At 71.7% G+C, this 56,292-nt stretch carries 49 protein-coding genes (2 of these 49 running past the window's edge); 25 read left to right on the top strand and 24 right to left on the bottom strand.

Annotation, left to right across the window (positions count from 1 at the left end):
* The 4 genes from ACIPRD_RS19050 to ACIPRD_RS19035 all read right to left on the bottom strand — a co-directional run.
* Positions 1-467 carry the start of a sugar ABC transporter substrate-binding protein gene (locus ACIPRD_RS19050; RefSeq protein WP_356397695.1) on the bottom strand. Its footprint begins 784 nt before the window's first position, so the window shows 467 of its 1,251 coding nt (coding positions 1-467); it begins with the start codon at positions 465-467; the stop codon falls past the left edge of the window.
* 160 nt (positions 468-627) lie between these two features.
* Positions 628-1,743, bottom strand: coding sequence for a UbiA family prenyltransferase (locus ACIPRD_RS19045; RefSeq protein WP_401564429.1), 1,116 nt, complete (start codon positions 1,741-1,743; stop codon positions 628-630).
* A gap of 414 nt (positions 1,744-2,157) precedes the next feature.
* On the bottom strand, positions 2,158-2,361 hold the full coding sequence (locus ACIPRD_RS19040) for a DUF397 domain-containing protein (protein ID WP_356397689.1): 204 nt from the start codon (positions 2,359-2,361) through the stop codon (positions 2,158-2,160).
* 8 nt (positions 2,362-2,369) lie between these two features.
* On the bottom strand, positions 2,370-3,212 hold the full coding sequence (locus ACIPRD_RS19035) for a helix-turn-helix domain-containing protein (RefSeq protein ID WP_401564426.1): 843 nt from the start codon (positions 3,210-3,212) through the stop codon (positions 2,370-2,372).
* A 204-nt stretch (positions 3,213-3,416) separates the two neighbouring features.
* On the opposite strand from ACIPRD_RS19035, the gene ACIPRD_RS19030 reads away from it, so the two are divergent.
* The 4 genes from ACIPRD_RS19030 (at position 3,417) to ACIPRD_RS19015 (ending at position 6,651) form a co-directional block, all read left to right on the top strand.
* Positions 3,417-3,854 (top strand): ATP-binding protein, encoded by a 438-nt coding sequence (locus tag ACIPRD_RS19030; RefSeq protein WP_401564423.1) that lies wholly within the window; start codon positions 3,417-3,419, stop codon positions 3,852-3,854.
* The gene (locus ACIPRD_RS19025) at positions 3,854-4,753 is read left to right on the top strand and encodes a hypothetical protein (protein WP_401564420.1); all 900 of its coding nucleotides are present in this window, start codon (positions 3,854-3,856) and stop codon (positions 4,751-4,753) included. The genes ACIPRD_RS19030 and ACIPRD_RS19025 overlap by 1 nt, the downstream gene beginning before the upstream one ends.
* Positions 4,750-5,634: a phosphotransferase family protein gene (locus tag ACIPRD_RS19020; protein ID WP_401564417.1), complete on the top strand. Its 885-nt coding sequence runs from the start codon at positions 4,750-4,752 to the stop codon at positions 5,632-5,634. The genes ACIPRD_RS19025 and ACIPRD_RS19020 overlap by 4 nt, the downstream gene beginning before the upstream one ends.
* Before the next feature lie 393 nt (positions 5,635-6,027).
* On the top strand, positions 6,028-6,651 hold the full coding sequence (locus ACIPRD_RS19015) for a hypothetical protein (RefSeq protein ID WP_401564414.1): 624 nt from the start codon (positions 6,028-6,030) through the stop codon (positions 6,649-6,651).
* Here the strand turns inward: ACIPRD_RS19015 and ACIPRD_RS19010 are convergent.
* The 3 genes from ACIPRD_RS19010 to ACIPRD_RS19000 all read right to left on the bottom strand — a co-directional run bounded on the left by ACIPRD_RS19010 (position 6,643) and on the right by ACIPRD_RS19000 (position 12,184).
* The gene (locus tag ACIPRD_RS19010) at positions 6,643-6,912 is read right to left on the bottom strand and encodes an AAA family ATPase (RefSeq protein WP_401564412.1); all 270 of its coding nucleotides are present in this window, start codon (positions 6,910-6,912) and stop codon (positions 6,643-6,645) included. The genes ACIPRD_RS19015 and ACIPRD_RS19010 overlap by 9 nt on opposite strands.
* A 674-nt stretch (positions 6,913-7,586) precedes the next feature.
* Positions 7,587-10,334 (bottom strand): pyruvate, phosphate dikinase, encoded by a 2,748-nt coding sequence (gene ppdK, locus ACIPRD_RS19005; RefSeq protein ID WP_356397670.1) that lies wholly within the window; start codon positions 10,332-10,334, stop codon positions 7,587-7,589.
* 620 nt (positions 10,335-10,954) lie between these two features.
* Complete coding sequence (locus ACIPRD_RS19000; RefSeq protein WP_401564408.1) at positions 10,955-12,184, bottom strand: ROK family protein; 1,230 nt, start codon at positions 12,182-12,184, stop codon at positions 10,955-10,957.
* Between the two features lie 120 nt (positions 12,185-12,304).
* On the opposite strand from ACIPRD_RS19000, the gene ACIPRD_RS18995 reads away from it, so the two are divergent.
* The 3 genes from ACIPRD_RS18995 (at position 12,305) to ACIPRD_RS18985 (ending at position 18,375) form a co-directional block, all read left to right on the top strand.
* Positions 12,305-14,065 carry an MGH1-like glycoside hydrolase domain-containing protein gene (locus tag ACIPRD_RS18995; RefSeq protein WP_401564407.1) on the top strand — a complete coding sequence of 587 codons (1,761 nt, stop codon included), beginning with the start codon at positions 12,305-12,307 and terminating at the stop codon, positions 14,063-14,065.
* On the top strand, positions 14,062-15,999 hold the full coding sequence (locus ACIPRD_RS18990; RefSeq protein WP_401564404.1) for a glycogen debranching N-terminal domain-containing protein: 1,938 nt from the start codon (positions 14,062-14,064) through the stop codon (positions 15,997-15,999). Before ACIPRD_RS18995 ends, ACIPRD_RS18990 begins: the two co-directional genes overlap by 4 nt.
* 720 nt (positions 16,000-16,719) lie before the next feature.
* A complete protein-coding gene (locus ACIPRD_RS18985; protein WP_356399073.1) occupies positions 16,720-18,375 on the top strand; it encodes a CDP-alcohol phosphatidyltransferase in 1,656 nt (551 codons plus the stop codon).
* A 132-nt stretch (positions 18,376-18,507) separates the two neighbouring features.
* Here the strand turns inward: ACIPRD_RS18985 and dusB are convergent, their stop codons facing one another.
* Positions 18,508-19,641, bottom strand: a complete 1,134-nt coding sequence (gene dusB / locus ACIPRD_RS18980; protein WP_401564402.1) for a tRNA dihydrouridine synthase DusB — start codon at positions 19,639-19,641, stop codon at positions 18,508-18,510.
* 148 nt (positions 19,642-19,789) lie between these two features.
* On the opposite strand from dusB, the gene ACIPRD_RS18975 reads away from it, so the two are divergent.
* The 4 genes from ACIPRD_RS18975 (at position 19,790) to ACIPRD_RS18960 (ending at position 24,220) form a co-directional block, all read left to right on the top strand.
* Positions 19,790-21,238, top strand: a complete 1,449-nt coding sequence (locus ACIPRD_RS18975) for an MFS transporter (RefSeq protein ID WP_401564399.1) — start codon at positions 19,790-19,792, stop codon at positions 21,236-21,238.
* Between the two features lie 346 nt (positions 21,239-21,584).
* Positions 21,585-22,949 carry an alpha/beta hydrolase family protein gene (locus tag ACIPRD_RS18970; protein WP_401564396.1) on the top strand — a complete coding sequence of 455 codons (1,365 nt, stop codon included), beginning with the start codon at positions 21,585-21,587 and terminating at the stop codon, positions 22,947-22,949.
* A gap of 345 nt (positions 22,950-23,294) precedes the next feature.
* Positions 23,295-23,522 (top strand): hypothetical protein, encoded by a 228-nt coding sequence (locus tag ACIPRD_RS18965; protein WP_356397650.1) that lies wholly within the window; start codon positions 23,295-23,297, stop codon positions 23,520-23,522.
* Between the two features lie 239 nt (positions 23,523-23,761).
* Complete coding sequence (locus ACIPRD_RS18960) at positions 23,762-24,220, top strand: hypothetical protein (protein WP_356397647.1); 459 nt, start codon at positions 23,762-23,764, stop codon at positions 24,218-24,220.
* Here the strand turns inward: ACIPRD_RS18960 and ACIPRD_RS18955 are convergent.
* From ACIPRD_RS18955 to ACIPRD_RS18945, 3 genes are all read right to left on the bottom strand, one after another.
* Complete coding sequence (locus ACIPRD_RS18955) at positions 24,213-24,797, bottom strand: TetR family transcriptional regulator (RefSeq protein WP_356397644.1); 585 nt, start codon at positions 24,795-24,797, stop codon at positions 24,213-24,215. The genes ACIPRD_RS18960 and ACIPRD_RS18955 overlap by 8 nt on opposite strands.
* A gap of 25 nt (positions 24,798-24,822) precedes the next feature.
* A complete protein-coding gene (locus ACIPRD_RS18950) occupies positions 24,823-25,833 on the bottom strand; it encodes an aldo/keto reductase (RefSeq protein WP_356397641.1) in 1,011 nt (336 codons plus the stop codon).
* Positions 25,834-26,013: 180 nt separating this feature from the next.
* Complete coding sequence (locus ACIPRD_RS18945; RefSeq protein ID WP_356397639.1) at positions 26,014-27,396, bottom strand: glycine--tRNA ligase; 1,383 nt, start codon at positions 27,394-27,396, stop codon at positions 26,014-26,016.
* Positions 27,397-27,590: 194 nt separating this feature from the next.
* On the opposite strand from ACIPRD_RS18945, the gene ACIPRD_RS18940 reads away from it, so the two are divergent.
* The 4 genes from ACIPRD_RS18940 to ACIPRD_RS18925 all read left to right on the top strand — a co-directional run bounded on the left by ACIPRD_RS18940 (position 27,591) and on the right by ACIPRD_RS18925 (position 31,105).
* A complete protein-coding gene (locus ACIPRD_RS18940; protein ID WP_401564391.1) occupies positions 27,591-28,592 on the top strand; it encodes a metal ABC transporter substrate-binding protein in 1,002 nt (333 codons plus the stop codon).
* A 254-nt stretch (positions 28,593-28,846) separates the two neighbouring features.
* Positions 28,847-29,593 carry an ATP-binding cassette domain-containing protein gene (locus ACIPRD_RS18935; protein WP_356399071.1) on the top strand — a complete coding sequence of 249 codons (747 nt, stop codon included), beginning with the start codon at positions 28,847-28,849 and terminating at the stop codon, positions 29,591-29,593.
* The gene (locus tag ACIPRD_RS18930) at positions 29,593-30,495 is read left to right on the top strand and encodes a metal ABC transporter permease (RefSeq protein ID WP_401564389.1); all 903 of its coding nucleotides are present in this window, start codon (positions 29,593-29,595) and stop codon (positions 30,493-30,495) included. Before ACIPRD_RS18935 ends, ACIPRD_RS18930 begins: the two co-directional genes overlap by 1 nt.
* 190 nt (positions 30,496-30,685) lie before the next feature.
* Positions 30,686-31,105 (top strand): transcriptional repressor, encoded by a 420-nt coding sequence (locus tag ACIPRD_RS18925; protein ID WP_356397632.1) that lies wholly within the window; start codon positions 30,686-30,688, stop codon positions 31,103-31,105.
* Between the two features lie 348 nt (positions 31,106-31,453).
* Here ACIPRD_RS18925 and ACIPRD_RS18920 read toward each other — a convergent pair whose 3' ends face one another.
* The 3 genes from ACIPRD_RS18920 to ACIPRD_RS18910 are packed head-to-tail and all read right to left on the bottom strand — an operon-like array spanning position 31,454 to position 33,205.
* On the bottom strand, positions 31,454-32,305 hold the full coding sequence (locus tag ACIPRD_RS18920) for an isoprenyl transferase (protein ID WP_356397630.1): 852 nt from the start codon (positions 32,303-32,305) through the stop codon (positions 31,454-31,456).
* A gap of 25 nt (positions 32,306-32,330) precedes the next feature.
* Complete coding sequence (gene recO, locus ACIPRD_RS18915; RefSeq protein ID WP_401564386.1) at positions 32,331-33,077, bottom strand: DNA repair protein RecO; 747 nt, start codon at positions 33,075-33,077, stop codon at positions 32,331-32,333.
* Positions 33,074-33,205 (bottom strand): hypothetical protein, encoded by a 132-nt coding sequence (locus tag ACIPRD_RS18910; RefSeq protein ID WP_356397624.1) that lies wholly within the window; start codon positions 33,203-33,205, stop codon positions 33,074-33,076. The genes recO and ACIPRD_RS18910 overlap by 4 nt, the downstream gene beginning before the upstream one ends.
* A 181-nt stretch (positions 33,206-33,386) precedes the next feature.
* Between ACIPRD_RS18910 and ACIPRD_RS18905 the strand changes: the two genes are divergently transcribed.
* From ACIPRD_RS18905 to ACIPRD_RS18885, 5 genes are read left to right on the top strand one after another with little or no spacing between them, the layout of a single operon-like run.
* Positions 33,387-35,018, top strand: a complete 1,632-nt coding sequence (locus tag ACIPRD_RS18905; RefSeq protein ID WP_401564384.1) for an ABC transporter substrate-binding protein — start codon at positions 33,387-33,389, stop codon at positions 35,016-35,018.
* 4 nt (positions 35,019-35,022) lie between these two features.
* Positions 35,023-35,979, top strand: a complete 957-nt coding sequence (locus tag ACIPRD_RS18900; RefSeq protein WP_401564382.1) for an ABC transporter permease — start codon at positions 35,023-35,025, stop codon at positions 35,977-35,979.
* On the top strand, positions 35,979-38,033 hold the full coding sequence (locus ACIPRD_RS18895) for a dipeptide/oligopeptide/nickel ABC transporter permease/ATP-binding protein (protein ID WP_401564379.1): 2,055 nt from the start codon (positions 35,979-35,981) through the stop codon (positions 38,031-38,033). The genes ACIPRD_RS18900 and ACIPRD_RS18895 overlap by 1 nt, the downstream gene beginning before the upstream one ends.
* 2 nt (positions 38,034-38,035) lie before the next feature.
* Positions 38,036-39,037, top strand: a complete 1,002-nt coding sequence (locus ACIPRD_RS18890) for an ABC transporter ATP-binding protein (RefSeq protein WP_401565144.1) — start codon at positions 38,036-38,038, stop codon at positions 39,035-39,037.
* Positions 39,037-39,963 carry a dihydrodipicolinate synthase family protein gene (locus tag ACIPRD_RS18885; RefSeq protein ID WP_401564376.1) on the top strand — a complete coding sequence of 309 codons (927 nt, stop codon included), beginning with the start codon at positions 39,037-39,039 and terminating at the stop codon, positions 39,961-39,963. Before ACIPRD_RS18890 ends, ACIPRD_RS18885 begins: the two co-directional genes overlap by 1 nt.
* A 24-nt stretch (positions 39,964-39,987) precedes the next feature.
* Here ACIPRD_RS18885 and ACIPRD_RS18880 read toward each other — a convergent pair whose 3' ends face one another.
* Genes ACIPRD_RS18880 through ACIPRD_RS18855 form a run of 6 tightly spaced genes read right to left on the bottom strand, consistent with a single transcriptional unit; the run spans position 39,988 to position 46,589 of the window.
* Complete coding sequence (locus ACIPRD_RS18880) at positions 39,988-40,974, bottom strand: hypothetical protein (protein ID WP_401564373.1); 987 nt, start codon at positions 40,972-40,974, stop codon at positions 39,988-39,990.
* A gap of 45 nt (positions 40,975-41,019) precedes the next feature.
* On the bottom strand, positions 41,020-42,018 hold the full coding sequence (locus ACIPRD_RS18875) for an SCO2521 family protein (protein ID WP_401564370.1): 999 nt from the start codon (positions 42,016-42,018) through the stop codon (positions 41,020-41,022).
* Between the two features lies 1 nt (position 42,019).
* Positions 42,020-43,003 carry an SCO2522 family protein gene (locus tag ACIPRD_RS18870; protein WP_401564367.1) on the bottom strand — a complete coding sequence of 328 codons (984 nt, stop codon included), beginning with the start codon at positions 43,001-43,003 and terminating at the stop codon, positions 42,020-42,022.
* Positions 43,000-43,917 (bottom strand): SCO2523 family variant P-loop protein, encoded by a 918-nt coding sequence (locus ACIPRD_RS18865; protein WP_401564365.1) that lies wholly within the window; start codon positions 43,915-43,917, stop codon positions 43,000-43,002. Before ACIPRD_RS18865 ends, ACIPRD_RS18870 begins: the two co-directional genes overlap by 4 nt.
* A 3-nt stretch (positions 43,918-43,920) precedes the next feature.
* Positions 43,921-45,762, bottom strand: a complete 1,842-nt coding sequence (locus ACIPRD_RS18860; protein WP_401564363.1) for an SCO2524 family protein — start codon at positions 45,760-45,762, stop codon at positions 43,921-43,923.
* A gap of 56 nt (positions 45,763-45,818) precedes the next feature.
* Positions 45,819-46,589 carry an SCO2525 family SAM-dependent methyltransferase gene (locus tag ACIPRD_RS18855; RefSeq protein WP_401564360.1) on the bottom strand — a complete coding sequence of 257 codons (771 nt, stop codon included), beginning with the start codon at positions 46,587-46,589 and terminating at the stop codon, positions 45,819-45,821.
* A gap of 291 nt (positions 46,590-46,880) precedes the next feature.
* On the opposite strand from ACIPRD_RS18855, the gene ACIPRD_RS18850 reads away from it, so the two are divergent.
* Positions 46,881-47,396: a GNAT family N-acetyltransferase gene (locus ACIPRD_RS18850; protein ID WP_401564357.1), complete on the top strand. Its 516-nt coding sequence runs from the start codon at positions 46,881-46,883 to the stop codon at positions 47,394-47,396.
* A gap of 44 nt (positions 47,397-47,440) precedes the next feature.
* Here ACIPRD_RS18850 and ACIPRD_RS18845 read toward each other — a convergent pair whose 3' ends face one another.
* From ACIPRD_RS18845 to leuA, 3 genes are all read right to left on the bottom strand, one after another.
* A complete protein-coding gene (locus ACIPRD_RS18845; protein WP_401564353.1) occupies positions 47,441-48,682 on the bottom strand; it encodes an exo-alpha-sialidase in 1,242 nt (413 codons plus the stop codon).
* 350 nt (positions 48,683-49,032) lie between these two features.
* Positions 49,033-49,731 carry a TerB family tellurite resistance protein gene (locus ACIPRD_RS18840; protein WP_356397600.1) on the bottom strand — a complete coding sequence of 233 codons (699 nt, stop codon included), beginning with the start codon at positions 49,729-49,731 and terminating at the stop codon, positions 49,033-49,035.
* A gap of 184 nt (positions 49,732-49,915) precedes the next feature.
* A complete protein-coding gene (gene leuA / locus ACIPRD_RS18835; RefSeq protein ID WP_356397597.1) occupies positions 49,916-51,637 on the bottom strand; it encodes a 2-isopropylmalate synthase in 1,722 nt (573 codons plus the stop codon).
* 339 nt (positions 51,638-51,976) lie between these two features.
* Here leuA and ACIPRD_RS18830 point away from each other — a divergent pair, with 339 nt between their 5' ends.
* The 3 genes from ACIPRD_RS18830 (at position 51,977) to ACIPRD_RS18820 (ending at position 54,837) form a co-directional block, all read left to right on the top strand.
* Entirely contained in the window at positions 51,977-53,047 is a 1,071-nt protein-coding gene (locus ACIPRD_RS18830) for a M4 family metallopeptidase (protein ID WP_356397594.1), read from the top strand.
* Positions 53,048-53,068: 21 nt separating this feature from the next.
* A complete protein-coding gene (locus ACIPRD_RS18825) occupies positions 53,069-53,335 on the top strand; it encodes a protealysin inhibitor emfourin (RefSeq protein ID WP_356397591.1) in 267 nt (88 codons plus the stop codon).
* A 101-nt stretch (positions 53,336-53,436) separates the two neighbouring features.
* Complete coding sequence (locus ACIPRD_RS18820; RefSeq protein WP_401564347.1) at positions 53,437-54,837, top strand: GH1 family beta-glucosidase; 1,401 nt, start codon at positions 53,437-53,439, stop codon at positions 54,835-54,837.
* Positions 54,838-54,869: 32 nt separating this feature from the next.
* On the opposite strand, the gene era is transcribed toward ACIPRD_RS18820, so the two are convergent.
* The gene (gene era, locus ACIPRD_RS18815) at positions 54,870-55,832 is read right to left on the bottom strand and encodes a GTPase Era (protein ID WP_401564344.1); all 963 of its coding nucleotides are present in this window, start codon (positions 55,830-55,832) and stop codon (positions 54,870-54,872) included.
* 189 nt (positions 55,833-56,021) lie between these two features.
* On the opposite strand from era, the gene ACIPRD_RS18810 reads away from it, so the two are divergent.
* Positions 56,022-56,292: the 5' portion of an ammonium transporter gene (locus tag ACIPRD_RS18810; RefSeq protein ID WP_401564341.1), read on the top strand. Its footprint extends 1,040 nt past the window's final position; the window shows 271 of its 1,311 coding nt (coding positions 1-271); its start codon is at positions 56,022-56,024; its stop codon lies off the right edge, out of view.

Below are 56,292 nucleotides of genomic sequence, written 5' to 3'. Positions count from 1 at the left end.
GCGTCCTTCAGCAGGCTCTTGCGGTAGTAGAGCATCTGCATGTCGATGACCTGCGGGACGGCCCAGATCTTCCCGTCGTGGGTCTTCGGGGTGAGCACGGCCGGGTTGAAGTCGTCCTTCACCCCGTCCAGCAGCTCCGTCAGGTCGACGACCTGGCCGCCCCGGATCTGGTCGAGGCTCGGCCCGTTGACCTCGAAGACGTCGGGCCCGGAGTCGGTGAGCAGCGCGGCGGCGGTCTGCTCGTCGTAGTTGCCGGGCCGCCACTGCACCTTGACGTCGGCCTTCCGGTAGGCGGCGGCGTACCGCTCGACCGCCTGCTCGGTCCCGGTCTCCCCGTACTGGTGGTACCACTGCGACAGCACGGGCCCGGATCCGCCGCCTCCGCCCCGCCCGGTGTTGGACCCACAGGCGGTGAGCAGCCCGGCCCCCAGGCCCGCACCCAACAGCACCCTACGGCTCACGGTCATCTGTGCCCCCTGACGCTCGTCATCGATGCACGGCCCAACGATCAACCATGGGCGCCGATTACGAAAGAGGGGTTGCGGCCGTGTGTCAGGTCTTCTTCAGCCTCTCGGCGAGGGCAGGCGCGGGCCGGCGCGTACCGGCCGGGAGGGCGGGGAGGGCCGGCTACGCGGGGTCGGCCGGGAGGGCAGGCGCGGCCGGGTCGGCCAGGTCGGCCGGGAGGGCAGGCGCCGTCGGGTCGGCCAGGTCCGCCGGGAGGGCCTCGGGGGCGTGGGGTGGCAGGGAGGCGAGCGTGAGGTTCGTCCTCGGGCCGTTGCGCACCATGACGTACGCCTGCGCCAGGGCCAGCAGCGTCAGCGCGCCCACCGCAGCGGAGCTCGCCGGGGCGCTCCAGCCGGCCTGTCCGACCGCGAGATGGGTCAGCTGGAGGGTGAGCAGTCCCCGGCCGATCGCGGCCACGCCGGTGATCAGCGCTTCCTCCTCGCGGTGCCCCACGTCGCCCGCGAGGGTGCGCAGGATCAGCAGGACGACGCCCAGGCACAGGGCGTAGGAGGCGATCAGCACCGGCGTACGGGACGGTGTGGCGAGCAGGATGACGCCGCAGCCGACGCTCCAGAAGCAGGCGCTGAACAGGCAGGTCGCGCGGCGGCCGTGCCGGACCAGGAAGGTGCGCTTGCCGAAGAGCGCGTCGCCGCGCACGTCACGGAAGTCCTTGAGCACGATGCGGCCGACGAAGCCCGCGTAGAGGCCGGCGAGCATGAGCAGGTCGCGGGGGCCGATGCCGTGGCCGGTGGCGGTCAGGGCCAGCAGGTAAGGGAGCGCGACGTAGCAGGCCGGCAGGACCAGCGCCGCGACGGCTCCGCGGTCGGCGAAGCGGACGGGGCGCAGCGAGTAGCCCGCGCTGAGCGCCAGCGCGGCGGCCATGACCAGCCCCGGGCGCGGGCCCAGCAGGAAGGCCGCCGCGAGCGCGACGGCTCCGGCCGTCACCGCGGTGACGACGAGGTCGCGGGCGCCGGCCACGCCGGTGACGAGCGGGCGGCTGCTGTCACCGGCCAGGTTGACCCGGTCCACGGCCTGGTCGGACAGGTCGTTCACGCACACCGAGCAGAGCAGGAACGCCACCACCGGTACGAGGCAGCGGGCCAGCAGCAGCGGGCGCTCCGCCTGGCCGGCCTGGGCGAGGCCGAGTGCCGCGTAGAGAGCGAAGAGCACCGCCACGGCCGGACGGCAGAGCGTGACCAGCACGCGGATCCGGAGCGCGGTACCCGCGAGCGGTGACATGGACGACCGTTCTCTCCTCATCTGGCTGTCCCCTCTCACTTGTTCGGAAACAGCTGGATGGAACCCGTCCACAGCAGCACCATCACGCCGACGACCAGCAGCCCGCTGAGCAGCAGGATGCCGCCCAGCGCAAAGCCGAGCACCGTGACGGTCCGTTGCAGGGGCGAGCTGGACCGGCCCGTACGTGCCCCTCGGGGTGGAGGTGGGCCGTCCGGCCCTCGTTCCCCCTTCGACCGCTCAGGCTCCTCCGGCTGATCCACCGGGCCGGGCGATGCTCCCGCTTCCACCTTCGACACCCTTCTGCCGACGTGACGTGGCGACCACGTCCGGGACAGCATGCGTTGCCCTACGGCTCGTCGACATGAGTACCCGTACTCACACCGCCCCCATGCGTCCCCGGCATCCGGCCGACCGTCAGGCGATGTCCGCGCGGCTCGACCGCTTCAGGGCTTCGACGAAGGGGGTGAAGGCGGCGGCCGGAACGGTGAGGGTGCCGGCGGCGGGGTCCTTGGAGTCGCGGATGGCTATGCGGCTGGACCGGGTGGCGATCTCCACGCAGGAGTCTCCGTCACCGGGGCCGGAGTAGGACGACTTCCGCCAGTTGTCAGGGGTGTCCATGGTTCGCCTCACAGCTCTTTCGCCAGCTTGTGGATGAAGTCGCGTGAGCGCTCGGGGTCGAGCGACACGGATTCCACTTTATGAAAGAGCGTTCGAAAGGCGCCGAGTTGGGCTTCCGAATCGATGAAGGCCGCCCCGTGCGGGCCGTCGCGTACGACGGTGTCCAGCTTCGGCACCGCCCCGCCCGCGTACGTCATCGCGCTGGCGGCACCGGCGAATCCCTCCAGGTGGAAGGGGATGACGCGCACGGTGACGTGTTCCGCCTCGGAACGCTCCAGCACGGCGGCCAGTTGAGCCCGCGAGGCGGCGCGGTCACCGACCATGATGCGCAGGGCGCCCTCATGGATGACCGCCTCGTACGGGGTGCCGACGATGGCTGCCTGGCGTTGCATGCGATGGCGTACACGCAACTCAACTTCTTCCCTCGGAAGTTCAGGGACCCGGTAGCCGAAAACGGCACGCGCGTAGCCCTCGGTCTGAAGAGGGCCCGGGACGAAGAGGAACTGGACCTCCCGCAGGAAGGCCGCATGGTGCTCCAGCTCGGCGAGGTCGAGGAACGGCTTCGTCAGCAGCCACCGGTAGTCCTCCCACCAGCCGTGCGTACGCTCGGTCGCCATCGCCACCAGGGCGGAGAGCAGTTCCTCGTCGGTGCACAGGTAATGCGCGGCAAGGCGGCGTAACCGCGTCTCGCTCACGCCTGCGAGCCCGGCCTCGATCTGACTGATCTGGACGGAGCTCACCCCGAGAAGTTCTGCCGCCTCGCGCGCCTTGAGACCTGCCGCATCACGGAGCCTGCGCAGTTCGGCGCCCAAGCGCATCTGGCGTGCCGTCGGTTCGCGCCTCAAGCCCATCCGCTGCTCCTCGGTCCAACACACCCGCGATCGCGACTCGTTCAGGGGCAGATTACGCGATCCGCTTGCTCGGTATGTAAATAAAGACCTACCGTCAGTGACGTAGCGAACGCACTGCGGAAGCGCACCGTGCCGTCCCTGCCACGACGGCCACGGCAATGCCACCGCGCCCCGAACTCCCCCTCACCGATTCGGAGCTGACGCATGCCCGAAACCTGGGACTACACCCTCTCCATCCCCAACGACCTGCGGGCAGTCACGATCTGCCGTCGCCTGCTGCGCCTGATCCTCACCATGCACGGCCTGATCGGCCTGACCGACACCGCCGAACTCCTCGCGACGGAGCTGGTCTCCAACGCCGTACGCCACACCAAGGGGCCTGCCGCGCTGCGGGTGCGCCGCACGGCGGAGGGCGTCGTATGGATCGGCGCCTGGGACACGGACCCCGGCCCACCGGCACCCCCGCGGCCTCTGGACCAGTGCACCGACCTGGAGGACGGCCGAGGCCTCGCACTGGTCCGGGCCTGCGCCGACCTCTGGGGCTGGCAGCCCTCGGCAAGATTCGGCAACCGGGGCAAGTTCGTATGGTGCGAACTCGCGACGGCTCGGCTCGTTGATCACGTCATGGGAAAGGAGAACTGATGGTCGGCTCGCCGCACGAGGCCCTGCACCGGATCTTCCAGAAGGACCCGGCCCTTCTGACGCGCGCCTTACAACGCGTGCTGCACGTCCCGTTCCCCGAACCGCGGGAGATCGCCGCGCTGAACGTGGACCTCACCGAGATCGAACCGGTCGAACGGCGTGTGGACACGCTGCTGCGGGCGGAGACGGACGAGGGCACGTACTTCCTGGTCGTCGAGTCCCAGGGGAGGGTGGACGAACGCAAGCGCGGGAGCTGGCCGTACTACCTGTCGTACCTCTACGAGAAGTACCGGTGCGAGCCGGTCCTCATCGTCATCACCCAGAACAACGCCACTGCCCGCTGGGCCGCCCGCCCCATCCGCCTCGGCTTCCGCGACTGGCACTCCCTGACCGTCCGACCCCTCGTACTGGGGCCGGAGAACGTCCCGCTCATCACCGATGAACGCCAGGCCGAACAGGACGTCACTCTCGCGGTGCTCTCGGCGATGACACATGGGCGGGGCCCGCAGGCCACCGCCATACTGAAACCCCTCGCATCCGCCCTGCGGACCATCGACCCCGACAGCGCCGCCGTCCTCGTCCAATTCGTCGACTCCTGCCTGACCGACCCCCAGGCACAGCAGCAGTGGAGGGAACTGATGACAGCCATCCAGTACTTCTGGCGCCACCCCCTCGCCGAACAGGTGCGCGAAGAAGGGCGAGAACAGGGGCGCGAACAGGGGCGCGTCGAGAATCAGCGGCAGATGATCCTCCGCGTCCTCGAATGGCGGAACATCCCCGTCCCCGACGACGTCCGAGAGCGCGTCAACGCGTCGGGGGACCCGGACGAACTCGACACCTGGGCCCGCCGCGCCGTCAACGCCACGGATGCGGCGGAGTTGTTCACCGAGGAGCGATGAGGACACACCGAGAGGTGGCGCGCCTCGTGGCCACCCATCTGCCCGCCTACCGGATCGACTCCGTGGCCCTCCTGGGGGCGGGCGAGGACAACACCGCCTACGAGGTCAACGGTGAGCTGATCCTTCGGTTCGCCGAGGAGCCCGACGCGCGGGTCCGGGCAGCGAAGGTGAACCGCGAGGCCAGGCTGCTGGCCGCGGTCGCGGACATCTCGCCGCTGCCCGTCCCGGAGCCGGTGTTCACGGCCGCCGAGCAAGGCTGCCTGGCCTACTTCAAGCTTCCCGGCCTGCCACTGATCGACGTACCTCCACCGCACCGCTCAGCCCACGGCATATCGGTCGCGGCCGCACTGGGCGAACTGCTCACCACCCTGCACGGCGTGCCACTCGACCGGGTGGCGGAGCTGGTGGAGACCGACGACCAGCCGAAAGAACAGTGGCTGAGGGAGGCCGCGGAGAGCTACGCCGCCGTGGCCCCGAGGATGCCCGAGACACACCGCCCGGCCGTGGAGGCGTTCCTCGCCGCGCCGCCGCCGGCCGACGGACACACCCTGGTCTTCTCCCACAACGACCTGGGAATCGAGCACGTTCTCGTCGCCCCGGACACCTGCACGGTGACCGGCGTCATCGACTGGAGCGACGCCGCGATCGTCGACCCGGCGTACGACTTCGGCCTCCTCCACCGGGACCTGGGCCCCGAAGCGGTCCACGCGGCCCTGAACACCTACCCGGCCGACCGCGAGGAGATCAGCACCCGAGCCGCCTTCTACGCCAGGTGCGCCCTCCTGGAAGACATGGCCTACGGCCTCGAACCAGGCCACCACACCTACCTCACCAAAAGCCTCACAGCCCTGCCCTGGCTCTTCCCACCCCAACGGCACTGACCCACCCACCCCCCATGCCCTCACGCCTAAAGGCGGCACCCCCGCACAGGGTGCAAGACCAGCCCCCTGACCAGGGAACTCGGGGTCTGTCGCCCCTCCCAGGGCACTCTCAGGGCACATCGTTCGGCGCGGCGTCCATCATGTCGGTCCCTTCCCACGTTTCCGGGCCGAGCTGAACACCGCCGTCGTCCGGCATGGCTCAGCCATCCTCGCGGCCAACGAGTAGCCGCTTCAGCACGCCGGCGAACACGTCCTGGATCGAGATGACCCTCATACTCATCTCGGTCGTGAACGGCTCATGGCGAGCACGCGCTAGTCGCCGAGTGTCACGACGTCGTCACAGCGTGGGAAGTGGCAGGTTGTCGACCACTGCAAGCCGCCATGCTTTGCGACATGTCAAACTTTCAGCAGCGGATAGGGGATGCGTGGCGGTTCCTGACGGGTACCGCCGTCCGCAAAGTGATCACGGGCATAGTCGCCGTCCTCTTGGGAGGTAGCACGCTCGCGGTAAATTGGCAGACTCTCTTTCCAGAGAAGAGCGAGCCCGATAGATCGATTTCGATCAATACGCCAGCAGATAGTTCAACCATCTCCCGTTGCGTGGAATTCGTTTCGGGCCATGGAATCATCCCTACGGGTCAGCATCTATGGGTTGCGCTCATGACAGGATCAAGCGCAGAAGGGGAGAAGCGCATCACTCTCGTGGGCAAGGGCGAGGCGGTGCAAACAAGCACGAAAGGGATGGGGCAGTGGAAGGCCGTCCAGGTCAACGTCGGCGGCGCTACGCGATTTAACTACCATTATCGACTGTTCGCGATTCTCCTGTCCGACGAGGTCAACTCGATAGTCGTCAATTCGGCCGTCAACGTGACCGATTACGACGAAAAGGTGACTCCTGTTCCTGGGCAGGCGAGGTGGCGCATCGAGTATGCGGACCTGCCCGGCAGGCGGTCGGACCCCGTGGAAGTCATCCGGAATGGCAAGGATGAGAAGGTGTGCGAGCCAAGGTCATCGTGATGTGCTCTGCACAGGAAGAGACGCTGCCGTAAGGGGACGATTGCACGTTGCCGCAGCCTTTCGCGACTTCCCCTCTGTCGCAGATTTGCAGAGATCTTCCTTGTCTGGTGCTTTTTCGGAGAAAAAGATGTCCAAGGCTTCCAGCAGAGTGGACTTTCCCGAGTTGTTCATGCCGGCCAGGGCCGTGAAGTCGTTCACGGCCACGGACGTCCGGCCGTTGACGCCTCGGAAATTTTTGATCGAAACTGCTACGAGCCTCATGGGGATCACAAGCCTTCTGTTCGCTCTGCGCTCCAAAGTGAGTGGAGTGCTTGAAAATCCCCCCTGAGGTACTTGGGTGCCTGCAACCTGTTTGGTAAAAGTCGGATGACTGTTTGGTTTTGTGCGATATGTTCAATTTCTGGCATTTAAAGACCTATGAGTTTCGGCTCACTCCGGGCGCCCCGGCTCTGCAGGCGGCTTGCCTGTAGCCACATGGAGGCCGTGGCGCCCCGACCCTTGCTTAAGCCTCTGATCGAACGATTCCCCCAGGCATCCCCCGGATAGGGCAAGTTCGTGGGAAGCCGCAGGTCAAAGCGGGGGGAGTTCGCTGTAAATCTGCTGGCTCACGGCATCGGAGGGCACAACGGTGTCACGCGGGCTCAGCAGTAGCCAACGCCAGCAAACGCCATTTCGCCTGGTCAGCGTCATGGCTTGACAGCCTACGCAGCTCATGCACGAAGAGGCGGCACCCCCGCACAGGGTGCCGCCTCTCTTTTTCGTGCGCCGGAACCGTCGTCGATCGGTACTGAGGGTCGGGGACCGACGGCGGTTCCGGGGTCTGGGCGGTCGGCGCGCCCACACGGGTGGACGCGCCCGCACAGGTCGGCGTTCCCGCGCGGGCAGGTGCGTCCGCGCCGGCCGGCACCCCCGCACAAGGTGCCGGCCCGCAGGGGTCAGCGGTGGTCGCTGCCCTCGGACTGGGTCGCCGCGCGGCCGGCCTCCAGGCGGGCGACCGGGATGCGGAACGGGGAGCAGGAGACGTAGTCGAGGCCGACCTCGTGGAAGAAGTGGACCGACTCGGGGTCGCCGCCGTGCTCGCCGCAGACGCCGAGCTTGAGGTCGGGGCGGGTGGCACGGCCGGCCTTGGCGGCCGCCTTGACCAGGGAGCCGACGCCGTCCTTGTCGATCGTCTCGAACGGGCTGACGCCGAAGATGCCCTTCTCCAGGTACGCCGTGAAGAAGCTGGCCTCCACGTCGTCGCGGGAGAAGCCCCACACCGTCTGGGTCAGGTCGTTGGTGCCGAAGGAGAAGAACTCCGCGGCCTCGGCGATCTGGCCGGCGGTCAGGGCGGCGCGCGGCAGCTCGATCATCGTGCCGATCGCCAGCTTGAGCGCGGTGCCGGTGGCCGCCTGGACCTCGGCGATGACCTGGTCGGCCTCGTCGCGGACGATCTCCAGCTCCTGGACGGTGCCGACGAGCGGGATCATGATCTCCGCGCGCGGGTCGCCCTTGGCCGCCTTGCGCTCCGCGGCCGCCTCGGCGATCGCGCGGACCTGCATGGTGAACAGGCCGGGGATGACCAGGCCGAGGCGCACACCGCGCAGACCCAGCATCGGGTTCTGCTCGTGCAGGCGGTGGACGGCCTGGAGCAGGCGCAGCTCGTTCTCGTGCGGCTCCTGGCGGGACTCGGCGAGGGCCACGCGGACCGACAGCTCGGTGATGTCGGGCAGGAACTCGTGCAGCGGCGGGTCGAGCAGACGGATCGTGACCGGGAGGCCGTCCATCGCCTCGAACAGCTCGACGAAGTCCTTCTTCTGCAGCGGCAGCAGCTGCTTCAGGGACTCCTCGCGCTCCTCCTGGGTGTCGGCGAGGATCAGCCGCTCGACCAGTTCGCGGCGGTCGCCGAGGAACATGTGCTCGGTACGGCACAGGCCGATGCCCTGGGCGCCGAAGCGACGGGCGCGCAGCGCGTCCTCAGCGTTGTCGGCGTTGGCGCGCACCCGCAGCCGGCGCTTGCGGTCGGCGAAGGCCATCATGCGGTGCACGGCCTCGACCAGCTCGTCGGCGTCGTCGGCACCCGGGTGCATCCGGCCCTCGAAGTACTCCACGACCGGGGAGGGGACCACCGGGACCTCGCCCAGGTAGACCTTGCCGGAGGAGCCGTCGATGGAGATGACGTCGCCCTCCTCGACGACGTGGCCGCCGGCCACCGTCATCCGGCGGCGCTTGGTGTCGACCTCCAGATCCTCGGCGCCGCAGACACAGGTCTTGCCCATGCCTCGGGCGACGACGGCCGCGTGGGAGGTCTTGCCGCCGCGCGAGGTGAGGATGCCCTCGGCCGCGATCATGCCGTCGAGGTCGTCGGGGTTGGTCTCCCGGCGGACCAGGATGACCTTCTCCCCGGAACGGGACCACTTCACGGCGGTGTACGAGTCGAAGACCGCCTTGCCGACCGCCGCGCCCGGCGACGCGGCGATGCCGCGGCCGACCTGCTCGATCTTCGTGTCCTCGTCGAAGCGCGGGAACATCAGCTGGGCCAGCTGGGCGCCGTTGACGCGCTGGAGCGCCTCGGTCTCGTCGATCAGGCCCTGGTCCACCAGCTGGGTGGCGATCCGGAAGGCGGCACCGGCGGTGCGCTTGCCGACACGCGTCTGGAGCATCCAGAGCTGGCCGCGCTCGATGGTGAACTCGATGTCGCAAAGATCCTTGTAGTGGTTCTCCAGGGTCTCCATGATCTGCATGAGCTGGTCGTACGACTTCTTGTCGATCGACTCCAGCTCGGCGAGCGGGACCGTGTTGCGGATGCCGGCGACGACGTCCTCGCCCTGGGCGTTCTGCAGGTAGTCGCCGTAGACGCCCTGGTGGCCGCTGGCGGGGTCGCGGGTGAAGGCGACACCGGTGCCGGAGTCGGGGCCGAGGTTGCCGAAGACCATGGAGCAGATGTTGACGGCCGTGCCGAGGTCGTGCGGGATGCGCTCCTGGCGGCGGTACAGCTTGGCGCGGTCGCCGTTCCAGGAGTCGAAGACCGCCTTGACGGCGAGGTCCATCTGCTCGCGCGGGTCCTGCGGGAAGTCCCGGCCGGCCTCCTTCTTGACGATCTTCTTGAAGGTGGTGACCAGCTTCTTCAGGTCGGCGGCCTCCAGGTCGGTGTCGACCGTGACCTTCTTGGCCTCCTTGGCCTTGTCGAGGGCCTCCTCGAACAGCTCGCCGTCGACGCCGAGGACGGTCTTGCCGAACATCTGGATGAGGCGGCGGTAGGAGTCCCACGCGAAGCGCTCGTCGCCGGCCTGCCTGGCCAGGCCCTGCACCGACTTGTCGGAGAGGCCGATGTTCAGGACGGTGTCCATCATGCCGGGCATGGAGAACTTGGCGCCGGAGCGCACGGAGACGAGCAGCGGGTCGTCGGCCTGGCCGAGCTTCTTGCCCATCTTCTGCTCAAGGGCGTCGAGGTGCGCACTCACCTCGTCGCGCAGGGCGGCGGGCTCCTCGCCGCTGTCCAGGTAGACCTTGCAGGCCTCGGTGGTGATGGTGAAGCCCGGAGGCACCGGGAGGCCCAGGTTGGTCATCTCGGCGAGGTTGGCACCCTTGCCGCCGAGAAGGTCCTTGAGGCCCTTGTTGCCCTCGGTGAAGTCGTAGACGAACTTCACGGCCTCAACGCTCCGGCCCTGCTCGACTACCTGAGGATCTTTGTTTTCCGACACGGGTCTCGACTCCTTGAGGCCGCGGTGGCTGCCCTGACGGCCAGGAACATACCCAGATCGAAGGCTCCTGGGTACATCCACTTGTGCGTCATGTGCCTGTAACGCACCCTCCGCCACAGGATCGAAAGTCAAGGCTTGGCAAGCCGACAGCCCGTCTTGTGTTCACTTCTTGAAGGAATGACCACCCGAAAGGGCCTCTAGGTGCTCACCTGAGCAGCACATAGCGCGTCTGAGTTCGATCGATGAACGATCAAACCGTGGCACTGAGTGCCACCCGTTGGAGAAGTGCAGCCGTCGGCAATCCGCTCATCTGAGCGCAACCCTTATCAAGGGTGGCGAGAATCACGCTGCCACAGCGCGCCCGTTCCCACCATGCGGACGGCTTCCGGGACGGGAAACACGGGGTGAACACGGCCGTCACGGAACGCCTCCGGCGACGGCGGCGGCTTGTCCGGGTGTCTTACGCCCGGCGCGCCGACATCCCGGTCTCGCGCCGACGCCCCGGTCTCGCGGCAGTGCTCGCGCGTCCCCCGGGGCTCGCGCGCCTCCGGTGCCCTCTGCACCCCCGGCGCTCGCGGCGCACCTGGCGCCCTCGGCGCCCCCGACGTCCTCAGACGCCCTCAGACGCCCAGCGCCGACAGTCGTTCCTCGACCCGCTCCGGCGCGTACAGGTGCTCCACGACCAGGGCCCCGGCGCCGTACAGTGCGGCCCGCTCGCCCAGCCTGGCGGTGACGACGTCCAGGTGGGCGGTGGAGCGGGGCAGTGCCCGCTGGTAGAGCAGCTCGCGCACGCCGGTCAGGAACGCCGTGCCGGCGAGGTCGCCCGCGATCATCAGCACGCCCGGGTTGAGCAGGGTGACGACGGTCGCCAGGACGTCACCGACCTGGCGGCCGGCCTCCCGGGCCAGCGCGGCGGCGCCGGGGTGGCCCGCGGCCAGCAGGTCCCGCACGTCCGAGCCGGACGCGGCGGGCACCCCCGCCTCGACGAGCCGCCGGGCCACCGCGCCCCCGCTGGCGACGGCGGCGAGACAGCCGTACGAACCGCACCGGCACAGCGCGTCCGTGCCCACGCGGATATGGCCGATGTCGCCCGCGCCGCCGTCCACGCCCCGGTAGATCGAGCCGTCGACGACGACCCCGGCACCGATACCCGTGGAGACCTTGACCAGGACGAAGGCCGAGCAGTCGGGGTGTCCGGCGCGCTGTTCGCCGTAGGCCATGAGGTTGGCGTCGTTGTCCACCAGGACCGGGACGGCGGGGGCGCCGGCCCGCTCGCCGAAGGCGCGGGAGAGGCGGCCCCTTATGTCGTACCCGTCCCAGCCGGGCATCATCGGCGGCTGGACCACGCGGCCCGTCCCGCTGTCCACCGGGCCCGGCACGGCGAGGCCGATCCCGCAGACCTCCTCCGGGCGGTGTCCGGCCTTGACGAGCAACTCGGCGAACCAGCCGCCCAGTTCGCCGAGCACGGCCTCCGGCCCGTCCTCGACGACGAGGGTGCCGGAGTGTTCCGCGAGGAGCTCGCCGGTCAGGGTGAGGACGGCCGCGCGGGCGTGCCGCGTGTCGAGATCGGCGGCGAGGACCACCGCGTGGGAACCGTCGAACTCCAGGGTGAGCGAGGGGCGGCCGCCGAGCGGCGAACCGACCGGGCCGCCCGCGCCCTCGCGCAGCCAGCCGGCCCGGAACAGCCGGTCGAGCCGCTGATGGACGGTGGCGCGGGAGAGTCCGGTCGCCTGCTGGAGCGCCCCGCGCGTGACGGCCCGTCCGCTGCGGACCAGTTCGAGCAGCTCGCCCGCGGTTCCCTGGCCACTGCTTCTGACGGACCTTCCGGTCCTGCCGGGCGCTCCGGTCATGCCCACCCCCTTGTGCTTCTCAAGTTTGCCTTACATATTGAGTTTTGCGTGTTAAATAGACGTAACCCTGCGATAGGCAAAGCCAAACCAGGTCGGCCAGACGTCTTCGGGGAGCCCCGAGTGGATCGCACTGCCCAGCTCATCGCCCGTGTCACGGACCACGAGATCGCATACGATCCGCCGCCCGGCGCCCCATCCGCGCCGTCCACGGCATCCGCGACATCCGCGGCTTCTGCGGTATCCGGGGCTTCCACGGCATCCGCGGTTTCTGCGGCATCCACGGCTTCCGCGCCGTCGGAGAACCCGGCCCCGGCCGCCCCGCCGGCCGAATCGCTGCGGGTCGCCGCGGCCCGGGTGCTGGCGGCCGGCTGGACGGGCGCCTCCACGGTCCCCTCCCGGAACCTGTACCCGCACCAGTGGTCCTGGGACTCCGCGTTCATCGCCATCGGGCTGCGGCACCTATCGCCGCTGCGGGCGCAGACGGAGCTGGAGACGCTGCTGGCGGCCCAGTGGGCCGACGGGCGCGTCCCGCACATCGTCTTCAACCCCTCCGTGCCCCTCGACGCGTACTTCCCGAGCCCCGACTTCTGGCGCTCCTCGTCCGCGGGGCGCGCCGCGGGCGCCCCGCGCACCGTACAGACCTCGGGGATCGTGCAGCCACCGGTGCACGCGCTGGCGGCGTGGCTGGTGCACCGCGCCGACCCGGGCCTGTCACGGGCGCGCGGCTTCCTCGCCCGTCTCTACCCGGGGCTGGCCGCCTGGCACCGGTATCTGCTGCACCGCCGGGACCTCGGCGGGGGCGGGCTGGTGTCGGTCGTGCACCCCTGGGAGCAGGGCATGGACAACAGCCCCTGCTGGGACGCCCCGCTGGCCCGTGTCACCCCGGCCCCGGCCCGCTCCTTCCGCCGCGCCGACCTCGGCCACAGCGCCCCCGAGGACCGGCCGACGGATCTGGACTACGGGCGGTACGTGCGGCTGGCGGCGGACTACCGGGACGCGGGGTACGCCGACGGGGGCGGCGAGTTCGCCGTGGAGGACCCGGCGTTCAACGCGCTGCTGATCGCCTCCGAGCAGGCCCTGGCCCGGATCGCCACCGAACTGGGGGCGCCGGGCACCGCCCGCCACGCGCGCGCCGAACGGCTCACCGCGGCACTGGTGGAGCGCCTCTGGGACCCGGAGAGCGGAATGTTCCTGTGCCGGGACCTGCGGGCCGGGGACGGGAACGGGGGCGGCGGAGAGCAGAACGGCGGGGGAAGCGGGAGGGAGAACGGCGGGGGAAGCCGAGGGGGAACCGGCGGGGGAAGCCGAGGGGGAACCGGCGGAAGGGGTGGAAGTGGCGGAGGCGGTGGCAGGGGCGGAGGCGGTGGCAGGGGCGGAGGCGGCGGACGCGAGGCACGGCCGCCGGGCGGGGTCCTGATCCCCGAGCGCGGCGTCTCCGGGCTCGTCCCCCTCCTCCTGCCCGGCCTCCCCCGCGAGGTGGCCGCCGCCCTCGTCCGCACCCTGCGCGGCCCCCGCTTCGGGCTCGGCGGCCGCACCGGCCTGGTGCCGAGCTACGACCTGCTCGGCGAGGCCTTCGACCCGCACCGGTACTGGCGCGGCCCGGCCTGGTTCAACACCAGCTGGCTGATCGAGCGGGGCCTCAGGGCGCACGGCGAGGAGGCGGCCGCCGACGCGCTGCGGGAGGCGTTCCTGCGCACCGCGGGCGACAGCGGTTTCGCGGAGTACGTCGACCCGTACACGGGCGAGGCGTGTGGGGCGCTCGGCTTCGGCTGGACCGCCGCCCTCACGCTCGACCTGCTGCACGGGCGGCCGGAGCACAGCGTGTCCTCCACGGACACCAGCGCGTTCGACAGGAGTGACAAGGGAGGGGACCGGGGATGACGGACCGGCATCATCTGCTCGTGCACGGCGCGACGTTCGCCGTGGTGGGTGACCAGGGCGACATCAGCGGGGTCCGGGGCGGCGGCTCCCCGGACGGGCTGTTCGTACGGGACGCCCGGCATCTCAGCCGCTGGCAGCTCACCGTGGACGGCGCGGTGCCCGAAGTGCTCACGCCGGTGGCGGACGGGGACGCGGCGCGCTGCGTGCTGGTGCCGCGCGGCGGCCGGCAGGAGCCGCCCGCGCACACCCTGTTCCGGGAACAGGCCGTGGGGGACAGCTCGTTCGTCGAGTCGCTGCGGATGACCAGCAACCGTCCGGTGCCCATCACCGTCCGGATCGCGCTCACCGCCGACGCCGACTTCACCGACCAGTTCGAACTCCGCTCCGACCACCGCACCTACGCCAAGACCGGCGCCGTACGCACCCGCCAGGTCCTCGACGACGGGCTCGAGTTCGGCTACCGCCGGGGCGAATGGCGGTCCTGTACGACCATCACGGCCGACCCCGCGCCGGACGCCGTCGAGGAGACCGGCACGGGTGCCCGCCGGCTGGTGTGGACCCTGGAACTGGAGCCCCACGGCACGGCCGAGCTGGTGCTGCGCGTGATGGCCCGCCCGCACGGCGACAAACGCGCCCTGCGGGTGCCGCGCTCGCCCGCCGCGGTGCGCGACCATGTCCTCGCGCTGGAGGGCGGGTTCTTCGAGGGGGTGGCCTTCCCGACCGGCTGGCCCGAGCTGGCGGCGGCCTGCGCGCGGGGCCTGACCGACCTGGCCTCGCTCCAGGTCCCGGCGACCGGTCCGGACGGCGAGGAACTGCGCGTGCCGGCCGGGGGCGCCCCCTGGTTCCTCACCCTGCTCGGCCGGGACGCCCTGCTCGCCTCCCTGTTCGCGCTGCCGTACCGCCCGCAGCTGGCCGCCGCCACGCTGCCCGCGCTGGCCGCGACCCAGGCGAAGGGTGAGAGCCGCTCCCCCCTGGCCCAGCCCGGCAAGATCGTGCACGAGGTGCGGCACGGCGAACTGGCGCACTTCGGGCAGGTGCCGTACGGGCGTTACTACGGCTCGGTCGACGCGACCCCGCTGTTCCTGGTCCTGCTCGGCGCGTACGTCGAGCGGACCGGGGACGCGCTGCTGGCCTGGCGGCTGGAGCGGCACGCCCGCGCGGCGATCGGCTGGATGCTGGACCACGGCGGCCTGACCTCGCGCGGCTATCTCGTCTACCGCGCCGACGAGGGCGGTCTCGCCAACCAGAACTGGAAGGACTCCCCCGGCGCGATCTGCTGCGCCGACGGTTCCCGTCCGTCGGGCGCGGTGATGGCGGCGGGCGCGCAGGGGTACGCGTACGACGCGCTGCGCCGCACGGCGTGGCTGGCGCGCACGGTGTGGGGCGACGAGACGTACGCCGCCCTGCTGGAACAGGCGGCCGCCGACCTGCGGGACCGCTTCCAGCGGGACTTCTGGATGCCGGAGCGGTCCTTCCCCGCGCTCGCCCTGGACGGGGAGGGCCGCCGCGTCGACGCGCTGGCCTCCGACGCGGGCCATCTGCTGTGGTCGGGGCTGCTGGACAAGGAGTACGGCGAGGTGGTCGGCCGGCGGCTGCTGGAGCCGGACTTCTTCTCCGGCTGGGGCGTGCGCACCCTGGCCTCGGGGCAGCCGGCGTACCACCCGCTCTCCTACCACCGGGGCTCGGTCTGGCCGCACGACAACGCGCTGATCACGCTGGGCCTGGCCCGCTACGGCCTGCACGACGAGGCCCGTACGGTCGCCCACGCCCTGGTCGACGCGGCGACCGCGGCCGGGCACCGGCTGCCCGAGGTGCTGGCGGGCTACGGCCGCGACACGCACCCCGAGCCGGTGCCCTGCCCGCACGCGTGCGTCCGCGAATCCCGCTCCGCGGCGGCTCCCCTGGCCCTGCTCACCGCGGTGGGCGGCGCGTAGGCCGCCCGCCCGGCGCGCCTTGTCCGGAGGAACCGTTGGTGTGGGGTTTGCCGTGTGTTTGCCCTGGACTGTGAACAGGGGCGGTGAACTTCCCGTACGAAAGGGCGGCGGGCCAGGCAGGCCGGTTCTCCGGCGCTGTCCAGCCTCCCCAGCGTGGCCCGCCCATTTCGCCACGGGTACGGAAGGACCTCCGGGTTGCCTCAGCACACGAGCACGCGCCAGTCACCGGCTTCGGCCGAGCGGACCGAGGACGCCCCGGAGAGAGCGGAGGAACTCGAACACCCCGGGGAGGACGGGGGCCCCGAGGGATCTGAGAACTCCGGGGAGTCCAGGGAGTCGGGGGACTCCGGGAACTCCGGGGACGGTGCGGAGTCCGGAGAAGGTGCGGGGGCCGGAGATGGTGCGGAGTCCGCGGAAGGCGCGGAAGGCGCGGAAGACGCGGACTCCGGAATAGGTACGGAGGCCGGGGAAGTCGAGGCGTCCGCGGAGGCGTCTCCCGCGGGCACCGGGAAGGCGTCCGAGGAGGCATCCTCCCCGGACGCCGACAACGCAGCCGCCGAGGCGTCCCCGGCCGACGGCACTCCCGCCGGCGAGACGACTCCCGAGACCGCTACCGAGACCGCTGCCGGGGCGGAGCCCGTCGCAGAGCCGTCCGCGACGGACTCCGGGGCCCGCCCCCGGACGCGCCGTCCGGGGCCGTGGCGCGGGCCGCTGCGGCGTCTGCGGGAGACCAACCCCGCCGCCGCGCAGGCCGTTTCCACGGTCGTCACCGTGCTCGCCGCCGTGCTGGTCGTCGCCGCGCTGGTGCTGCCGGACTCGGTCGTCGGGCTGGGCCCCGCCAAGTTCCTGCGGATTCCGGGTGAGGCGGTCATCGGCGCCGCCGTACTGCTCGCGCTGCCCCGGCGCCCGCGGACCGTGGTGGCGGCGGTGTCCGGGGTCGCGCTGGCCGTACTGACCGTGCTGAACCTGCTGGACATGGGGTTCAACCAGTACCTGGGCCGCGGCTTCAACCTGGTCCTGGACTGGTCGCTGTTCGGGGACGCCGAGTCGTACCTGGAGGACTCCCTCGGCCGCACGGCCACCCTCGCCGCCGTGGCCGGGCTGATCGTGGTCGTCCTGCTGGTCTTCGTGCTGCTGGCGCTGTCCATGGTCCGCCTGAGCAACGTCCTGGCCCGGCACACCGCGACCGCGACCCGCGGCACCCTGATCGCGGGCGTCGCCTGGATCACCTGCTCCTCCCTCGGCCTCCAGGTCGGCGGTGTGCCGCTCGCGGCGGACCGCACCGCCACGACGCTGAAGGCCCAGGCCCGCAAGGTGTCGGACACGCTGCGGGACGAGGCGGAGTTCGAGAAGGTCGCCAAGGTGGACGCCTTCGGCAACACCCCGCCCGCGCAGCTCGTGCCCGACCTGCGCGGCAAGGACATGATCTTCACGTTCATCGAGAGCTACGGGCGCAGCGCGATCGAGGACCCGATCATGGCGCCCGGCGTCGACAAAACCCTGGACGAGCGCACCACGGCGCTGGCGAAGGCGGGCTTCCACGCCAAGAGCGGCTGGCTGACCTCGGCGACCTACGGCGGCAGCAGCTGGCTCGGGCACTCCACGACCATGTCGGGCCTGTGGATCAGCAACCAGCAGCGCTACCGCACCGTCATGGCGAGCGACCACATGAGCCTGACGGACGCCTTCAAGAAGACGGGCGACTTCGACACGGTCGGTGTGATGCCGGGCGTGCAGAAGGGCTGGCCGGAGCAGAAGTGGTACGGCCTGGACAAGAACTACAACGCGTTCCAGCTCGGCTACAAGGGGCCGAAGTTCAGCTGGTCGACGATGCCCGACCAGTACGCGCTGGAGCAGTACCAGCAGCGGGTGCACAGCAAGAAGCCGGCCGACGGCAAGGCGCGGATGTCGCTGCTCATCCTCACCTCCAGCCACCAGCCCTGGGCGCCGATCCCGAAGATGGTCGACTGGGACCAGCTCGGCGACGGCTCCGTCTTCAAGGGCATCGAGGCGGCGGGCAACGATCCGGCCGACGTCATCGCCGACACCACCAAATCACGCCAGGAGTACGGCAAGTCGATCCAGTACTCGGTGACCGCGCTGACCGAGTGGCTCCAGCGCTACGGCAGCAAGGACACCGTGCTGGTCTTCCTCGGCGACCACCAGCCGATCGCCCGCGTCAGCGGCAACCACGCCAGCCGTGACGTGCCGGTCTCGGTCGTCGCCAAGGACCCGAAGGTCCTGGACAAGATCGCGAGCTGGAACTGGACGGACGGCCTGCGGCCCGCCCACGACGCGCCGGTCTGGAAGATGAGCTCGTTCCGCGACCGCTTCCTGGCGGCCTACGGCTCGACAGCGCACCCGAAGAAGAACTGACACCCGGGCCGCGGGTGCGGGACCGGCACGGAACCGCCCGGTCCCACGCCCTCGGCCTCATCCGAGCCCGGGAGACGGCGCCTTCCCGGCACACCGGGTCGGGCGTCGGGCGGCCGGGCGGGGAAGGCCGTGTCAGCCGCCGGACGTGTCCAGCTCGGCCTCCTCGCCGACCCACGCGCAGTCGTACGGGTCCTTGAGCCAGCCGTCCGGCAGCACCACCCGGTTGTTGCCGGACGTCCGGCCGCGCGGGCCGTCGGCGCCGTCGGGCCAGGGCTGGTCGAGGTCCAGCTCGTCGAGGCCGGCGCGCAGTTCCTCCAGCGAGGAGGTGATCGCGAGCCGCTTGCGCATCTCGGAGCCGACCGAGAAGCCCTTCAGGTACCAGGCGACGTGCTTGCGGAAGTCGATGACGCCCTTGGTCTCGTCACCGATCCACTCGCCGAGGAGCGTGGCGTGCCGGACCATGGCGTCGGCCACCTCGCGCAGGGCCGGCCGCGCCAGCTCGTCCGTGCGTCCCTCGAAGGCGGCCACCAGGTCGGCGAACAGCCACGGGCGGCCGAGGCAGCCGCGGCCCACGACCACGCCGTCGCAGCCGGTCTCCCGGACCATGCGCAGCGCGTCCTGGGCGGACCAGATGTCGCCGTTGCCGAGCACCGGGATCTCCGGGACGTGCTCCTTGAGGCGGGCGATGGCCTCCCAGTCGGCGGTGCCGCCGTAGTGCTGGGCGGTGGTGCGGCCGTGCAGGGCGATCGCGGTGACGCCCTCCTCGACGGCGATACGGCCGGCGTCGAGGTAGGTGATGTGGTCGTCGTCGATGCCCTTGCGCATCTTCATCGTCACCGGCAGGTCGCCGGCGCCGCTGACGGCCTCGCGCAGGATCGCGCGCAGCAGGTGGCGCTTGTAGGGCAGGGCCGAGCCGCCGCCCTTGCGGGTGACCTTGGGGACCGGGCAGCCGAAGTTCAGGTCGATGTGGTCGGCGAGACCCTCCTCCGCGATCATGCGGACGGCCTTGCCGACGGTCACGGGGTCGACGCCGTACAGCTGGATCGAGCGGGGCTTCTCGCTCTCGTCGAACCTGATCAGCTGCATGGTCTTCTCGTTGCGCTCGACCAGGGCCCGGGTCGTGATCATCTCGCTGACGAACAGTCCCTTGCCGCCGCTGAACTCCCGGCACAGGGTGCGGAAGGGCGCGTTCGTGATGCCCGCCATGGGTGCGAGCACGACGGGCGGCGCGACGACGTGCGGGCCGATGGCGAGGGGCTGGTTCATCACGGAACTCCGGGACGGCTGGCAAAGACGGGCAACGCTCCATTGTCCCTCACTCCCCCGCAAGCTCTGCCGGCCTCTTTCGCCACTCCCTGTGACCGCGTGGCAATAATTAGTTAGGCGCACTATTGAAATCGGCTACGATGGAACCATGCCCGAGTTGAGTCACCGCCGACGCCTGCTCGTGCTCGCGATCTGCTGCTCCAGCCTGCTGATCGTGAGCCTCGACAACACGGCTCTGAACGTCGCACTGCCCTCGCTGCAGCGCGAACTGCACGCCACGACCTCCGGCCTCCAGTGGACGATCGACGCCTACACCCTGGTGCTGGCCTCGCTGCTGATGCTGGCGGGCTCCACGGCCGACCGGATCGGCCGCAGAAAAGTGTTCATGACGGGCCTGACCGTCTTCACCGCCGGCTCCCTGCTGTGCTCGCTCGCACCGAACCTGGAGCTGCTGATCGTCTTCCGCATGATCCAGGCGGTGGGCGGCTCGATGCTCAACCCGGTCGCCATGTCGATCATCACCAACACCTTCACCGACGCCCGCGAACGTGCCCGGGCGATCGGCGCGTGGGGCGCGGTCATCGGCATATCCATGGCCGCCGGACCGCTGGTCGGCGGCCTGCTGGTGGAGTCGGTCGGCTGGCGCGCGATCTTCTGGGTCAACCTCCCCGTCGGCCTCACGGCCCTGCTCCTCACCCTCCGCTTCGTTCCCGAGTCCCGCGCTCCCCGGGCCCGCCGCCCCGACCCGGTCGGCCAGGTGCTGGTGATCGCCCTGTTCGGCTCGCTGACCTACGCGATCATCGAGGCGCCGGACTCCGGCCCGGCCTCGGTCCTGCCGTTCGCCGCGCTCGCCGCCCTCGCCCTGGCCGCCCTGTTGTGGTACGAGCCGCGCCGCGAGGAACCCCTGATCGACCTGCGCTTCTTCCGTTCGGTGCCGTTCAGCGGGGCCACGGTGATCGCGGTCGCCGCGTTCGCGGCCCTGGGCGGCTTCCTCTTCATGTCCACGCTGTACCTGCAGAACGTACGGGGCCTGAGCGCGATGCACGCCGGGCTGTGGATGCTGCCGATGGCCGTGCCCACGTTCCTGTGCGCGCCGCTGTCCGGGCGGCTCGTGGCCGCCCGGGGGCCGCGGCCCTCCCTGCTGCTGGCCGGCGCCGCGATGACCGCGAGCGCCGTGCTCTTCGCGGGCTTCGAGGCGGAGACCTCGAACGTGACGCTCTTCCTCGGCTACCTGCTCTTCGGCATCGGCTTCGGCTTCGTGAACGCCCCCATCACGAACACCGCGGTCTCCGGGATGCCGCGCTCCCAGGCCGGCGTCGCCGCCGCCGTCGCCTCCACCAGCCGGCAGCTCGGGCAGACGCTCGGTGTCGCGGTGGTCGGCGCGGTGCTGGCGGCCGGGGTGGGCGCGTCGTCGTACCGGGACATGTTCGTGTCGGCCGCCGTCCCCGGCTGGTGGATCCTGACGGGCTGCGGCATCTGCGTACTCGTCCTCGGAGCGCTCACCAGCGGCCGCTGGGCCCGCGCGAGCGCGGAACGCGCGGCCGAACGCATCCAGTCCGCGCAGGTGCGCGAGGCGTCCAAGGTCGGCGCGCAGTAGGACCCGGCACCCACCCGCCGGCCCTTCACCGGCACCCACGGAGCAGTCCGGCCGCCCGACCCGGTGGACTTCACCGGCACCCACGGAGCAGTCCCGCCGCCGGCCCGGTGGACTTCACCGATCCCCGGGCAGTCCCGTCGCCGGTCCGGCGGACCCCCAACCGGCCACCGGGCAGTCCCGCCGGCCGCCCGGCGGACCCGGCCGCCCCCGGTGGTATCCGCCGGCGGCGGCCGGGACGGTCCCGGTGGCCGGCGCGGTCCTTCCGGGCCGACGGGCGGGGCCGTTCGGGCGAGGGGGCCGCGCGGCAGCCGGAAGGCGGGCGGCGGGCCGCTTACGGTGCGGCACCATGACGCACCTCTCCCGCCGGGCCGCTCTGGCCGGTCTCGCCGCCGGCACGGGGGCGCTCGCCACCACGGGCTGCGCTCTGGGCACGGCGTCGTCGGCCCCCTCCCCGTCCGCCTCCCGCTCACCGGCACCCGGCGCGAACCTCACCCCGGGAGCCATGCGGCTGTTCCCGGACGAGGGCTTCGAGTTCGCGGGGCTGCTGGCCCTCGGCGCGGCCGGCATGCGGGCCTCGGAGGTCGGGGACGTCCTCACCGCCGTCAACAAGATCAACGCGGACGGGCTGTCGGAGCAGAGCTACAGCGACACCTTCCACGCCCTGGGCGACCGGCTCACGGCCCCCGGCGACCACCCCGGTGACGAGACGCGCGGGTTCCGCTCCCTGCGCGCCGCCCAGTACTACGCCCAGGCCCTGTTCTACGTCCTCGGCACCCGGTCGCCCGGCGACGAGAAGGACTACTACCTGGCCGGGCGCCGCGCCTGGGACGACTTCGCCCGCCTGGGCTCACCGCCCGCCGTGACCGCGCAGGTGCCCTACGGGAAGACCCCTCTTCCGGTCTGGTTCTTCCGGCCCGACGAGCAGGCGAAGCCCCGGCCGACCGTCATCCTCACCAACGGCAGCGACGGCCAGAACGTCGACATGTGGACCTACGGGGTGTGCGCCGCCCTGGACCGGGGCTGGAACGCCCTCGTCTACGACGGCCCCGGCCAGGGACAGCTGCTGTTCGTGGACGAGGTCCCGGTCACCACCCGCTGGGAGGGCGTGGTCACCCCGCTCGTCGACTGGCTGCGCGGCCGCGCGGATGTCGACGGGGCCCGGATCTCCCTCACCGGACTCAGCATGGGCGGCAATCTGGTCGCCCGCGCCGCCGCCTTCGAGCACCGGATCGCCGCCGTCGCCTGCCAGCCCGGCTGTGTGCAGCCCTGGCTGGCCTTCCCCCCGGAGATCCGCGGGCTCGTCACGGCCGACAAGGCGCGCACCAACCGGATCTGGCAGGCCGCGGTGCCCGAACTCGACCCGCAGCAGGCCTTCAGCGTCAGGAAACGCTTCGAGATCTTCACCCGCGAGGCGCTGCTCCAGGCCCGTGCGGGCAAGGTTCCGACCGATCTGTGGAGTGCCGCCCAGGTCGCCATCGGCCTGGACATCACCCAGGTGATCCCGAAGATCAAGGCGCCGGTCCTCGTCCTGGACTACGAGGGCGAACAGTTCTATCCGGGGCAGCCCCGGCAGATGTACGACCTGCTGAACACGCGCCGCGATTACTTCCGCTTCACCGCGGCCACCGGCGCACAGCTGCACTGCTCCCCGATGGCCCCGCAGCAGCACTGCGACAAGGTCTTCGACTGGCTGGAGTCGGTCCTGCGCTGAGGCGTCCCGCCTCCCGGGACCGCGGCGTCACGCGTGTGACGGTGGCCACTCGCCGGTCCGCGCTCCCCCGTTCCCCGGCCGGCGCCGCGCTCGTGACCGTGCCGTCCGTCCCGGGCCGGGATCACGCGGACCGCGCTGGTCATCGCCCCGCCCGTACGGACGGGTGCTGTCGGGCCGGTGGTCCGGGGCGCTCTCGCGGGCGGCGCGGCGCCGGGCCGGCAGCACGGTCGCGGGGCGTCGTCCCCCGGGAAACCCTCCCTGCCGGTGCCGTTCGTGCTGCACACTCCTTGCGGCCGCCGAACACAGCGGGACAGCGCGGAGGGGACGTGGGACGTGGGAGCCGTCATGCCGCAGGGCGACAGCAGCACGAGCAAGGTCAGCCGCTGGGACGGGCACGGCCGTGAGCATGTGGTCCGGGTACGGCGGACGGGCATCCAGCGCACGATCAGCTGTGACACCTGCGGCTGGCGCAAGGCGGTGCAGTTCCTGCCCTGGCTGAAGGCGGAGGAGCATCTGGCCGAGGCCCATCAGGCCACGGTGGACCCGGCGGGGACCCGGCCGTCCTCACGCTGAGGAGCACCGCCCGCCGCCGCCCGCCGCCGCACGCCGCCCCGCTCCCCGCCACCGCCGGCCGTGCCGGTCCGCACCGGGCGAGTCCGGGCAGGCCGGTACGGGCACGCCGGTCCGGGCACGGTCCGCCGCCAAGCGCGTCCAGGCGGGTCCGGGCGGCCCGGAGCCGGTCCCGAGTGGCCGCCCGCACGGAGCGGGGCCAGCCTGGGAAGGTCCATCGAGCGACAGGACGGGAGACCTTCATGACCTCCGTACTCCGCCATCGCTACGGCCGCGCGCTCGGCGCCGGCGCCCTGTCCGTGCTCCTGCTCTCCGGCGCGAGCGCCGGGGCCTTCGCGGCGACGGGCACCACGGCAGCCACCGCGGGCATCACGCCCTCCACCACGGTCACCGCGGACCACCTCCCGGGTGCCGGACGCGGCACCGAGGACGCCTCGATCACCGTCAAGGCCTCCAAGGACTCGGTGAAGGCCGGGGACAAGGTGACGTTCGCCGGCCGCACCAAGGGGCTGAAGATCGGCACCAAGCTGGTGCTCCAGCACGAGAAGTCCGGCAAGTGGACCACGCTGAAGGCGTCGGCCAAGGTGAAGACGGGCAGCTCGTACGCCATCCTCGCCAAGCTCAACTTCAAGGGCTCCGAGAAGCTGCGCGTGAGCGCCGGGGACGTCCACTCGCCCACCGTGACGGTGAAGGTCAGCTGAGTCCGCGTATCAGGAGGTCGACGACGGCCGTGAACTCCTCCTCGACGCCCGGCTGCTGCCACTCGCGGGCGTAGCAGGGGTCGTGGAAGCGGCCGGTGGCCTGGAAGACGGCGCGGGCGGCGGCGGCCGGGTCGGGTGCGCGGAAGGCGCCCGACCCGGCGCCGGCCTCGATGATCCGCGTGAGCTGCGCGGTCAGGTCGGTGATGTGCTCCCCGACCGTCGCGCCGTTCTCGTCGGCCAGCACGCTGTAGGTGGCGAACAGCTCCGGATCGTCTCCGGCCTTGTGCCGCTTGGCCTCGAACAGGGCCGTCAGCCAGGCCCGCAGCCGGGCCTCGGCGTCGGTGTCCCCGGCGGCGATCCCGGCCAGCCGCAGCGAGGTCCGGTCCAGCCAGCGCTTGGTCACCGCCTCGCGCAGCGCCGCCTTGGTCCGGAAGTGCCGGTAGACGCTGCCGTGGCTGACGCCGAGCGCACGGGCCACGTCGACCACGGTGGCCTTGGCCGGGCCGTGGCGCCGCAGCACCTCCTCGGTCGCTTCGAGGATGCGCTCGGCGGTCAGGGTCTCGCTGGTCGGTGCCATGTCTAGACGGTACCGGGGGGTGTCTTCAGCGCTCGCTGTCGAGGTGTGCCATCTGCGCGGCCGGGTAGCGGTCGCCCGCCGCCGCGTCCGCCGGGACGGCACTCTCGATCGCCGCGAGGTCGGCCGCGTCCAGGCGCACGTCCAGCGCGCCCAGCGACTCGGCGAGCCGCTCGCGGGTGCGGGCGCCGACGAGGGGCACGATGTCGTCGCCCTGGGCGATGACCCAGGCGAAGGCGATCTGCGCGACGGTCACGCCCTTCTGCTCGGCGATCTTCCGCAGGGCCTCGACGAGGGCCAGGTTGTGGTGGAGGTTCTCGCCCTGGAAGCGGGGGGAGAAGGCGCGGAAGTCGTTCGCCGCGAGCTGCCGGTCGGGGGTGAAGTGGCCGGAGATCAGGCCGCGCGAGAGCACGCCGTAGGCGGTGACGCCGATGCCCAGTTCGCGCAGGGTCGGCAGGATCTCGCGCTCGATGCCGCGGCTGATCAGCGAGTACTCGATCTGGAGGTCGGAGACCGGCGCGGTGGCGGCGGCGCGGCGGATGGTCTCGGCGCCGACCTCGCTGAGCCCGACGTGGCGGACGTGGCCCTGCTCGATCAGCTCGGCGATCGCGCCGACGGTCTCCTCGATCGGGACGTCCGGGTCGAGGCGGGCGATCCGGTAGACGTCGATGTGGTCGACGCCGAGGCGCTGGAGGGAGTAGGCGGCGAAGTTCTTCACGGCGGCGGGGCGGCCGTCGTAGCCGCTCCAGTTGCCCGCCGGGTCGCGCAGCGCGCCGAACTTGACGCTGACCTGGGCCTTCTCGCGGGCGGCCGGTGAGGCGGAGCGCAGGGCCTCGCCGATCAGCATTTCGTTGTGGCCCATGGCGTAGAAGTCGCCGGTGTCGAGCAGGGTCACGCCGGCGTCGAGGGCGGCGTGGATCGTCGCGATGGACTCGGCGCGGTCGGCGTCGCCGTACAGCGCGGACATGCCCATGCAGCCGAGACCGAGGGCGGAGACCTGGGGGCCGGTGGTTCCGAGGGTGTGGGTGCGCATCGTCATGGCTCCACTCTGACATGACAGCTGACAGATTTCAATATCTGTCAGCTGTCATTTGTCAGCCGGGTCCGGGCACAAAAACGCCCACCCACCGGCCGACGAGTCGGACGGTGGGTGGGCGAGGGAGCCGGAGCCCGGGGGCGGGCCCCCGGACCGCATCTCAGGCGGAGGCGGAGGCTGAGGTCAGCAGCCCAGCAGACGCGAGGCCAGGTAGCCCTCGATCTGGTCCAGGGAGACGCGCTCCTGCTTCATGGTGTCGCGCTCGCGCACGGTCACCGCGTTGTCCTCGAGGGTGTCGAAGTCGACGGTCACGCAGAACGGCGTACCGATCTCGTCCTGGCGGCGGTAGCGGCGGCCGATGGCGCCGGCGTCGTCGAACTCGATGTTCCAGTTCTGGCGCAGCGCCTGGGCGAGACCCTTGGCCTTCGGCGACAGCTCGGCGTTGCGGGACAGCGGGAGCACCGCGACCTTCACCGGGGCGAGGCGGTGGTCGAGGCGCAGCACGGTGCGCTTCTCCATCTTGCCCTTGGCGTTCGGGGCCTCGTCCTCGACGTAGGCGTCGAGGAGGAACGCCAGCATCGTGCGGCCGACACCGGCGGCCGGCTCGATGACGTACGGCGTCCAGCGCTCGCCGGCCTCCTGGTCGAAGAAGGAGAGGTCCTGGCCGGAGGCCTTGGAGTGCGCGCCGAGGTCGTAGTCGGTGCGGTTGGCGACACCCTCCAGCTCGCCCCACTCCGAGCCGCCGAACGAGAAGCGGTACTCGATGTCGGCGGTGCGCTTGGAGTAGTGGGAGAGCTTCTCCTTCGGGTGCTCGAACCAGCGCATGTTCTCTTCACGCATGCCGAGGTTGGTGTACCAGTTCCAGCGCTGCTGCATCCAGTACTCCTGCCACTCCTCGTCCTCACCCGGCTTGACGAAGAACTCCATCTCCATCTGCTCGAACTCGCGGGTGCGGAAGATGAAGTTGCCGGGCGTGATCTCGTTGCGGAAGGACTTGCCCATCTGGGCGATGCCGAACGGCGGCTTCTTGCGCGAGGCGATCTGGACCTGGGCGAAGTTGGTGAAGATGCCCTGGGCGGTCTCGGGGCGCAGGTAGGCGACGGAGCCGGAGTCCTGCGTCGGGCCGAGGTGCGTGGAGAGCAGACCCGAGAACTGCTTGGGCTCGGTGAACGTGCCCTTGTTGCCGCAGTTGGGGCAGTTGAGGTCGGCCAGGCCGTTCGCCGGGGCGTGGCCCTTCTTCTCCTCGTACGCCTCTTCCAGGTGGTCGGCGCGGTAGCGCTTGTGGCAGGAGGTGCACTCGGTCAGCGGGTCCGTGAAGGTGGCGACGTGACCGGAGGCGACCCAGACCTCGGGGGCGAGGATCACGGACGAGTCGAGACCGACGACGTCCTCGCGCGAGGTGACCATGTAGCGCCACCACTGGCGCTTGATGTTCTCCTTGAGCTCGACACCCAGCGGTCCGTAGTCCCAGGCGGCACGCTGGCCGCCGTAGATCTCACTGCAGGGGAAAACGAAGCCACGGCGCTTGCTCAGGCTGACGATGGAGTCGATCTTGTCGGCGGCCACGGTGCTCTCTTCATTACGACGACGGGCGTTGAAGCGAGATGCTTCCAGCGAATGATTCAGGTTACCGGCGCGCACTCCCCCTCGGCCAAATCGGCCCCTGACCACAGGCCCCAGCCCAGGGCATTCCGGGCCTCCCCGGCATGCCTGAGCAGGCTTGTTGACAACGGTTTCCATTTTTGTTGAAAATGACTGTCATGAACGTACGTCGACGCCCCGGGACTTCCCGGACACGGACGGCCGGGATCACGGCCGGGGTCACGAGCGGGGTCGCGGCCGCGGTCGCGCTCGCGCTGGGCCTGGGCACCCTCACCGGCTGCTCGGCCGCGGACGCGACGGGGACCAGAACGAGCAAGTTCGACGTCGTCGCGTCGTTCTATCCGATGGCCTTCCTCGCCGAGCGGATAGGCGGGGACCACGTCCACGTGGTCGGCCTCACCACTCCCGGCCAGGAGCCGCACGACCTGGAGCTGACCCCGCTGCAGATCGCCGGGATCCAGGACTCCGACGCGGTCCTGTACCTGAGGAACCTCCAGCCCGCCGTCGACAAGGCGGTGGCCGAGTCCCCGGTGCGCACGAAGATCGACGCGGCCTCCCTGACCACCCTGGAGCGGCACGGCACCGAGGTCGGCGGCCACGCGGCCGCGCACGACTCCGCCGTCGGCGAGGACACCGCCGGCGCCGACCCGCACATCTGGCTCGACCCGGTCCGCTACGCCCAGGTCGCGAGCGGCGTCGGGAAGGCCTTCGAGAAGGCCGACCCGAAGCACGCGGCCGACTACCGCAGGAACACCGCGGCCCTGGTGCGGCAGCTGAACGCGCTGAACGGCCAGTTCCGGGACGGCCTCGCGCACACGAGGTCCAGGGTCTTCATCACCACCCACGCCGCCTTCGGCTACCTCGCCGAGCGCTACGGCCTGACCGAGGAGGCCGTCAGCGGCCTCGACCCCGAGTCCGAGCCGAGCGCGGCACGCGTCAGGGACCTCCAGCGGCTCGCCCGGGCCGACGGGGTCAGCACCGTCTTCTACGAGACGCTCGTCAGCGACAGCACCGCGAAGACGGTCGCCGGCGACGCCGGTCTCAGGACCGATGTGCTCGACCCGCTCGAAGGCATCACCGACAAGTCCCGGGGCCGGGACTACTTCTCGGTCCAGCGGGCCAACCTCAAGGCCCTCCAGCGGGCCCTGGGCGCCCGGTGACCGGCGGAAAGGACGGCAGCACCATGGACGGCGACACCTCGACGGACACCACGGCGAACACCACGAAGTCGACCGCGGCGGACGGTACGGCGACGGACACCACCGCGGGCACCACGGCCGGGGGGACCGTACCCGCGCCCCGCGCCGCGGCCGGGACGACGCCGGGCACCGCGGACGGCATCGCGGACGGTGCCACGCAGCACCCCACGCAGCACCCCACCGCCACCCGCCCCGCGGCCGAACCCGTCATCACGATGCGCGGGGTGCGCGCGGAGCTCGGCGCGCGTCCGGTCCTGCGCGGCATCGATCTCACCGTGCGCCGCGGCGAGGTCGTCGCGCTGCTCGGCGCGAACGGCTCCGGCAAGTCGACGGCCGTACGCACCGCCATCGGCCACGTACCGGCCGGCGCCGGCACCATCGAGCTGTTCGGCACCCCGCTGCGCGCCTTCCGCGACTGGGCCCGCGTGGGCTACGTGCCGCAGCGCACCAGCGCCGCCGGCGGGGTCCCGGCCACCGTGGCCGAGATCGTCTCCTCGGGCCGGCTCTCCCGTACCCGCTTCGGCCCGTTCCGCAGGACCGACCGCGCGGCCGTGCACCGCGCGCTGGAGCTGGTCGGCATGGCGGACCGGGCCAAGGACGCGGTGACCGCGCTCTCCGGCGGCCAGCACCAGCGGGTGCTGATCGCCCGCGCCCTGGTCGCCGAGCCCGAGCTGCTGATCATGGACGAGCCGATGGCGGGCGTCGACCTGGCGAGCCAGGAGGTGCTCGCCGCGACCCTGCGCGAGCAGGTCGCCGCCGGTGCGACGGTCCTGCTGGTCCTGCACGAACTGGGCCCGCTGGAGCCCCTGATCGACCGGGCGGTCGTCCTGCGCGACGGCTGCGTGCTGCACGACGGGCCGCCCCCGCGGGCCGTCGGCCAGCACGCGCTGCCCGGCCACGACCACGTGCACCCGCACGCGTCCACGAACACCGAACCGATCCGGACGGGACTGCTCAGCTGATGGACATCCTCGACTACGCCTTCATGCAGCGGGCGCTCCTCGCCGCCGTCCTGGTCGGCATCACCGCGCCCGCGATCGGCATCTACCTCGTCCAGCGCCGCCAGCCCCTGATGGGCGACGGCATCGGGCACGTGGCCATGACCGGTGTCGGCCTCGGCTTCCTGCTGCACGCCTCGCCGGTGTGGATGGCCACGCTCGTCTCGGTGCTCGGCGCGGTCCTCATGGAGCTGATCCGCTGGTACGGCAGGACGCGCGGCGACATCGCCCTCGCCATGCTCTTCTACGGCGGCATGGCGGGCGGCGTGCTCTTCGTGAACCTCGCGCCCGGCGGCTCCAACGCCAACCTGACGTCGTACCTGTTCGGCTCGCTCTCGACGGTCTCGCCCTCCGACGTGACCGCGATCGTGATCCTCGCCGCGTTCGTGGCCGTCGTCACCCTGGGGCTGCGCCGCCAGTTGTTCGCGGTCAGCCAGGACGAGGAGTTCGCGCGGGTCACCGGGCTGCCGGTGCGCGCCCTGAACCTGCTCACCGCCGTCACCGCGGCCGTCACGGTCACCGTGGCCATGCGGGTGGTCGGCCTGATCCTGGTCTCCGCGCTCATGGTCGTCCCGGTGGCCGCGGCCCAGCAGCTCACCCGCAGCTTCGCCGCGACCTTCGCGATCGCCGTCGCGCTCGGGGTCACCGTGTCGGTCGGCGGTACGGTCACCTCCTTCTACCAGGACGTGCCGCCCGGCGCGACGATCGTCCTGCTGACGATCGCGGCCTTCGTCGGGCTCACCGCGGCGGCCGCTCCGCTGGCCCGCAGGAGGGCCCGGGCGGCGGCCGCGGCGCACCCCGCCGGAGATCCCGCGGAGTGCGCGATTCCGGCCACGCGGAAGGCCGCGGAGGAGATCGGCGTCTGACCGGGCGCGGTGCAGACTGGCAGAATGGCCCGCGGCAGACATGTGACGTGTGTCGCGAGACCGCCGAAGGGGTGCGCGCCGGTGCCGGAGGGTACGGGCGTGCCGGGGCCCGCGGGCCGGGAACGCCCGCGTCCTCCGCACCTGCCGAGAGCGCCCCGCAGGCGAACGAGCCATCACCAAGGAGGCAACGGTGACGACCGCTGGACCGCCCGTGAAGGGCCGCGCGACCCGGCAGCGGGCAGCCGTGGCGGCGGCCCTGGACGAGGTCGACGAGTTCCGCAGCGCCCAGGAACTGCACGACATGCTCAAGCACAAGGGCGACTCGGTCGGGCTCACCACCGTCTACCGCACCCTGCAGAACCTCGCGGACGCCGGGGAGGTCGACGTGCTGCGGACCTCCGAGGGCGAGTCCGTCTACCGCCGCTGCTCCTCCGGCGAGCACCACCACCACCTGGTCTGCCGCGCCTGCGGCAAGGCGGTGGAGGTGGAGGGCCCCGCCGTGGAGAAGTGGGCGGAGGCCATCGCGATGGAACACGGCTACGTCAACGTGGCCCACACCGTGGAGATCTTCGGGACCTGCGCGGACTGCGCGACGGGCGCGAGCGGCTGAGCCCGGCTCGGACGCGGTCGGCGTTCCGGCCGAGAACCGCCCGCAGCCGCTCCGCGTCGCCGGGGCTCTCCAGGCCGCGCTTGGGCAGCGCGGCCACCCGGCAGACCTGCTTGCCGGCGCTGAACAGCACGAACGCGTCGGCGGTCTCCCGGTAGCGCGGCTGGGCCCTCCGGTTGGCCGTCGTGGAGGTGTTCCCGGTGGTCACGGTGACCCCGTCCTCCGTCACCGTGGCGCGGCGCGCGCCGTCGGCGGCCGCCACCCGGGCCGGGGAGACGCCCCCTGGGGGAAGGAGGCCGGCCGCCCCGAACGGGTTTTGCGTGCCGGCCCCCTTCGATGGGCGCTTCCGCGTCAGGCGCCCTCGGGGGCGCCCTTCATCGCGGCCTCCATCTTCAGCAGCTCCTCGTTCGGGACCGCTCCGCCGAAGCGCCGGTCGCGGGAGGCGAACTCCATGCAGGCGCGCCACAGGTCACGGCGGTCGAAGTCGGGCCACAGGACGTCCTGGAAGACCATCTCGGCGTAGACGCTCTGCCAGACCAGGTAGTTGGAGGTGCGCTGCTCGCCGCTGGGGCGCAGGAACATGTCCACGTCCGGCATGTCCGGGTAGTACATGTACTTCTGGAGGGTCTTCTCGTTGACCTTGGACGGGTCCAGGCGGCCCGCCTTCACGTCCTCGGCGATGGCCTGGGCGGCGTCGGCGATCTCGGCCCGGCCGCCGTAGTTCATGCAGAAGTACAGGGTGAGCTTGTCGTTGTCCTTGGTCTGCTCCTGGGCGATCTGGAGCTCCTTGGCGACCGACTTCCACAGCTTGGGCATGCGGCCGACCCAGCGCACCCGGATGCCGAGCTCGTCGAGGGTGTCGCGGGTCTTGCGGATGAAGTCGCGGTTGAAGTTCATCAGGAAGCGGACCTCGTCGGGCGAGCGCTTCCAGTTCTCGGTGGAGAAGGCGTACAGCGAGATGCTGCCGACACCGACCTCGATGGCGCCCTGGAGGACGTCCAGGACCTGCTCGGCGCCGACCTTGTGGCCCTCGGTGCGCGGCAGCCCGCGCTCCTTGGCCCAGCGGCCGTTGCCGTCCATGACGATCGCCACGTGGTTCGGCACCAGCTCACCGGGGAGCTTCGGCGCGCGGGCGCCCGACGGGTGCGGTTCCGGCGTCCTGTACTCGCGGCGCTGGCGCCCCAGAATCCCGCGTACGACCATGTGCTTCTCGTCTCCTCAGCCGTGCCTAGTTCTCGACGTACCGAAGGGAGCGCAGCCCGCGCTCCAGGTGCCAGTGCAGATAGGCGGACACCAGCCCGCTCCCCTCGCGGACATGCCGTGCCTCGGCCGCGTCCGCCGTCTCCCAGTCTCCCGTAAGCAGTGCGCCGAGCAGCACCAGGGTCTGCGGGGAGGGCACGACGCTGCCGGGCACCCGGCAGTCCACGCAGACCGAGCCGCCGGAGGCGACGGAGAAGAACCGGTTCGGGCCCGGCATGCCGCAGCGCGCGCAGTCGCCGAAGCTGGGGGCGTAGCCGTTGACGGCGAGGGAGCGCAGCAGGAAGGCGTCGAGCACGAGGTTCGGGGCGTGCTCGCCGCGGGCGAGCGTGCGCAGGGCGCCCACGAGCAGCAGGTACTGCTGTACGGCGGGCTCGCCCTCGTGGTCGGTGAACCGTTCCGCGGTCTCCAGCATGGCCGTCCCGGCGGTGTACCGGGCGTAGTCCGTCACGATCCCGCCGCCGTACGGGGCGATGGTCTCGCTCTGGGTGCACAGCGGGAGCCCGCGCCCGATCAGCTCGCTGCCGCGCGCGAAGAACTGCACGTCGACGTGGGAGAAGGGCTCCAGCCGAGCCCCGAACTTCGACTTGGTCCGCCGCACCCCCCGGGCCACGGCCCGCACCCGCCCGTGCCCGCGCGTGAGCAAGGTGATGATGCGGTCCGCTTCGCCCAGTTTCTGGGTGCGCAGCACGATGCCGTCGTCGCGGAACAGACTCACCGCCGGCCTCCGCTCTCCACCGGCCGGGGGCCCGGGGGTCGCCCCCCGGAGCAGCACAGCATGATGCGGTCCGCTTCGCCCGGTTTCTGGGTGCGCAGCACGATGCCGTCGTCGCGGAACAGACTCATGCGCACCATTCTCCCGCACCCCGGCGCACCCCCGGGCCGTTCTCCACTGGTGCGACCTCTGGCGGCTGGGCCATTCGTGTGCGAGCCCTTGACCGTCCCCACCGGCGCTCCTATGGTCACGCTGGCAAACCGGACGTAGGACGTCGTACCTCATCAGCCAGACCTCTCCGCTGGAGGAACCGTGCGCGACGACGTGACCCACGACGTGCCGGCGCCGCGCCGCCGGGCCCTGCTGAGGGCCGCGGGGGCACTGGGCGCGGCCGCGGCCCTGCCGCCGGTGCTGGCGGGCTGCTCCGCCGGGCCGGAGTCGACCAACGACACGGGCGGCGGGGGCGGCCGGGACCGCACCCTGACCGCGGTGATCGGCTACGGCAACGACGGCAGCTGGGACCCGACGCAGACGGCGTCCGCGTTCGCGATGGCGGCGAACAACCACGTCTACGAGGGGCTGCTCGACACCGACCCGATCACCCGCGTCCCCTACCCCGCGCTCGCCACCCGTGTGCCGGCCGACCCCGGCGCCACCACCTGGCGGTTCACCCTGCGCCCGGGCGCGGCCTTCCACGACGGCAGGCCCGTCACGGCGGACGACGTGGTCTTCACCTTCGGCCGCATCCTCGACCCGGACACCCCGACCCTCGCCAAGGGCTTCTTCGCGAGCTGGCTGAAGGAGGTCAGGAAGGCCGGCGCCTCGGCCGTGGAGCTGGTGCTCGCGTTCCCCTTCCCGGACGGCCTGTCCCGGCTCACCCTGGCGAAGATCATGCCGAAGCACGTGTTCTCCCGGCCGGGCGCCTGGGACGAGGCGCTCAAGGGGCTGGCGGTGGGCTCGGGGCCGTACCGGAAGACCGCGCACCACCCGAAGGCGAACACCGCCTTCGAGGCGTTCGCCGGCTACAACGGCCCGCGCAGAGCCGCCTTCCGGCGGATGAACTGGCTGACGATCGTCGACGCCGCCCCGCGCGTGGCGCGGATCTCCGGCGCGGACGCGGGCGCGCAGATCGCCGACAACATCCCCTACGCCAACATCCCGCGCCTGGAGCAGGGCGGTCTTCAGGTCGGGGGCGGTGCGGGCATGAACAACCTGTTCCTGCTGTTCAACACCGCGCACCGGCCGTTCGACGACGTGCGGGTGCGCCAGGCGCTGCACTACGCCATCGACACGGACAAGATGGTGCGGGTCGCGCTGAAGGGCCACGGCCGGCCCTCGACGTCGTTCCTGAACGAGGGCAACCCCGCCCACCGGCGGGCCGGAACGGTCTACGGCCACGACCCGGAGAAGGCGAAGCGGCTGCTGAGGGCGGCCGGGGTGCACGGCCTGCGGATCGAGCTGATGTCCAACAACCTCAGCTGGGTCGTCGACTGCCTGCCGACCATCAAGGCGTCCTGGGAGGCCGTCGGCGTCCGGACCACCCTCGCCCCGCAGGAGACCACCGCCGTCTTCACCAAGCTGGACCAGAAGCAGGACTACCAGGTGGTGGCGGCGGCATCCAACCCCAACCAGTTCGGCCTCGACGCCGACCTGATCATGCGCTACAACTACGGCCCGCAGAACATCTGGATGGGCTACGCCCGGTGGGCCGGGCACCCGGTGGCGAAGCAGCTGTTCGCGGACATGGACCGGGCGACGCGGGAACCGGACCCGGCTCGGAAGAAGGCCATGATCCAGGACTGCATCGACACCGTCGCCGAACAGGCCGTGCTCTACCCGGTCGTCCACAACGAGCTGATGACGGCGTGGGACCCGCGCCGGCTGAGCGGGATAAGGCCGCAGCCCTACCCGGGCCTGAACCTCCTCCAGGCCCGCTGGACCTGACGGCATGGCGGCCGTCGTACGCATCCTCCTGCGCCGTGTCGCGCTGCTGGTGCCGCTGCTGCTCGGCATCGTGCTGTTCGTGTTCCTGGTGATGCGGTTCTCGGACGTGGACCCGGCGTCCGCGTTCTTCCAGGGCGCGAACCCCACCCCGCGCCAGCTGCACGACTTCCGTGAGCGCAACGGCCTGCTGGACCCGCTGCCGCTGCGCTACGTCCACTTCGTCGGCGACCTGCTCCACGGCGACCTGGGCACCAGCGCCCTGACCCGGGCCCCGGTCGCCGACCAGGTGACCACCGCGCTGCCGCTCACCCTCCAGCTGACCTTCCTCGGTCTCGCGGTCGCGGTGGTGCTGGCGCTGGCCGGCGGGGTCACCGCGGCGGTGTACCGGGACCGGCTGCCGGACCAGCTCATCCGGGTGGTGTCGCTGGTCGGGGTCGCCGCGCCCGGCTTCTGGCTGGCGCTGCTGATGATCCAGTACCTGGCGGTGGACCGCGGCTGGTTCCCGGCCGGCGGTTACGTCAACCCGGCCGACTCCTTCACCGGCTGGCTGCGGACGATGGCCCTGCCCGCGTTCGCCCTGTCGCTGCCGGTGGCCGCGCAGCTCACCCGGATCGTGCGGACCTCGGTGGTGGAGGAGCTGGACAAGGACTACGTGCGCACGGCGGTCGGCAGCGGGCTGCCGCCCCGGGTGGTGGTCGGCCGCAACGTGCTGCGCAACGCGCTCGTCAACCCGCTGACCGTACTCGGGCTGCGCGTCGGCTATCTGCTCGGGGGCGCGGTGGTCATCGAGACGATCTTCTCGCTGCCCGGCATGGGCAAGCTGATGATCGACGCCGTGCAGAACGGCGACCCGGCCGTCGTGCAGGGGGTGGTGCTGACCACGGCCACCGGGTTCGTCGTCGTCAACCTCGCCATCGACCTCCTGCATCTGCTCGTCAACCCACGTCTGAGGACGGCCTGATGGTCACGCGCGCGTATCTCGCCGAGCGGCTCTCCCGGCCCGGTCTCCGGCTGCGGGGATGGCGCAGGCTGCCCCCGCTGCCGAGGGCGGCGGTCTGTTTCCTGGCGCTGGTCGTCCTGGTCGCGGTGCTCGCCCCGGTGCTGGCCCCGCACGACCCGCTCGACCAGCAGGACCCGGCCGGCGGCAGCGGGCACCCGTCCGCCGCGCACTGGATGGGCCAGGACAGCCTCGGCCGGGACATCCTGAGCCGGCTGATGTACGGCGCCCGCTGGTCGCTCGCGATCGGGCTCGGCGCGACGGCGCTGGCGCTGGTCGCGGGGGCCGTGCTCGGAGCCGTCGCGGCCACCTCCCGCAAGACGGTGGACGAGACGCTGATGCGCTGCCTGGACGTGGTGATGGCGTTCCCCGGGATCGCCCTGGCGGCCGTGCTGGTCGCCGTGTTCGGCGGCGGGATCACCGTGCTGATCTGCGCGATCGCGTTCCTGTTCACCCCGCCGGTGGCGCGGGTGGTGCGGGCCAACGTGCTCGACCAGTACGGGGAGGACTACGTCACCGCCGAGCGGGTCATCGGCGCGCGCACGGGGCACATCGTGCTGCGGCACGTGGCCGTCAACTGCGCGGCCCCGGTACTGGTGTTCTGCACGGTCCAGGTCGCCGAGGCCATCGTGTTCGAGGCGTCGCTGTCGTTCATCGGTGCCGGAGTGCGGCCGCCCGACCCGTCCTGGGGCAGTGTCGTCGCGGACGGCAAGAACATGGTGCTGACCGGCGGCTGGTGGGCGACCGTCTTTCCGGGGCTGCTGATGCTGTTCACGGTGCTGTCCCTGAACGTCCTGGCCGAGGGCGTGTCCGACGCCTGGGCGGCCCCGGCACCCCGCGAGATGCCGGGGCAGGCGCCACAGGACCGCGTGGAGCCGCAGGACCACATGGAGCCGCGGGACCGCGTGGAGCCGCTGGACCGCGTCGAACCGCAGGACGGCTTCGAGCGGCCGGAGCCCGGTTCCGGTGAGGTCACGGCCCTGCCCGGTCTGGCCGAGGCCGCCGCGCGGCTGCGCGCCCGCGCCCGGCCCCGGCCCGCGCCCGGCACCGCCCCGGTGCTCGCCGTGGAGGATCTCGCCGTCGGCTTCCCCGGCCGGCACGCGGGCGTGGACGTCGTCGCCGGGACCTCCTTCGAGGTGGGGTCCGGCGAGGTGCTGGGCCTGGTCGGTGAGTCGGGCTGCGGCAAGTCGCTGACCGCGCTCACCGTGATGGGGCTCCAGCCGCGCGGGGCCCGGGTCGGCGGCAGCGTGCGGTTCCGCGGGCGGGACCTGCTCGCCGGACCCGACCGGGCGCGGCGCCGGCTGCTGGGCCACGAGATGGCGATGGTCCACCAGGACGCGCTGAGTTCGCTGAACCCGGCGATGACCGTCCGCGCCCAGCTGGGGCAGCTCGTGCGGCGCGGGGGGTGGCGGACCCCGCACGAACTGCTGTCGCTGGTCGGTCTCGACCCCGGGCGGACCCTGCGGGCCTACCCGCACGAGCTCTCCGGCGGCCAGCGCCAGCGGGTCCTGATCGCCATGGCCCTCTCCCGCGACCCCGGTCTGATCATCGCCGACGAGCCGACGACCGCCCTCGACGTCACCGTGCAGGCCCAGGTGATGGGACTGCTGCTGCGGCTGCGCGAGGAACTGGGCTTCGCGCTGCTGCTCGTCTCGCACGACCTGGCGCTGGTCGCCGACGTCACCGACCGGGTGGCCGTGATGTACGGCGGGCGGATCGTGGAGTCGGGCGTCACCGCCGACCTGGTGGCGGCCCCGGCCCACCCCTACACGCGCGGTCTGCTCGGCAGCGTGCTGTCGCTGGAGTCGGGGGCGCGAAGGCTGACGCAGATCAAGGGTGTCGTACCGGCACCGTCCGGGTTCCCGTCCGGCTGCCGCTTCGCGGACCGCTGCCCGGCGGCGACCGCGGTCTGCCGGACCACCGTCCCCGTGCCCGCGGGCACGGCCGCGCACACGGCCGCCTGTCACCACCCGGCCGTGGACCTGACGTCGGCACACAGCGAGGAGGCCGTGCAGTGATCGTGCGGGTGCAGGACGTCCATGTCGTCCACCGGGCGCGCGGCGGCGGCCCGTTCGCCCGTGACCGGGTGTACGCCCTCACCGGCGCCGGTCTCACCGTCGCGCCCGGCGAGACGGTCGGTGTGGTCGGCGAGTCGGGATGCGGCAAGTCGACGCTCGCGCAGGTGCTGACCGGGGTACGGCGGCCGACCTCGGGGACGGTGTCGTACCGGGGCCGGGACCTGTGGGCGATGGGGGCCGCCGAGCGCCGGGCCACGGTGGGCGCGGGCACCGGGATGGTCTTCCAGGACCCCGCGACGGCGCTGAACCGCAGGCTGCCGGTGCGGCGCATCCTGCGCGACCCGCTCGATGTGCACCGGCGCGGCACGCGGCACGCGCGGGAGGAGCGGGTCCGGGAGCTGATGTCCCTCGTCGGTCTTCCCGGGGCGCTCGCCGACGCCCTGCCGGGCCGGCTGTCCGGCGGGCAGCGCCAGCGTGTCGCCATCGCGCGGGCGCTGGCCCTGGAGCCGGGTCTGCTGGTGGCCGACGAGCCGACCAGCGCCCTGGACGTGTCGGTCCGCGCGCAGATCCTCAACCTGCTGCTGGACCTGCGCGAACGGCTCGGCCTGGCCATGGTGTTCGTCTCGCACGACATCCAGACCGTACGGCGGATGAGCGACCGGGTGATCACCATGTACCTCGGCCGGATCGTCGAGGAGACCCCGGCGGACCGGCTCGCCGCCGGGGCCCGGCACCCTTACACGCGCGCCCTGTTCTCGGCGACGCCCGGCCTGCTCCATCCCGTCGAGCCGATCCCGCTGACCGGTCCGGTGCCCTCGGCGACGCGTCCGCCGAGCGGCTGCCCCTTCCGCACCCGCTGCCGGCGGGCCGACGAGGCGTGCGCCCAGGTGATGCCGGACTTCTCGGCCGCGTCGCAGCACGGACACCGCTACCGCTGCCACCATCCTGTGGAGGAGGACCAGCCGACCCGCGATCTCGCGGCCGAGCCCGCCCCGGAGCCCTGATGACCTTTCCCGCCCCGCTGACCGGCGTCGTGCCGCCCGTCTGCACCCCGCTGACCCCGGAACGCGAGGTGGACGTCCCCTCCCTGCTCCGGCTGGTCGACCATCTGGTGGAGGCCGGGGTGCACGGGCTGTTCGTGCTCGGCTCGACCTCGGAGGCCGCCTTCCTGACGGACCGGCAGCGCCGGCAGGTCGTCGAGGCCGTCGTCGGCCATGTCGCGGGGGCGGTGCCCGTGCTGGCCGGCGCCATCGACATGAGCACGAACCGCGTCCTGGACCACGTCGCCTCCGTGAGCGCCGCCGGTGCCGAGGCCGTCGTGGTCACGGCCCCCTTCTACACCCGCACCCATCCCGCCGAGATCATCCGCCACTACCGCCGGATCGCCGCCCTCAGCCCGGTCCCGGTGCTCGCCTACGACATCCCGTCCGCCGTGCACACCAAGCTCCCCGCCTCCGTCGTGCTGGGTCTGGCCGCCGACGGGGTGCTGGCCGGGCTGAAGGACTCCAGCGGGGACCTCGCCGGCTTTCGCGAGGTGGTCGCCGGCGCCCGCGCGCAGGCCGGGTTCGCGGTGCTGACCGGCTCCGAGGTGATCGCCGACGCGGCGCTGGCACTGGGCGCCGACGGGGCGGTGCCCGGCCTCGCCAACGTCGACCCGCACGGGTACGTCCGGCTCTACCGCCTGTTCCGGGCCGGCGACCCGGACGGCGCGCGGGCCGAACAGGAGCGGCTGTACGCCCTGTTCGGCATCACCGGCATCGGCGACCCGGCCCGGATGGGCGGCAGCTCCGCGGCGCTCGGCGCGTTCAAGGCGGCGCTGCACCTGCGGGGCGTGATCGACTGCCCGGTGACCGCCGAGCCCCAGATCCCGCTCTCGGGCGAGGAGGTCGAACGGGTGGGCAAGGTGCTGGCGGCGGCCGGACTGCTGTGACCGCCCGGCACCCGGGGCCGCCGCTCACGTGGCGGTCGGCTCCGGACCGCCGGTCAGCGACCGCGTGCTGTCCGGGACCCCGTTGGGGCTGCCCCCGGGGCTCGCGTTCCACAGTTCGTGGAAGCGCCTGATCCGCTGCTGCACGTCGTCCGCGCGGGCGTTCACCGTCGTCCAGGAGTTCACGCTGAGCTGGTCGACGCCGATCTCGTACGACAGCGCCTCGTCGAAGACGATGAAGTCGATCATCTTGCCGCGCTGCACGTACAGCGGGAGCTGCGACAGGGCCACCACGCGCACGTCGATGCCCACGTCCCGCTGTTCCTTGCAGAGGTCGGCGAGCCCCGGGATGTCCGCCGCCTGCCGGACGACGAACAGGCGCCTGACCGTCACCCCGCGCTCCTCGATCGCCTTGCGCTGGGCCTCCAGGTAGCGGCCGGCCGGTTCGGTGCTCCAGAAGTCCCGGTCGACGGAGGTGCTGGTGGCGTAGATGCACTTCTTCGCGCACTTGGTGAGGCTCAGCAGCCAGTCGTGGTTCTCGCCGGGGCACTCGGCGCTGAGGTTGGTCAGGTCGTCCATCTGGAGGGCGAGCCGGTTGATCTCCTCGCGCGCGAAGTCGTGCAGGATCTCCGGTCCGATGGACACCACGTGCGTGGCGCTCTCGGCGAGACGGGGCACGCCGTCGTCGCGGAGCTTCTCCACCTCGTTGAAGAGCTTGGTGGCGCGGCCGATGTCGACGAAGCGTTTCTCCACGGAGCTCTTGAGGTCGCCCAGCTGGTGGGCGAAGGTCACCATGAACTGGACGATGAGCACCGCCCCGCCGCACAGCACCGACAGGACCAGCTGCCAGACGTCCTCGGCCGTCGGGGCCAGCACCGTGCTCAGCACGTACACGACGCCGCCCGCCAGCGCGGTGACGACGAGCTTCTGCATCAGTCTGCGGGCGCCGTCCTCCCGGCCGCGACCGCCGTCGCCGTACCCGTTGTCACCGCGTGATGTGATCGTTCCGGTCATCTCGCTTTCTCCCCCCGTCGGGACCGTGTGCATGGTGATCGTGTGTCAGCGGGGCGCCAGCGCGGCGTCGCTGTGGGCCAGCAGGGCTCTGAGGGCCATCTGGTCGCGGACGCGCTGGACCAGGTTGCTCCACTGGCGGGTGAAGCCGGGGCGCTGCTCCAGCGTCTGCCACAGCGGGCCGAGCGCCGGGTCCAGCCGGGCCCCGGGCATCCAGACGTGCAGCAGGTGTTCGACGAGGGGGCGCAGCACCTTCAGGGCCGCGGCGCCGTCCGCCGCCGCGAGCGGCAGCCCGTCGAGTTTCTGCCCGACGGTCGTCAGCAGCCAGTCGTGCAGGGCCAGGTCCTCGCAGAGCGCGGCCACGGCACCGGGCTCGATGTCCTCGGGCACGCGCAGTTCGGCGGTGCGCAGGCCGGCCTCGTCGTCGACGGTGAAGTTCACCAGGCGGGACGGGGTGCCGGCCGGGGCGGACAGCGCGGCCCAGCGCAGCCGGGTGTCGGAGGTCCGCAGCGGAGGGTCCTGGTCGAGCAGGCGGTACTGGCGGGAGATCCGGTCCAGCAGCCCCTGGGCGATGGAGCCGGTGTCGAGCGGGTCCGCGGTGCCCGGAGAACCCGGGGAGCGGGCCTCGCCGAGGAACCCGCGGACGACGGTCTCGCGCGGCAGCCGGCCGACGGGGACGAGCACCCCCGGGCGGACCAGGTAGTACCCCCACGGGCGGCGCCGGTCGGGGCCGCCGGCCGGGGCGGAGAAGTACGCCGTGGCCTGGAGCACGCGGCCCTCGGTGAGGGCGGCGCGGGCGGCCACCGTGCCGACGGCACGGACCTTGGCGCCGCTCGCGGTGGGCAGCCGGCAGTCCACGCCGGTGAGGACGTCCGGGGAGAGCGCGTAGGGGTTGGGCCGGCGGGAGAGCCGGACGCCCTCGTCGGGGCGCAGCCGCAGCAGCCGTCCGGCCGCGCGCCCGTCGACGGCGTCGCGGTTGGGCAGCAGGCAGGTGCGGACCTCGCCGCACATCAGGGCCGGCGCGGCCGGCAGCCCCGGGGCCGTCATGTCACAGCCCCGGCGGGAAGAGGTAGGAGGTCCGTTCCACGACGTCCACCGGCAGGACGAGGTGCTCCCGCTCGGCCTGGCCGACGGCCTGCCCGACCGCGCGCGCGTCGACGTGGACCTGTTCCAGGACGACCCTTACGGCGTGCTCCACCGGCAGGAACCGGGTGGGCAGCACGCTGCACGTGTAGTAGGCGGTGAAGGGCGGCGCGTGCGGGGTGAGGCGGAGCAGGGGCGGCAGCGCGTCCCAGTCCTCGGGGAACTCGCGCCGCTCCCACGGGGTGGGGGTGAGGACGGCCCGTCCGTCGTCGCGCAGCAGTCCGAGGCGGGTCAGCTGCCAGACGGCGGCGAGGAACGCGCAGGACCAGGTGCGCCGTTCGCCGGCGTCGTCCCACAGTTCGACGTCGACGAAGACGGAGTGGCCGCGGGCCCCGGTCTCGCGGGGCGGCTGCCAGCCGCCGTCGGAGTCCAGCGCGGCGGAGGTGCGGCGGGTCGGCGCCCGCCTGCCGTTGGTGAGCCAGCCGGTGCGGCTGACGGGCGGCCGGAAGCCGTTGCTGCCGGGCGGCGGGGACTCCACCAGCCGGTGCATCACGGCCTCGGCGAGGCCCGTGCGGTCCGGGCGCAGCGGGTCGGCCAGGGCGCAGCCCGACTCACGGGCCAGGTAGTCGATGCTCAGGCCGGCCCGGTCGGCGGCCTCCAGCAGGACCGGTAACAGCTCGGCGGGGGTGGACAGCCGGCTGAAGTAGTCGTCGATCAGGAAACAGGTGCTGATCCGGGGCCGGTTGCCGGTCGGCAGCGCGGCGGTCCAGGCGCGGGCGGTCTCGGCCCAGGGGCGTACGGCGGCGAAGTGCCGCTCCAGCCGTTCGGCGCCCTCGGCGAAGTCCTCCATGTACAGGTGGCCGAGTTCCAGGGAGAGGTGGGAGTAGGGCAGGGACTCGGTGACCGGGTCGGCGCTGGTCTCCCGGAAGTCGGCGGCGGCCTCCGTCACAGTTGCCCCCAGTACTTGTCGTCGGTCAGCCGCTCCGCCAGTTCCACCAGTGCCTGCCGGGTCTTGAAGTTGGCGATCTTGCTGTCGAGGACGTCGTCGTCGGTGATGAGCTGTTCGTGCATCTGCAGCACGGGTTCCAGCGGGACCGACCCGAGGACCCGGGACTTGCCGATCTCCAGGGAGGCGGCCAGCTCCTCGAGCCGCTTGTTGCACTGGCGCATCCAGGTGTACTGGGCGGGCGGCATCTGCGCCCACTGCGGCGACTCCAGGTCGGGCACGGCGGCGCGGACGAAGCGGATGGCGCCGAGGAGTGCCGCCCGGTCGTGCCCCATGGCCACGCCGTGCGACACGATCCCCTGCCGGCCGGCGACGAGTTCGGCGGCGGCCATGACGTGCTGCCGGGTCCAGCGGTGGTAGAGCAGCCAGCGGGCCGGGACGCGGCGCAGTTCGTCACGGGCGGTGGCGGCCAGCACCAGGTCCATGGCGTAGCTGCGCCCGGCGCTGAGGTCCACCACGATGAGGTCGAACTCGCGGCGCAGCCGGAGGAAGAGGTCGACGCAGCGGTGCAGGTTCTCCTCGTCGGTGACGAACTCCCCGCCGCCGCGGTCGCCGGGCAGCAGGACCAGCCGTCCCGAGCCGCTGGGGCGGTCGCTGAGCACGGGGTGCTCGGTACGGCTCCACACGTCGGCGCGCAGCGGTTCGGTGACCTTGCCCTTCAGGAAGGAGTGCAGCCCGCGCCCCTCGGCCTCCGTCCTGACGTTCGGGGTGTCGAAGACGGCGGTGGCGGTGGGCGAGCCGAAGTCGAAGTCCAGGTAGCAGACGTCGTCGCCGTCGAGGGCGCGGCGGTAGGCGAGGTTGGCGCTGGTGACCGAGCGACCGGTGCCTCCCTTGTCGGAGGCGGCGAAGACCAGCACGTCTCACACCCCCTGGCGCCCGGCGGCCCGGGCGCGGGCGAGGGCGTCGAGCCTGCCGAGGACGTTCAGGGTGAGCGCGCAGGACGTGCCGGGCTGGCTGTCGAGCAGGGCGCGGGCACGTCGCAGGTCGGCCTCGATGCCCTTCAGTTCGGCGCCCTCCTGGCTCTTGGCGATGGGAGCGGGCTGTTCCATCTGCTCGGTGCCGAGGAGATGGGTCGCCTCGCTGAGCAGGGAGCGGGCCAGCGCGGTCGGTTCGGGGCTGCGGATCGGCGCCTGGGTGTAGAGCTGCTGGGCGGCGACCATGCACTCGGTGACGCGTTCGGTGATGCTCCAGGACAGCCGCCCCTGGCGGTCCGGTGAGTCCGGGTAGGTCGCGTGCACGTTGTCCCAGAGGCCGACGCCCTCCCCGTCGGAGATGCGGCGGGCCCACAGGTGGTCGAGGGTGCGTTCGGCGAGCCGCAGGAGCCGGTCGTGGGCGGTGACGTTGCGGGACAGGGCGCACAGCTGGATGACCCGCTTGAGCAGCTGGGCCGAGAAGTCGGTCATCGTCCAGCGCATGGGCGGCCCGAGGGGGTCGTCGGACTGCAGCGGCAGCCCGACGCCGGGGTTGTGCAGCAGGACGGCGGCGTCGGACCGGGTGGTGCTGGAGGTGATCCGGCCGCGTTCGGCCAGGCGCTCCATGACGCCGACGGTGCGGGTGAGGTCGTCGTCGGTGGCCCGGCGGCGTACCAGGTCGTGGACGAGGATGGAGGCGACGGAGAGGGAGAAGTACTCGGATTCCAGCTGCTGGCCCGTGGTCCGCCAGGGGATGTCCTCCAGCGGCCACCGGTCGTCGTCGAACCGCGCGATGCCCGACCAGTACTGCTGGGTGATGGTCCAGCGCAGGCGCAGGGCGTCGGCGAGCTTCTGCTGCTCGGGGTTGAGCAGGCCGAGGACGAGGGTGCGGTCGGAGAACAGGTCCTGGATGCCGTCGAGGGCGACGACGGTGAAGTACAGGTAGGGCACCCCGCGGGCGACGCCGTCGGGCTGGTCCCCGACCGGTTCCTCGGTCTCCACCTGAGGCGCTCCCCGCACCAGGCTCCAGGCCCAGCCGCATTCGAAGAGGCGGTTCTCGTTGCCGAGCTGTTCCGCCACGTCGACGCCGAGGATGACGCTCTCGCGGATGACGGCGCGCAGGGCCCGGAAGCGCTCCTGGAACTGCTGGAGGACCCTCCGGTCCGGGGTGCGGCCCTGGCCGATGAGCCGGCACAGCGCCTGGCCCTGCGGCGACTCGACCTCGTAGACGTCGACGGTGAAGGACCGCAGCAGGCTGACCATGGCGGCGGTGAGGCGGTCGCTGGTCGCCTGGCGCAGCCCCTCGATGAGCTGCTGGGTGCTCTGCCGTTCGGTCTTGGTCTGGTAGATCTTCAGGAATCCGAGGGTGGCCAGGCACAGCGTGACGGACATGCTGAACGAGTCGACGACGCCGAGGGCCCGCTGTTCCTTGGAGAGTTCCTGGTCGGGGTCGGCGGCCGTGAAGTAGTGGCCGCCGGAGAAGGTCGGGGTGTCGCCGGACCGGTGTTTCTCCATGAATTCGGTGAGCGCCCGGACGAGGCTCTCCGGGATCTCCGTCGCGTCACCGACCGTTTTCAGGGATCGCTCGACGTCCGGTTGTGTGGTGTCGGGCGCGTCCAGCCGGAACGCGGGTACCTCGGTCGCGGGATACAGCAGGCAGAGCAGCCTTTCGGCGTCGGCCACGCTGCTGAGACCACCCCATTCACCCCAGTCCCATGCGCCGTCCGGATAGCAATGACGAGCGACCGACTGCCAAATGGACAGAAGATTCTGTCTGGGCTTGATCTGCATCCCCATACCCCTCAGACAGGTATGTCACCCGGACGGTGAATTGATATGAGCATTTCTCAGGCACCTCGGTGTCCGCAGGCGACGATCATTCCCGTGTATCCCTCGCGCAGCAGGTCGCCCGGTTCCCCCAGGCGATGGGTATCGATTTTCGACGCGTATTTGCCGAGCGTGTCCCGGACTTCCTGCTCGTCGATGTCGAGTGCGGGGAAATCGCACTCGCCCACCCAGTAACCGCGGGAGTGTTCCATGAAGGCGGCGGCGAAGGGGGCTCCGGGTTCCAGGGCGTTCATGAAGCAGCCCACGCCCCGGCGGAACTCCTCCAGGGAGCCGGTGATCGATTCGGCGACGAAGAACATGGTGCCCATCGCCCAGCGCTCGCGGCCCGCACAGAGATCGAAGAGATTGCCGAGCCGGGGCCGGACCCGTTGCGCGAAGCGGTCCCGGGGGTCCTCGCAGCGCTCGGCGTAGGCCTCGTCGCGACGCAGGACGTTCCAGAACTGGTCCCACTGGCCGGCGTAGGAGCGGCGCTGCTTCTCCAGGTAGGCCACATTCGCGGGCGAGCGTTCGAGGAGCGTGATCCTGTCGCACCAGGGGAGCATGCTGAGGGCGGGATAGAGGTTGGGGCCGGCTCCGACGTCGATACCGGAAGCGACGCCGCCGGACGTCCCGAAATGATGGCTGAAATGATCGCGAACGACTCTGATGATCGCCTCGTCATCAGGGTGCAGCGTGAGGTAATTGTGCCTGATGTACTCAACGGGATCGAAATCCTCCCAGGTCACATCATCATTCAGCTTCTCCGTGCCGGTCGGCGATCCCATGGTCATTCCACGCAGGGTAGCAGAGCAGCCGCACAAAGCACCCGCGCCGCGTACGATCCACCGCACTTGATCGAGGAAAGGCGTCGGCTGAACGCACAGTTTCGGCCGCCTGGCGCACTCAACCACAATTGGTCCAGATCTCGGCTTGAACGGCCAAAAACGACGGGTAAGGATGGGGAGAGCCGTGCCGGTCGCGGGTCGCGTGATCGGATACATACCGTCGTACCGATATGTATATCGCAGGAGAACTGCGCACCCTCACCCTCGCCCGCGCGGAAGCCGAGAAAAGGGGATGTAATGATTCCTCTTCCCGAAGAGCATGTCCCGTCATGGCCCCGCACCCTCGCGGGCGACGGCCCCGGAAAGGCGTCGCGGCAGATCAGGAAGGCCGTGGAGGCCGACCTGCCCGAGGTGCTCCGCCTGGACCGGGAGGCGTTCCCGGACGGTCCGTATCCGTACTTCGTGCTGCGCCAGTTCCTGGACGCCCTGGGCGACCACCTGCTCGTCATGGACGACGGCGACCGGCTGCACGGCTATGTCCTCGCGACGCCGCCGCACCACGCCAGCAGCTGGATACTGAGCCTCATCGTCGGTCATGAGCGGCGGGGCAACGGGGTGGGCCGCGAGCTCATGACCGAGATGCTCGGCCTGCTGCGCGCGGAGGGCGCCGCCGAGATCATGCTCACCGTGGATCCCGCCAACGAGACGGCGGTGATGCTCTACCACCACCTGGGATTCTCCCCCTGGGGGCCGCTCCAGGAGGACTACCTCGGCCCCGGCGAGGCGCGGCTGCGCATGCGCCTGGCGTCCTGATCCGCTCCGCCGCCGCACCGGGGGACGCCTGGCCGCGCGCCCGCTTACCCCGCGCGCCCGCTCCCGCTCCCGCTCCCGCTCCCGGAAGCCGGCTCCCCGGCGACCGTCCGGGGCACCCGCACCCGCCGGAACTCGATCCCCTCGTACGCCCCGGCCGTCCCGGTCTCGTAGAGGACGCCGACCGTGCCGTGCCCGAGCTGGACCAGGTCGGAGTAGGCCGCGGGGCGCTCGGAGAGCGTCAGCAGCCGGGTGAAGGTGCGGCCGGCGTCCGTGCTCGCCCACAGGGCCGGGGCCCGGCGCGCGGTGGGGACGGAGGGGCCGGAGAACAGCAGCGGGGCGCGGTGGCCGCGGAGCTGGAGGACGCTGCCCTGGACCACGGGGACGTCGTCCAGGGCGGGCTGGACGGCGTAGGGGCGGTCCAGGGTGGCGCCGCCGTCGCTCGAGTAGGTGTCGAGGCGGTTGCCGGGCGCGCTGCCGTTCTGGTCGCGGGAGCTGAAGTAGAGGCGGCCGTCGGGCAGTTCGGTGGCGCTGGTCTCGTTGGCGTTGGCCGCCCCGTCGTAGGTGTCGTCGACGAAGCCGAGCCGCCAGGTGCGGCCGCCGTCGTCGCTGAGCAGGGCGTGGCCGCCGTACCAGCGGGCCTCCTGGCCGGTGTCGGGGGAACCGGGCGGCGGGGCGGCGGAGTGGTTGGCCGGGACGACGAGGCGGCCCGCGTGCGGGCCGTGCGTCAGGGCCACGGCGTGGCCGGGTCCGGTCGCGTACCAGCGCCAGCCGGGCGGCTTCACCTCGGACGTGATGTCCCGCGGCGGCGTGAAGCGGATTCCGTCGTCCTGGCTGCGCTGCGCGAAGACCCTGCGGCCCTGTTCGGGGCCGACCTCGCCGCGCATGATCCGCGCCTCCGTCACGGCCCCGCTGTTGTAGCTGGTCAGGAGGACGACGGCGCCGGTGCGCGGGTCGACCACGGGGGCGGGGTTGCCCCGGGTGTCGCCCCGCCCGGCGGCGACGACGCTCAGCGGGCCCCAGGTGCGGCCGCCGTCGGTGGAGCGGCGCAGGACGACGTCGATGTCGCCGCTGTCGCCCGCGCCGTCGTGCCGGCCCTCGGCGAAGGCCAGGACGGTGCCCCGGGGGGTCATGACGACGGCGGGGACGCGGTAGGTGTCGTACCCGCCCTCCCCCGCGGTGAACGGCACGGAGGACGTGTCGCCGGACGCGGCGGCGGCCGGGCGGGCGAGGGCGAGCGGGGTGAGCAGGACGGCGGCGGCGAGAACGGTGCGGCGCAGTGAGGTCACGCACCGTATGTCCCCGAGATCGAGGGAACCGACGCGTTCCGCACGGCCCCGTTCGGGCCGGGTGGGGCGGCGGCTGGTCCGGCACCCCGGCGGGCGGACGGGCAGGCGCCGGTGCGCGGAACGGGGGCGGGGGCGGGGGCGGCAACTGGGCCGACCGGCAGACGCCCCTGCGCACGGACCAGCGGTCAGGCACCCGCGCCGACCGGCAGGGGCCCCGGCGGGCGGACCAGCAGACACCACCGCGGGCGGACCGGCCGCCAGGCACCCGGGCGGACCGGCAGTCCGGCTCCCGGGCGGACCGGCAGTCCGGCTCCCGGCCCCGCGCCGGCGACGGGGCCGTGCCGGGGCCGTCAGGACGGGGTGCGGGCCGCCGCGAGCAGCCGGCTGACGTCGGCGGCGCAGATGGTGAGGGCCGCGCCCACCGTGGTGAGGGTGTCGCGTTCGGCGGGCGTGTAGGGGCCGTCGGCCAGGGCGATGCGGGCGGCCTGGAGGAAGAGGGCCTCGCGGCCGGCGAGGGCCAGGTGCGGGGCGAGCGGGTCGAGGGCCTCGTGCAGCTCTATGGCGAGGCTCGCGCCGCACGGACCGGCGTCCACGACCCGGCCGGTGTCGGCGGCGAGCCCGTCGACCAGGGCGGCGAGCTGCCCCTCGGTGCAGTCCTCGAAGCCGGCCGCGCGGACCGCTCCCGCGGCGGTCTCCAGCGCCGTACGGGAGCCGGTGCCGCCGGCCGCGAGCACGGCGAGGGCGACGGTGTGCACGGCGTCGCGGAGCATCGCCGAGAAGCGGCGGGTGGTGGGGTGGTCGAGGACGTCGGTGCCGAAGTGCCGGCGGCAGGCGGCGCACTCCACGACCGGTCCGGTCACCCCGCGGGGCAGCAGGGGCACGCCGAGGAACGTGAGGCGGCGGCGTCCGGTCAGCCGCTGGTAATTGCGGTCGCCTCCGCAGCCGGGACAGAAGAACTCGCCGTCCCCTGCGGGGGTCCACGCGGTGCGGGTGCCCAGGATGCGCGCAGCCCTGGCGCCACGGCCGTCTCGTCCCCGTACTGGCAGCACGTCGCACCTCCGTAACCCCGCGGCAACATCGCCGCGCTGGCGTGATGTTAGCCACATCACGCGGGCCGAGTCAGTACCCCGTGGGGGACCTTGTCCTGACCCGGGGGCCGCGATGGCCGGTACACGACGGCGCCCCGGCCGTCGCTCGCGCGGGCCGGGGCGCCGAAAGCGCTGGTCGGAGGGGTCAGCGGGTGGCGCGGTTCACCGCGGAGACGACGGCCTTCAGCGACGCACGCGTCGTGTTCGCGTCGATACCGATTCCCCACAGGATCTTGCCGTCGATCGCGCATTCGATGTAGGAGGCGGCCTGCGCGGAGGCGCCCTCGCTCATCGTGTGCTCCTGGTAGTCCAGCAGGCGTACGTCGATGCCGCAGGACTCCAGGGCGTCGAAGAACGCGGAGATCGGACCGTTGCCCGAACCGGTGAGGACGGTGTCCTCGCCGTCGACGGTGGCCTCGACGGTCAGGGTGTCGACCCCGTCCGTGTCCGTGGTCGACTGCCCCGTCCTGACCTGGATACGGCCCCAGGGGTTGCCGGGGTTCGGCAGGTACTCGTCCTGGAAGACGGCCCAGATGTCCTTCGGCGTGATCTCGCCGCCCTCGGCGTCCGTCTTCGTCTGGATGATCCTGGAGAACTCGATCTGCATGCGGCGCGGCAGGTCCAGCTTGTGGTCGTTCTTCAGGACGTAGGAGATGCCGCCCTTGCCGGACTGCGAGTTGACGCGGATGACGGCCTCGTAGGAGCGGCCGACGTCCTTGGGGTCGATCGGCAGGTACGGCACCGCCCACTCGATGTCGTCGACCGTGACGCCCCGGGCCTTCGCGTCGGCCTCCATGGCGTCGAAGCCCTTCTTGATGGCGTCCTGGTGGGAGCCGGAGAAGGACGTGTAGACCAGGTCGCCCACGTACGGGTGGCGCGGGTGGACCTCCATCTGGTTGCAGTACTCCCACGTACGACGGATCTCGTCGATGTCGGAGAAGTCGATCTGCGGGTCGACGCCCTGGGAGAAGAGGTTCATGCCCAGGGTGACCAGGTCGACGTTGCCGGTGCGCTCGCCCTGCCCGAACAGGCAGCCCTCGACGCGGTCGGCGCCGGCCATCACGGCCAGCTCGGCGGCGGCCACGGCGGTGCCGCGGTCGTTGTGCGGGTGCACGGACAGGCAGACGTGCTCGCGGCGGGAGAGGTTGCGGTGCATCCACTCGAAGCGGTCCGCGTGGGTGGACGGGGTCGAGCGCTCCACCGTGGCGGGCAGGTTCAGGATGATCTCGCGGCCCGGACCGGGCTGGTAGACGTCCATCACCGCCTCGCAGACCTCCAGGGCGAAGTCCAGCTCGGTGTCGGTGAAGATCTCCGGCGAGTACTGGTAGCCGAACTCGGTCTCGGGGCCCAGCAGCTTCTCCGCGTACTCCATCACCAGGCGGGTGCCGTCGACGGCGATCTGCTTGATGTCGTCCTTGGACCCGCGGAAGACGACCCGGCGGAAGACCGGGGCGGTGGCGTTGTACAGGTGGACGGTGGCCCGGCGGGCGCCCTTCAGCGACTCCACGGTCCGCTCGATCAGGTCCTCGCGGGCCTGGGTCAGTACGGAGATCGTGACGTCGTCCGGGATCGCGCCCTCCTCCTCGATGATCGAGCGCACGAAGTCGAAGTCGGTCTGGCCGGACGCCGGGAAGCCGACCTCGATCTCCTTGTAGCCCAGCTTGACCAGCTGGTCGAACATCCGGCGCTTGCGCTCGGGGGACATCGGGTCGATCAGCGCCTGGTTGCCGTCGCGCAGATCGGTGGAGAGCCAGCGGGGGGCGGCGGTGATCCGCGTGCCGGGCCAGGTGCGGTCCGGGATGTCGACCTGGTCGTAACGGCCGTACTTGTGGATCGGCATGGGGCTGGGCTGCTGGCGGTTGACCATGATCGGTGGGCTCCCGTGGAGGTCCGGACGGACGGCCGACGCGCAACGCCAGAGCTCCGCGGGGAGGGAGTCGGCCTCTTGACTACAGGCCCTCGCCGCGGCAGCTAAGAAGAAGCAGCCCGAATCGCATGATGCTCCGCAGCCTATCCGAGCCTCAGCGGGACGCGCGGATCCGTATCAGCATGCGGAACCGGGGGTCATTCATCGGACGAACGTCACACCCGCGATCCCGCACGCCATACCACTTGGTGACGCAGCGCGACGAGGGATGTCCGCGCATTTCACCAATCATGGTGGCGAGTAGTGACATCCAGGTCACTCAGTGCAAGGGTGCCGGGCATGACGACCAACGGGGGCTTCGAGCCCGTCTTCTGCACGATCGTGCCGCCGCACCTCCTCGACAAGCTCGCCCGCAGCGAGGACGCCGCCGTCTCGGGACCGGCCCGCCGGTCCCTGGAGCGCGACGCCCTGGAGCGCACCCGGCGCCGCCTGACGACGGTGATCGGCGCGCCGTCCGTCGCGGCGCCCGCGGGCGCGGCGGCGGGGCGCCCGCACCGCACGATCTTCGACGCCCGGCACACCCAGGACCTGCCCGGCACGAAGGTCCGCAAGGAGGGCTCCGACCCGGGCCCGGACGCCACCGTGAACCGCGCCTACGCGGGGCTCGGTGCCACCTTCGAGCTCTATCTGAAGGTGTACGGCCGCCACTCCATCGACGACAGCGGCCTGCCGCTGAACGCCACCGTGCACTTCGACAAGGACTACGACAACGCCTTCTGGAACGGCGAGCAGATGGTGTTCGGCGACGGCGACGGCGAGATCTTCCTGGACTTCACCATCCCGGTCGACGTCATCGGCCACGAACTCACCCACGGCGTCACCCAGTACACCGCGAACCTCGCCTACTTCGGCCAGTCCGGCGCCCTCAACGAGTCGCTCTCCGATGTCTTCGGCTCGCTGATCAAGCAGTACGCGCTCGGCCAGACCGCCGCCGAGGCCGACTGGCTGATCGGCGCCGGCCTGCTCGCCCCCGCCGTCACCGGCACCGCGCTGCGCTCGATGAAGGCGCCGGGCACGGCGTACGACGACGACGTCCTCGGCAAGGACCCGCAGCCGGCCTCGATGGACGACTTCGTGCACACCGGCCGCGACAACGGCGGCGTGCACATCAACTCCGGCATCCCCAACCACGCGTTCTACCTCGCCGCCACGGCCCTCGGCGGCCACTCCTGGGAGAAGGCCGGACAGGTCTGGTACGACGTGCTCACGGGCGGCGCGCTCAAGGAGGACGCGCAGTTCGCCGACTTCGCCACGCTGACCGTGAAGGCGGCCCGGGAGCGGTACGGCTCCGGGGACGAACTCCAGGCCGTGCAGAAGGCGTGGGACGAAGTCGGGGTGCAGACCCTGTAGTTCCGTACTAGACAGGGACCCATGCGTATCCAAGTACGGCGCACGGGCGGCTTCGCGGGCATCGAGCGCCGGGCCGAGGTGGACACCTCGGGCCGGCCCGACGCCCGCGAGTGGCAGTCCCTGGCCGAGCGCGTCCTCGCGGCCGGCCCCGCCACCCCGCAGCACGTCGTCCCCGACGGCTTCAGCTACACGATCACCGTCGACGGCCGCACGGTGCACGCCGCCGACCCCCGTCTCACCCCGGATCAGCGGGAGTTGGTGTCGCGGGTGCTGAAGGAGGGGGCGTAGTCCCGCACGGTCCCGCGTAGTCCCCCGGTGTGAACCGGTGTGAAAGGGAGTCGGCGCCGGGGCGTTGACTCCGGTCACCGGGGGTGCGGATGATCCGGGCCATGGCGACCGACGCAGGCGACCCGGCATCCCGCTCCGGCCCCGGCACCCGTTCCTCCAAGGACCCCGGCCTCGGGACCGGCCGGCGCCCCGGACCGCGTTCCGGACCGCGTTCCGGCTTCCCGGACGGTTTCCTGTGGGGCGTGTCGACCTCGGCCCACCAGATCGAGGGCGCCGCCGAGGAGCGCGAGCCGTCGGTGTGGGACGTGTTCACGGCCCGGCCCGGCCGGGTGAAGGACGGCTCCACGGCGGCCGTGGCCTGCGACCACTGTCACCGCTACCGCGAGGACGTGGCGCTGCTCGCCGGCCTGGGCGTGGACGCGTACCGCTTCTCCGTGTCCTGGCCGCGGGTGAACTCCCCCGGCGGACTCGGCTTCTACGACCGTCTGGTGGACGAACTGTGCGCGGCGGGCGTGCGTCCCGTCCCGACCCTCTTCCACTGGGACCTGCCCGCCGACCTCGACTGGCTGGACCGGGACACCGCGGGGCGGTTCGCCGAGCACGTGTCCGTGGTCGCGGACCGCCTCGGCGACCGGGTCACGAAGTGGATCACCCTCAACGAACCGGCGGAGCACACCCTGCTCGGGCACGCCCTGGGCGCCCACGCCCCCGGCCGCCGGCTCCTCTTCGACGCCCTCCCGGCCGCCCATCACCAGCTCCTCGCCCACGGCCTGGCGGTGCGGGCGCTGCGCGCGGCCGGGGCGCGGGACATCGGCATCGCCAACTCCCACTCCCCCACCTGGCCGGCGTCCGGCGACCCGGCGGACGTGGCGGCGGCGGAGTTCTACGACCTCCTGCTCAACCGCCTCTTCTCCGACCCCGTCGTCCTCGGCGTCTACCCCGAGGGGCTCGGCGAGCTGATGCCGGGGGACGTGGCGGCGGACCTGGAGGTGATCTCGGAGCCCCTCGACTGGTACGGGGTCAACTACTACGCCCCGGCCCGGGTGGGCGCACCCCAGGAGAAGGAGACCGAGTTCGGCGGCCTCACCCTTCCACCGGAACTCCCCTTCTCGCTGCGGGAGATCGAGGGGCGCCCGGTGACGGACTTCGGCTGGCCGGTGGTCCCCGAGGCCCTGACGGAGACCCTCACGGGGCTCTCCGCCCGCTACGGCGACCGGCTGCCGCCCCTGGTCGTCACCGAGAACGGCTGCTCGTACGAGGGGCTCGACGACCAGGACCGCATCGCCTACCTGGACGCCCACATCGACGCCCTGCGCGCGGCGCTGGAGGCGGGCGCGGACGTGCGCGGCTACTTCGTCTGGTCGCTGATGGACAACTTCGAGTGGGCGGAGGGCTACGCCCGCCGCTTCGGCCTGGTCCACGTCGACTTCACGACGCAGAAGCGCACGCCGAAGGCGTCGTACCACTGGTTCCGCGAGCGCGTGGCCGCCGCACGGGGCTGACCGCCGCCCGGCGCGGGGCCGGGCGGGGACGGTCAGAAGCCGAGCTTGCGCAGCTGCTTGGGGTCGCGCTGCCAGTCCTTGGCGACCTTGACGTGCAGGTCGAGGAAGACCGGGGTGCCCAGCAGCGCCTCGATGTGCTTGCGGGACTTGATGCCGACCTCCTTCAGCCGCTTGCCCTTGGGGCCGATGATGATGCCCTTCTGGCTGGGCCGCTCGATGTAGAGGTTGGCGTGGATGTCCAGGAGCGGCTTGTCGGCGGGGCGGTCCTCGCGCGGGAGCATCTCCTCCACGACCACCGCGATGGAGTGCGGCAGCTCGTCGCGGACACCCTCCAGAGCGGCCTCGCGGATGAGCTCCGCGATCATGACCTGCTCGGGCTCGTCGGTGAGGTCGCCCTCGGGGTAGAGGGCGGGGCCCTCGGGCAGCAGCGGGACGATCAGGTCGGCCAGCAGGTTCACCTGCTTGTCGCCGACCGCCGACACCGGCACGATCTCCGCCCACTCGAAGCCCAGCTCCTTGCCCAGCTGGTCGATGGCGATGAGCTGCTCGGCGAGGGTCTTGGAGTCCACCAGGTCCGTCTTGGTGACGATCGCGACCTTGGGGGTCTTCTTGATGCCCGCCAGTTCCTTGGCGATGAAGCGGTCGCCGGGACCGATCTTCTCGTTGGCCGGCAGGCAGAAGCCGATCACGTCGACCTCGGCCCACGTGGTGCGCACGACGTCGTTGAGGCGCTCGCCGAGCAGCGTGCGCGGCTTGTGCAGTCCGGGGGTGTCCACCAGGATCAGCTGGGCGTCGGGCCGGTGCACGATGCCGCGGACCGTGTGCCGCGTGGTCTGCGGCTGGTTCGCGGTGATGGCCACCTTCTGCCCGACCAGAGCGTTCGTGAGGGTGGACTTGCCCGCGTTGGGGCGGCCCACGAAGCACGCGAAGCCTGCGCGGTGGACGGCTTCGCCCGACTGCTCGGATGACTGGGTACGAACGCTCATGGCGTTCATTCTCCCTGATTCGCGAGCGCGTGCCGCACCAGGCGTCCGGACCGTGCCCGGACCGCGGCCCCGCGGTGCCCGGCCCGTGAGGTTCCGGAAACCCGGCCGCGACGAAACGTCACCGAAACACACCTGTACGCAACCGGAAACCGGCGGCCGTGACCCTCTGACGAACCCCCCACACCGTTGGAGACGCCCGTGCCCCTCGCCGCCCACGTCGACACCGGCGACACCGCCTGGCTCCTCGCGGCCACCGCCCTCGTCCTGCTGATGACCCCGGGCCTGGCCCTGTTCTACGCGGGCATGGTCCGCACGAAGAGCGTCCTCAACATGCTGATGATGAGCTTCGTGTCGATCGCTCTGGTCACGGTGGTGTGGCTGGCGGCCGGCTACTCCCTCGCCTTCGGCGGCGACGCCTTCGCGGGCCTGATCGGCGGCCTCGGCCACGCCGGGATGGCGGGCATCGGTC

Source organism: Streptomyces sp. NPDC090108, from assembly GCF_044747185.1.
In the GTDB taxonomy this organism is placed as follows: Bacteria; Actinomycetota; Actinomycetes; order Streptomycetales; family Streptomycetaceae; genus Streptomyces.
The sequence above is the reverse complement of the archived record's forward strand: the minus strand, read 5'-3'. Positions and strand labels throughout refer to the sequence as shown.

Excerpts from the sequence above, each read along its gene's own strand:
- ACIPRD_RS19045 (WP_401564429.1), bottom strand. The coding sequence starts at position 1,743 with ATGTCACCGCTCGCGGGTACCGCGCTCCGGATCCGCGTGCTGGTCACG.
- ACIPRD_RS19040 (WP_356397689.1), bottom strand. The coding sequence starts at position 2,361 with ATGGACACCCCTGACAACTGGCGGAAGTCGTCCTACTCCGGCCCCGGT.
- ACIPRD_RS19035 (WP_401564426.1), bottom strand. The coding sequence starts at position 3,212 with ATGGGCTTGAGGCGCGAACCGACGGCACGCCAGATGCGCTTGGGCGCC.
- ACIPRD_RS19030 (WP_401564423.1), top strand. The coding sequence starts at position 3,417 with ATGCCCGAAACCTGGGACTACACCCTCTCCATCCCCAACGACCTGCGG.
- ACIPRD_RS19025 (WP_401564420.1), top strand. The coding sequence starts at position 3,854 with ATGGTCGGCTCGCCGCACGAGGCCCTGCACCGGATCTTCCAGAAGGAC.
- ACIPRD_RS19020 (WP_401564417.1), top strand. The coding sequence starts at position 4,750 with ATGAGGACACACCGAGAGGTGGCGCGCCTCGTGGCCACCCATCTGCCC.
- ACIPRD_RS19015 (WP_401564414.1), top strand. The coding sequence starts at position 6,028 with ATGTCAAACTTTCAGCAGCGGATAGGGGATGCGTGGCGGTTCCTGACG.
- ACIPRD_RS19010 (WP_401564412.1), bottom strand. The coding sequence starts at position 6,912 with ATGAGGCTCGTAGCAGTTTCGATCAAAAATTTCCGAGGCGTCAACGGC.
- ACIPRD_RS19000 (WP_401564408.1), bottom strand. The coding sequence starts at position 12,184 with ATGACCGGAGCGCCCGGCAGGACCGGAAGGTCCGTCAGAAGCAGTGGC.
- ACIPRD_RS18990 (WP_401564404.1), top strand. The coding sequence starts at position 14,062 with ATGACGGACCGGCATCATCTGCTCGTGCACGGCGCGACGTTCGCCGTG.
- dusB (WP_401564402.1), bottom strand. The coding sequence starts at position 19,641 with ATGAACCAGCCCCTCGCCATCGGCCCGCACGTCGTCGCGCCGCCCGTC.
- ACIPRD_RS18975 (WP_401564399.1), top strand. The coding sequence starts at position 19,790 with ATGCCCGAGTTGAGTCACCGCCGACGCCTGCTCGTGCTCGCGATCTGC.
- ACIPRD_RS18970 (WP_401564396.1), top strand. The coding sequence starts at position 21,585 with ATGACGCACCTCTCCCGCCGGGCCGCTCTGGCCGGTCTCGCCGCCGGC.
- ACIPRD_RS18965 (WP_356397650.1), top strand. The coding sequence starts at position 23,295 with ATGCCGCAGGGCGACAGCAGCACGAGCAAGGTCAGCCGCTGGGACGGG.
- ACIPRD_RS18960 (WP_356397647.1), top strand. The coding sequence starts at position 23,762 with ATGACCTCCGTACTCCGCCATCGCTACGGCCGCGCGCTCGGCGCCGGC.
- ACIPRD_RS18955 (WP_356397644.1), bottom strand. The coding sequence starts at position 24,797 with ATGGCACCGACCAGCGAGACCCTGACCGCCGAGCGCATCCTCGAAGCG.
- ACIPRD_RS18950 (WP_356397641.1), bottom strand. The coding sequence starts at position 25,833 with ATGACGATGCGCACCCACACCCTCGGAACCACCGGCCCCCAGGTCTCC.
- ACIPRD_RS18940 (WP_401564391.1), top strand. The coding sequence starts at position 27,591 with ATGAACGTACGTCGACGCCCCGGGACTTCCCGGACACGGACGGCCGGG.
- ACIPRD_RS18935 (WP_356399071.1), top strand. The coding sequence starts at position 28,847 with ATGCGCGGGGTGCGCGCGGAGCTCGGCGCGCGTCCGGTCCTGCGCGGC.
- ACIPRD_RS18930 (WP_401564389.1), top strand. The coding sequence starts at position 29,593 with ATGGACATCCTCGACTACGCCTTCATGCAGCGGGCGCTCCTCGCCGCC.
- ACIPRD_RS18920 (WP_356397630.1), bottom strand. The coding sequence starts at position 32,305 with ATGGTCGTACGCGGGATTCTGGGGCGCCAGCGCCGCGAGTACAGGACG.
- ACIPRD_RS18910 (WP_356397624.1), bottom strand. The coding sequence starts at position 33,205 with ATGAGTCTGTTCCGCGACGACGGCATCGTGCTGCGCACCCAGAAACCG.
- ACIPRD_RS18900 (WP_401564382.1), top strand. The coding sequence starts at position 35,023 with ATGGCGGCCGTCGTACGCATCCTCCTGCGCCGTGTCGCGCTGCTGGTG.
- ACIPRD_RS18895 (WP_401564379.1), top strand. The coding sequence starts at position 35,979 with ATGGTCACGCGCGCGTATCTCGCCGAGCGGCTCTCCCGGCCCGGTCTC.
- ACIPRD_RS18885 (WP_401564376.1), top strand. The coding sequence starts at position 39,037 with ATGACCTTTCCCGCCCCGCTGACCGGCGTCGTGCCGCCCGTCTGCACC.
- ACIPRD_RS18880 (WP_401564373.1), bottom strand. The coding sequence starts at position 40,974 with ATGACCGGAACGATCACATCACGCGGTGACAACGGGTACGGCGACGGC.
- ACIPRD_RS18875 (WP_401564370.1), bottom strand. The coding sequence starts at position 42,018 with ATGACGGCCCCGGGGCTGCCGGCCGCGCCGGCCCTGATGTGCGGCGAG.
- ACIPRD_RS18860 (WP_401564363.1), bottom strand. The coding sequence starts at position 45,762 with ATGCAGATCAAGCCCAGACAGAATCTTCTGTCCATTTGGCAGTCGGTC.
- ACIPRD_RS18855 (WP_401564360.1), bottom strand. The coding sequence starts at position 46,589 with ATGACCATGGGATCGCCGACCGGCACGGAGAAGCTGAATGATGATGTG.
- ACIPRD_RS18850 (WP_401564357.1), top strand. The coding sequence starts at position 46,881 with ATGATTCCTCTTCCCGAAGAGCATGTCCCGTCATGGCCCCGCACCCTC.
- leuA (WP_356397597.1), bottom strand. The coding sequence starts at position 51,637 with ATGGTCAACCGCCAGCAGCCCAGCCCCATGCCGATCCACAAGTACGGC.
- ACIPRD_RS18830 (WP_356397594.1), top strand. The coding sequence starts at position 51,977 with ATGACGACCAACGGGGGCTTCGAGCCCGTCTTCTGCACGATCGTGCCG.
- ACIPRD_RS18825 (WP_356397591.1), top strand. The coding sequence starts at position 53,069 with ATGCGTATCCAAGTACGGCGCACGGGCGGCTTCGCGGGCATCGAGCGC.
- ACIPRD_RS18820 (WP_401564347.1), top strand. The coding sequence starts at position 53,437 with ATGGCGACCGACGCAGGCGACCCGGCATCCCGCTCCGGCCCCGGCACC.
- era (WP_401564344.1), bottom strand. The coding sequence starts at position 55,832 with ATGAACGCCATGAGCGTTCGTACCCAGTCATCCGAGCAGTCGGGCGAA.